This is a genomic window from Fenollaria sp., assembly GCF_057222035.1.
Map to the genome: position 1 here is coordinate 1 of NZ_JBXXYC010000006.1, position 57,671 is coordinate 57,671.

General features: G+C 36.5%; 50 protein-coding genes (1 of these 50 running past the window's edge). 41 read left to right on the top strand and 9 right to left on the bottom strand.

Going from position 1 to position 57,671, the window contains the following annotated elements:
• From AC2UOP_RS05265 to AC2UOP_RS05320, 12 genes are all read left to right on the top strand, one after another.
• The coding region (locus AC2UOP_RS05265) for an S-layer homology domain-containing protein (RefSeq protein ID WP_484832893.1) at positions 1–1,406 on the top strand (1,406 nt) is incomplete at its 5' end.
• A 404-nt stretch (positions 1,407–1,810) separates the two neighbouring features.
• On the top strand, positions 1,811–2,500 hold the full coding sequence (locus AC2UOP_RS05270) for a ZinT/AdcA family metal-binding protein (RefSeq protein WP_484832894.1): 690 nt from the start codon (positions 1,811–1,813) through the stop codon (positions 2,498–2,500).
• A gap of 94 nt (positions 2,501–2,594) precedes the next feature.
• Complete coding sequence (locus tag AC2UOP_RS05275) at positions 2,595–3,836, top strand: metal ABC transporter solute-binding protein, Zn/Mn family (protein ID WP_484832957.1); 1,242 nt, start codon at positions 2,595–2,597, stop codon at positions 3,834–3,836.
• Positions 3,823–4,521 carry a metal ABC transporter ATP-binding protein gene (locus AC2UOP_RS05280; protein WP_019214830.1) on the top strand — a complete coding sequence of 233 codons (699 nt, stop codon included), beginning with the start codon at positions 3,823–3,825 and terminating at the stop codon, positions 4,519–4,521. The genes AC2UOP_RS05275 and AC2UOP_RS05280 overlap by 14 nt, the downstream gene beginning before the upstream one ends.
• Positions 4,515–5,318, top strand: a complete 804-nt coding sequence (locus AC2UOP_RS05285) for a metal ABC transporter permease (protein ID WP_484832895.1) — start codon at positions 4,515–4,517, stop codon at positions 5,316–5,318. Before AC2UOP_RS05280 ends, AC2UOP_RS05285 begins: the two co-directional genes overlap by 7 nt.
• Positions 5,319–5,653: 335 nt before the next feature.
• Positions 5,654–5,965 carry a hypothetical protein gene (locus tag AC2UOP_RS05290; RefSeq protein ID WP_484832896.1) on the top strand — a complete coding sequence of 104 codons (312 nt, stop codon included), beginning with the start codon at positions 5,654–5,656 and terminating at the stop codon, positions 5,963–5,965.
• A 189-nt stretch (positions 5,966–6,154) separates the two neighbouring features.
• On the top strand, positions 6,155–8,863 hold the full coding sequence (locus tag AC2UOP_RS05295; RefSeq protein WP_484832897.1) for an ABC transporter ATP-binding protein/permease: 2,709 nt from the start codon (positions 6,155–6,157) through the stop codon (positions 8,861–8,863).
• A gap of 62 nt (positions 8,864–8,925) precedes the next feature.
• Complete coding sequence (locus AC2UOP_RS05300; protein ID WP_484832898.1) at positions 8,926–9,432, top strand: DNA-deoxyinosine glycosylase; 507 nt, start codon at positions 8,926–8,928, stop codon at positions 9,430–9,432.
• 228 nt (positions 9,433–9,660) lie between these two features.
• Entirely contained in the window at positions 9,661–10,182 is a 522-nt protein-coding gene (locus tag AC2UOP_RS05305) for a GNAT family N-acetyltransferase (protein WP_484832899.1), read from the top strand.
• A gap of 168 nt (positions 10,183–10,350) precedes the next feature.
• Complete coding sequence (locus tag AC2UOP_RS05310; protein WP_019214835.1) at positions 10,351–10,554, top strand: helix-turn-helix transcriptional regulator; 204 nt, start codon at positions 10,351–10,353, stop codon at positions 10,552–10,554.
• An 11-nt stretch (positions 10,555–10,565) separates the two neighbouring features.
• Positions 10,566–10,985 (top strand): histidine kinase, encoded by a 420-nt coding sequence (locus AC2UOP_RS05315; protein ID WP_484832900.1) that lies wholly within the window; start codon positions 10,566–10,568, stop codon positions 10,983–10,985.
• A 9-nt stretch (positions 10,986–10,994) separates the two neighbouring features.
• On the top strand, positions 10,995–11,660 hold the full coding sequence (locus AC2UOP_RS05320) for a hypothetical protein (protein ID WP_484832901.1): 666 nt from the start codon (positions 10,995–10,997) through the stop codon (positions 11,658–11,660).
• A gap of 80 nt (positions 11,661–11,740) precedes the next feature.
• On the opposite strand, the gene AC2UOP_RS05325 is transcribed toward AC2UOP_RS05320, so the two are convergent.
• The 3 genes from AC2UOP_RS05325 to murC form a co-directional block, all read right to left on the bottom strand.
• Positions 11,741–12,037 (bottom strand): cation:proton antiporter domain-containing protein, encoded by a 297-nt coding sequence (locus AC2UOP_RS05325; RefSeq protein ID WP_484832902.1) that lies wholly within the window; start codon positions 12,035–12,037, stop codon positions 11,741–11,743.
• Positions 12,038–12,188: 151 nt separating this feature from the next.
• On the bottom strand, positions 12,189–13,574 hold the full coding sequence (locus tag AC2UOP_RS05330; protein WP_484832903.1) for an alanine/glycine:cation symporter family protein: 1,386 nt from the start codon (positions 13,572–13,574) through the stop codon (positions 12,189–12,191).
• 209 nt (positions 13,575–13,783) lie between these two features.
• Positions 13,784–15,172: a UDP-N-acetylmuramate--L-alanine ligase gene (gene murC / locus AC2UOP_RS05335; protein ID WP_480021443.1), complete on the bottom strand. Its 1,389-nt coding sequence runs from the start codon at positions 15,170–15,172 to the stop codon at positions 13,784–13,786.
• Between the two features lie 155 nt (positions 15,173–15,327).
• Between murC and spoVG the strand changes: the two genes are divergently transcribed.
• The 3 genes from spoVG to AC2UOP_RS05350 all read left to right on the top strand — a co-directional run bounded on the left by spoVG (position 15,328) and on the right by AC2UOP_RS05350 (position 18,579).
• Positions 15,328–15,636, top strand: coding sequence for a septation regulator SpoVG (gene spoVG, locus AC2UOP_RS05340; RefSeq protein ID WP_019214841.1), 309 nt, complete (start codon positions 15,328–15,330; stop codon positions 15,634–15,636).
• Positions 15,637–15,807: 171 nt separating this feature from the next.
• Complete coding sequence (locus AC2UOP_RS05345) at positions 15,808–17,172, top strand: MATE family efflux transporter (protein ID WP_484832904.1); 1,365 nt, start codon at positions 15,808–15,810, stop codon at positions 17,170–17,172.
• Between the two features lie 135 nt (positions 17,173–17,307).
• Positions 17,308–18,579 carry an ATP-binding protein gene (locus AC2UOP_RS05350; protein ID WP_484832905.1) on the top strand — a complete coding sequence of 424 codons (1,272 nt, stop codon included), beginning with the start codon at positions 17,308–17,310 and terminating at the stop codon, positions 18,577–18,579.
• Positions 18,580–18,792: 213 nt separating this feature from the next.
• On the opposite strand, the gene pgeF is transcribed toward AC2UOP_RS05350, so the two are convergent.
• The gene (gene pgeF, locus AC2UOP_RS05355) at positions 18,793–19,518 is read right to left on the bottom strand and encodes a peptidoglycan editing factor PgeF (RefSeq protein ID WP_484832906.1); all 726 of its coding nucleotides are present in this window, start codon (positions 19,516–19,518) and stop codon (positions 18,793–18,795) included.
• Between the two features lie 58 nt (positions 19,519–19,576).
• Positions 19,577–20,959: an aminopeptidase gene (locus AC2UOP_RS05360; protein ID WP_484832907.1), complete on the bottom strand. Its 1,383-nt coding sequence runs from the start codon at positions 20,957–20,959 to the stop codon at positions 19,577–19,579.
• 91 nt (positions 20,960–21,050) lie between these two features.
• Between AC2UOP_RS05360 and AC2UOP_RS05365 the strand changes: the two genes are divergently transcribed.
• The 4 genes from AC2UOP_RS05365 to AC2UOP_RS05380 all read left to right on the top strand — a co-directional run bounded on the left by AC2UOP_RS05365 (position 21,051) and on the right by AC2UOP_RS05380 (position 28,261).
• A complete protein-coding gene (locus AC2UOP_RS05365) occupies positions 21,051–22,298 on the top strand; it encodes a dihydroorotase (protein WP_484832908.1) in 1,248 nt (415 codons plus the stop codon).
• Positions 22,273–23,391, top strand: coding sequence for an ATP-NAD kinase family protein (locus AC2UOP_RS05370; RefSeq protein ID WP_484832909.1), 1,119 nt, complete (start codon positions 22,273–22,275; stop codon positions 23,389–23,391). Before AC2UOP_RS05365 ends, AC2UOP_RS05370 begins: the two co-directional genes overlap by 26 nt.
• 874 nt (positions 23,392–24,265) lie before the next feature.
• Positions 24,266–25,465: an ATP-binding protein gene (locus AC2UOP_RS05375; protein WP_480020599.1), complete on the top strand. Its 1,200-nt coding sequence runs from the start codon at positions 24,266–24,268 to the stop codon at positions 25,463–25,465.
• Positions 25,466–26,131: 666 nt separating this feature from the next.
• Positions 26,132–28,261, top strand: coding sequence for an adenosylcobalamin-dependent ribonucleoside-diphosphate reductase (locus AC2UOP_RS05380; RefSeq protein WP_106018468.1), 2,130 nt, complete (start codon positions 26,132–26,134; stop codon positions 28,259–28,261).
• 228 nt (positions 28,262–28,489) lie between these two features.
• On the opposite strand, the gene AC2UOP_RS05385 is transcribed toward AC2UOP_RS05380, so the two are convergent.
• Genes AC2UOP_RS05385 through AC2UOP_RS05400 form a run of 4 tightly spaced genes read right to left on the bottom strand, consistent with a single transcriptional unit; the run spans position 28,490 to position 31,205 of the window.
• On the bottom strand, positions 28,490–28,951 hold the full coding sequence (locus tag AC2UOP_RS05385) for a MarR family winged helix-turn-helix transcriptional regulator (protein ID WP_480019937.1): 462 nt from the start codon (positions 28,949–28,951) through the stop codon (positions 28,490–28,492).
• A gap of 56 nt (positions 28,952–29,007) precedes the next feature.
• The gene (locus AC2UOP_RS05390; protein WP_019214854.1) at positions 29,008–29,925 is read right to left on the bottom strand and encodes a 4Fe-4S binding protein; all 918 of its coding nucleotides are present in this window, start codon (positions 29,923–29,925) and stop codon (positions 29,008–29,010) included.
• 4 nt (positions 29,926–29,929) lie between these two features.
• Positions 29,930–30,070: a CD1871A family CXXC motif-containing protein gene (locus AC2UOP_RS05395; RefSeq protein ID WP_019214855.1), complete on the bottom strand. Its 141-nt coding sequence runs from the start codon at positions 30,068–30,070 to the stop codon at positions 29,930–29,932.
• Position 30,071: 1 nt separating this feature from the next.
• The gene (locus AC2UOP_RS05400; protein WP_484832910.1) at positions 30,072–31,205 is read right to left on the bottom strand and encodes a TlpA family protein disulfide reductase; all 1,134 of its coding nucleotides are present in this window, start codon (positions 31,203–31,205) and stop codon (positions 30,072–30,074) included.
• Between the two features lie 296 nt (positions 31,206–31,501).
• Here AC2UOP_RS05400 and arcA point away from each other — a divergent pair, with 296 nt between their 5' ends.
• The 22 genes from arcA to AC2UOP_RS05510 all read left to right on the top strand — a co-directional run.
• Complete coding sequence (arcA, locus tag AC2UOP_RS05405; protein ID WP_070600065.1) at positions 31,502–32,725, top strand: arginine deiminase; 1,224 nt, start codon at positions 31,502–31,504, stop codon at positions 32,723–32,725.
• Between the two features lie 34 nt (positions 32,726–32,759).
• Entirely contained in the window at positions 32,760–33,761 is a 1,002-nt protein-coding gene (gene argF, locus AC2UOP_RS05410) for an ornithine carbamoyltransferase (RefSeq protein ID WP_070600063.1), read from the top strand.
• Between the two features lies 1 nt (position 33,762).
• On the top strand, positions 33,763–34,665 hold the full coding sequence (arcC, locus tag AC2UOP_RS05415; RefSeq protein WP_106018472.1) for a carbamate kinase: 903 nt from the start codon (positions 33,763–33,765) through the stop codon (positions 34,663–34,665).
• A 101-nt stretch (positions 34,666–34,766) separates the two neighbouring features.
• A complete protein-coding gene (locus tag AC2UOP_RS05420) occupies positions 34,767–34,997 on the top strand; it encodes a glutaredoxin family protein (protein WP_019214860.1) in 231 nt (76 codons plus the stop codon).
• Between the two features lie 143 nt (positions 34,998–35,140).
• Positions 35,141–35,758: a class I SAM-dependent DNA methyltransferase gene (locus tag AC2UOP_RS05425; protein WP_484832911.1), complete on the top strand. Its 618-nt coding sequence runs from the start codon at positions 35,141–35,143 to the stop codon at positions 35,756–35,758.
• 185 nt (positions 35,759–35,943) lie between these two features.
• Complete coding sequence (locus AC2UOP_RS05430) at positions 35,944–36,735, top strand: hypothetical protein (protein WP_484832912.1); 792 nt, start codon at positions 35,944–35,946, stop codon at positions 36,733–36,735.
• 65 nt (positions 36,736–36,800) lie between these two features.
• On the top strand, positions 36,801–37,028 hold the full coding sequence (locus AC2UOP_RS05435) for a type II toxin-antitoxin system RelB/DinJ family antitoxin (protein WP_070600054.1): 228 nt from the start codon (positions 36,801–36,803) through the stop codon (positions 37,026–37,028).
• On the top strand, positions 37,025–37,411 hold the full coding sequence (locus AC2UOP_RS05440; RefSeq protein ID WP_484832913.1) for a type II toxin-antitoxin system death-on-curing family toxin: 387 nt from the start codon (positions 37,025–37,027) through the stop codon (positions 37,409–37,411). Before AC2UOP_RS05435 ends, AC2UOP_RS05440 begins: the two co-directional genes overlap by 4 nt.
• Positions 37,411–38,022 (top strand): hypothetical protein, encoded by a 612-nt coding sequence (locus AC2UOP_RS05445; RefSeq protein WP_484832914.1) that lies wholly within the window; start codon positions 37,411–37,413, stop codon positions 38,020–38,022. Before AC2UOP_RS05440 ends, AC2UOP_RS05445 begins: the two co-directional genes overlap by 1 nt.
• Before the next feature lie 105 nt (positions 38,023–38,127).
• On the top strand, positions 38,128–39,099 hold the full coding sequence (locus AC2UOP_RS05450; protein ID WP_484832915.1) for a stalk domain-containing protein: 972 nt from the start codon (positions 38,128–38,130) through the stop codon (positions 39,097–39,099).
• A 137-nt stretch (positions 39,100–39,236) separates the two neighbouring features.
• On the top strand, positions 39,237–41,039 hold the full coding sequence (gene dnaX, locus AC2UOP_RS05455; protein ID WP_484832916.1) for a DNA polymerase III subunit gamma/tau: 1,803 nt from the start codon (positions 39,237–39,239) through the stop codon (positions 41,037–41,039).
• A 6-nt stretch (positions 41,040–41,045) separates the two neighbouring features.
• Entirely contained in the window at positions 41,046–41,375 is a 330-nt protein-coding gene (locus AC2UOP_RS05460) for a YbaB/EbfC family nucleoid-associated protein (protein ID WP_026880709.1), read from the top strand.
• Positions 41,375–41,956: a recombination mediator RecR gene (gene recR, locus AC2UOP_RS05465; RefSeq protein WP_019214867.1), complete on the top strand. Its 582-nt coding sequence runs from the start codon at positions 41,375–41,377 to the stop codon at positions 41,954–41,956. Before AC2UOP_RS05460 ends, recR begins: the two co-directional genes overlap by 1 nt.
• Before the next feature lies 1 nt (position 41,957).
• Entirely contained in the window at positions 41,958–42,713 is a 756-nt protein-coding gene (gene murI / locus AC2UOP_RS05470) for a glutamate racemase (protein WP_484832917.1), read from the top strand.
• An 8-nt stretch (positions 42,714–42,721) separates the two neighbouring features.
• The gene (fni, locus tag AC2UOP_RS05475) at positions 42,722–43,759 is read left to right on the top strand and encodes a type 2 isopentenyl-diphosphate Delta-isomerase (protein WP_484832918.1); all 1,038 of its coding nucleotides are present in this window, start codon (positions 42,722–42,724) and stop codon (positions 43,757–43,759) included.
• Complete coding sequence (locus AC2UOP_RS05480; RefSeq protein ID WP_484832919.1) at positions 43,760–45,205, top strand: nicotinate phosphoribosyltransferase; 1,446 nt, start codon at positions 43,760–43,762, stop codon at positions 45,203–45,205.
• A gap of 254 nt (positions 45,206–45,459) precedes the next feature.
• Positions 45,460–47,220: an S-layer homology domain-containing protein gene (locus AC2UOP_RS05485; RefSeq protein WP_484832920.1), complete on the top strand. Its 1,761-nt coding sequence runs from the start codon at positions 45,460–45,462 to the stop codon at positions 47,218–47,220.
• 83 nt (positions 47,221–47,303) lie between these two features.
• Positions 47,304–47,843 (top strand): hypothetical protein, encoded by a 540-nt coding sequence (locus AC2UOP_RS05490; protein ID WP_154648852.1) that lies wholly within the window; start codon positions 47,304–47,306, stop codon positions 47,841–47,843.
• Positions 47,844–47,896: 53 nt separating this feature from the next.
• Positions 47,897–48,679, top strand: a complete 783-nt coding sequence (thiD, locus tag AC2UOP_RS05495) for a bifunctional hydroxymethylpyrimidine kinase/phosphomethylpyrimidine kinase (RefSeq protein ID WP_484832921.1) — start codon at positions 47,897–47,899, stop codon at positions 48,677–48,679.
• A gap of 176 nt (positions 48,680–48,855) precedes the next feature.
• Complete coding sequence (locus tag AC2UOP_RS05500) at positions 48,856–49,119, top strand: hypothetical protein (RefSeq protein ID WP_484832922.1); 264 nt, start codon at positions 48,856–48,858, stop codon at positions 49,117–49,119.
• A gap of 500 nt (positions 49,120–49,619) precedes the next feature.
• Positions 49,620–54,881 (top strand): hypothetical protein, encoded by a 5,262-nt coding sequence (locus AC2UOP_RS05505; RefSeq protein ID WP_484832923.1) that lies wholly within the window; start codon positions 49,620–49,622, stop codon positions 54,879–54,881.
• 87 nt (positions 54,882–54,968) lie between these two features.
• A protein-coding gene (locus tag AC2UOP_RS05510) for an S-layer homology domain-containing protein (RefSeq protein WP_484832924.1) crosses the window boundary here: on the top strand, positions 54,969–57,671 show its 5' portion. 750 nt of this gene lie beyond the right edge of the window; only the first 2,703 of its 3,453 coding nucleotides appear in the window; its start codon is at positions 54,969–54,971; its stop codon lies off the right edge, out of view.

Genomic DNA, 57,671 nt, shown 5'->3' on the forward strand with positions numbered 1-57,671 from the left:
CAAAAGATGACAAAGACAAAGTTAAAAAAGCTGTTGAAGATGCAAATAAAGATGGTGAAGGCAAGAGCACATTACCAGAAGGTGCAACAATAGATGTAGCAGACGATGGTACAGTAACAGTAAAAGATAAAGACGGTAAAGTTCTAGGAACAATTCCAGCAGACAAGACTATTAAACAAGACGACAGCAAGCTTGGAGTTAAAGCACCAGAAGCTGTAGAAGTTGCCGATCCTGAAAATGTAACAGGACCTGAACAAGAAAAGATCAAGGAAGCAATTAAGAAAGCTAACCCAGATTTAGCAGATGCAACAATTGAAGTTGATAACAAAGGTAATGTAACAGTTACAAAAGATGGCAAGAGTGCAACATTTACACCAGCACAAACTGTTAAGAAAGCTGGTACACCAGCACCTAGCTACGCTGACATTTACTATCCTGACACTACTATAGGCGTTGGCGATGAAAGAAAGATCTATCCAATCGGCTATCCAGGATATGTAAGCGCAGTACCTGGCGATATCGACGCTCCAAGAGGAGTTTATGTAAGAGTTAACCATGACGGTTCTGTAGACGTAGAGATTTCACCAAGATATACTGGACCATCGATGTTCACAATTACTGGATATGTTGATGTTGATGGCAAGATCGCTCCTATATCTATAAGGATTAGAGTAATTGATGACGTTCGTTCAGACAGACGCCGTCAAAGAATGGATAAAAGAGATGAAATGGATAAGGAAGATGAATTAATCGATACTAGAGAAGTTCTAACTCACAAGGCATATATCTTCGGTTATCCTGATGGAACTGTTAGACCAAACGGCTTCATCACAAGAGCTGAAGCAGCTGCAATGCTTTCAAGATTACTTGAAGATGAAAATACTGCATCAGCACTTAAACCAGCATTCTCTGACACTCCAAGCAAATGGTACAACCAAGCTATCAACGCAGTTGTAGCTCGTGGTATCATGAGAGGCTACTCTGACGGAACATTCATACCAAACGCACCTATCACTAGAGCAGAATTTGCTCAAATGATTTCAGCGATAGACGCTAAGCCATTTGGCACAGCACCATTCGCAGATGTTAAGGGCCACTGGGCAGAATTAGCCATCGGCAAAGAGTACGCAGCAGGAAGAATCTCTGGTTACCCTAACGGAACATTCAGACCAGACGCACCTATCACTAGAGCAGAAGCAGCTCACATACTAAACAAGATTTTCGAAAGAAATTATGATTTAGTATCAGCTCTTCAAAGTGAAGATAAAGGCAATATCAAAATCTTCACAGACTTGTCAACAAGTTTCTGGGGATATAATGATATGATTGAAGCAACTAACACTCATACTTTCAGAAGAAGAGTGAAGGGAATGGTTCAAGAAGACTGGAGCGAGATTAATAGATAAATTCTCGAAAACAAAATAAATCAATTAAGAAGAAGGTATCATCGCCTTCTTCTTTTTTGTTCCAAATTTTATCTAAGCAGCTCCATTATTATAAATAATTTAATAATAAATAAAAAATTTTATAATTTTTTTAATATGTCTAATCGTGATAAATATTGAAAAATAGCGAACGTATGAAGATATGTAGATATGTTAGTGGGAGCTAACGGTTTTGAGCATTGCTTGATTAGAAAATATCAATTCTTATTAATATAAAGTATTGTTTATAAGAAAATGTGGTGAATGTATTCTATTTTGTGGGGTACAGGCTATTGACAAAGGACTTATCATGTGCTAATATCTCTATTGGTCGGCTCGGATATAAGGCGCTGATCACCATAAGAAATTTATTAGGAGGTTTTTAAATGAAAAACGCAAAAAGATTTTTAACGCTAGCTCTAGCTCTTACTTTAGTTTCATCTATGATGTTTGCTTGTAAGAAGAACGATGAGCCTGCTAAGGAAGAACCAAAGACTGAAGCAGCTGCTGACACTACTGAGGAAAAGACTGAAGAACAAGCTGAAGATAAGTCTGAGGAAAAGACTGAAGCTCCTGCTGAAGATGTTTCTTTAGAGATGTGGGCTGGTGACTGGAACTCTATCAACGCTTTCTATGATGATCCTGTTGTTAAGGAAGCTATAGAAAATAAGGCTAAAGAAGAGGGTATCTCAGCTGATGACTACATCAAGGGTATCGAAGAAAGAAGAGCAACTGACTACAAGGGTCTACACGTTGAAGGAGACACTATCACTTTCTATGATGGCAAGATCGGTGAAGGCAAGGAGATTGCTAAGGCTGAATACAAATTAGTTGACACTATCCAAGTACCTCACGGAAATAAAACTTTAAATTGGTATGTATTTGAAACTGATTCTAAAGATGTTAAGAAGTACATGGCTTTAATGCAAATCCACGGCGAAGAGCACTTAGCTCATTACCACACAAGATATACTGATAACTTAGATGATATTAAGGACCAAGACAGCAAGTGGTTCCCAACATACATCAGAACATCTGTAGACAGCCAAGACATTGCTGAAGAATTAACTGAGTAATTTCATTAATATGAGGAGAAAATTATTATTCCTATGTTTACTCCTTGTATCAATAACATTTTTTTCATGTGATAACGCTATAGAAGAAAGAGGTATGACCGGGGAGAAACCTTTGGTTTATACTTCTTTTTTTCCTATATATAAGCTTACGAAGATGGTGGCTCAGGACGATGTAGTCGTGAAGAGCTTTATGCCAACGTCGGCTACGGTTCATAGCTGGGAGCCATCTGCGAAGGACATCAAAAGGCTAGCTAAGGCTGATCTTTTGATTGTTAATGGGGCTAACATGGAGAGATGGGTTGACAAGATTAAGGAGAATCTCCCTAATTTAAAGATTTTGACTTTATCTGACAATGTTGACCTGATCTCATACACTGGTGCAGCATCCATCGGTGATTTTCAGCTCATGACGAGATTTGATTACAAGGAAAAAAGGAACAACATGATTTTTGGCCACACTCACGAGGATTACTTGCGTATAGCCTTTAAAAGGGATGACGGAAGCATGAGTGAGGATGAACTTATCAAGGAAGGCCGTAAGATTATGAATGTTGAGGGCGACATCGTTCACCAAGAGACGCAGCTTAATGTTGAGGACGGCAAGGTCTATAGGATAAAGATGCGTCACGAATCGGGTGAGCTTAATTATGTTTTGCCTGAGACTGGCAAATGGATTGTTTATACTGACAGGCTTCCTGAGGATATTCTTTCATTTGAATTTGTCGATATGAAGGACAATCCGATGAAGGGTGAGGAGATTTTAAGAGGCAGCTCACAAAAAGTTGACAAGATCACTTATGATCCGCACTCTTGGCTATCTATCAACAATGCAAAGACTTATCTTAACACTATTGCTAGAGAGATAAGTAATTTGGTACCTAAGAAGGCGGCAATGATTGATATGAGAAGGTTTAAGGCGGTTGACACGCTAACTCTTTTACAAACTGAGTTTCGTGACAAATTTCAAGAGCTTGATAAGAGGGAGTTTATCGTAATGCACTACGCTTTTGCTTATCTTGCGAGAGACTTTAAACTAAAGCAGTACCCACTTCAAGGCCTGACATCGATGAGTGAGCCAAGCATTAGAAGCATGGTCAGGGCCATCGACTATGCAAAGAAAGGTCATATCAAGACGATATTTTATGAGTACGGTGCGCCGACAGCCATTGCCAAGGTTATATCTGAGGAGATAGCTGGTGCTCACATAAGTCCACTAGCTAGTATGGAGTTTATAATCCCGGGTCAAACGATTGATGAGATGGACTACATCGACTTGATGAAGATGAATCTAACGAATCTATATGAGGAGATGAAATTACAAAATGAAAGCAATTAGCATAAAAAATTTAGACTTTTCATACCTTGATCACAAAGTTCTCTCGGATATAAATTTAGAGCTTGAGATGGGTGATTTCATCGCCATAGTTGGAGCGAACGGTAGCGGTAAATCAACCTTCATCAAGAATTTGCTAGGAGAGCTTAAACCACAAAGGGGATCGGTAGAAATTTTAGAAAAACCTATAGCCTCATACAAAAGCTATAAGGATATAGGATATGTACCACAAATGAGTGTTGTCAGCAAGGTTAGCTTCCCCATCACCGTTAGGGAGATGGTAGTTTTGAACCTTTACGAGGAATTTGGATTTTTTAAGTTCCCACGCAAAAAACACTATAAAAAAGTAGATGAGATTTTAGAGTATTTAGGTCTAATCGAGTACAAGAACAAGCCCGTAAACGAGCTATCAGGCGGCTTACAGCAAAGAACCATGATAGCAAGGGCCATGCTAAACAATCCAAAACTATTAATACTAGATGAGCCAACAGCCGGAGTCGACGAAGAAAGTAGAATTTCCTTCTTAAAAACAATACAAACTTTGAACGACGATAAAGGCACAAGCATAGTTTTAGTAACGCATGACCTAGACGAGCTAATGAAATACGCTAAATTAGACGCAACATACGAGATAAAAGACGCAGGTCTATATCAATTAGAGATGAAAAAGGAGGAAAAATCATGCTAGAGTACGCATTTATGAGAAAGGCGCTAGTAGTTGCCTTCTTTTTATCAATCATGGTGCCAGCAATCGGTGTGGTTATGGTAAATAGAAAAACTTCGATGATAGGCGATGCTCTATCACACTCAGCGCTAGCAGGCGTTGGTATGGGACTAATACTTGGTTTCGACCCGCTTATAGGTATGCTAGCGATATGTGTGGTAGCAGCTTTCTTAATCGAGATCATTCGCCATAAATTCCCTCAATACGGCGACATGGCAACAGCCATCATCATGAGTATAGGCCTTGGAGTAGCCTCGATACTATCGGACTTCGCTCCGGGAGGAACATCATTTGATTCATACCTATTTGGTAGTATCGCCTCTGTATCGATGCAGGACGTGATTAATTCACTAGTGGTCTTTGTTTTTGTTGTATTTGCAAGCATCAAAGAGTACGCAGGACTACTTGCCATCGCTATAGACCCAAACACAGCGAGACTCTCAGGAGTTAAGGTAAGACGCGTAAACGCAGCATTTACACTACTAAGCGCGATCACCATCGCCATGGCAGTAAAATTAGTTGGAGCACTTATGCTTACATCGCTAGTAGTGCTTCCAGTTGCTACAACACTGATACTTGCTCGCTCATACAAGAAGACGCTGATCATCACCATAGTTTTAGGACTTGTTTATATGCTAAGTGGCATCACAGCAAGCTTCTACTACGATGTAAAGCCGGGTGGAGCGATCATACTCGCAGCAGTCTTTGGAATGCTTATATTTTTTGTGGCATCAAAATTACAAAAAAATAAAAGTAAATAGAGACAGAAGTGACTTAGTTATACTAGGTCACTTTTTCTTTACTTTTAGTGGGCTTGTGAAGAAAAATTAAATAGTAAATAAATCCTATTTAGAATTATTGCCATAGTGGCACTTTTCTGAAATAGAAAATCGGACATTGAAGATAAAAAAGTGGACATTCAGAACCATAATCATGGTGACTTAGTATATGCTAGGTCACTTTTCTTATTGCCAAACTATTACCGTATTTAATAAATATTTCGTTTCAGAAACTTTTTTATGCATTTCTTATAAATTTGGGTATATAAATTAAGTAAAAAATACACTAGCTATAAGATATAAATTAGGAGGTAAATATGGATATTAAAGATTTTACTGAACAAGAACAAAAACAAATAGAAAAAGGCCTATCTACTGCTGAGATTAGCGACAAGGAAGCGGCAGATAAGATTGTTGCGCTATTGCCAGAGGGCTGGATTAAGAAGATACCATTTTTCGTTAGGAAGCACGCGACTAGTAAAACTATTGAGAAGATAGCTAAGGAGCATCCTGATTTATACGCTATTGCTAAGCTTGAAGGCGATTTGCCTGAAAAGGAAAGGGAAGAGCTTAGGAGCATCATCACTAATATTTTCAAGGAAAAGATGGCTAAGCACAATATTAAATAATAGCGCATAATTGCGCCTGAGACTTGCTATTTTATTTTTTAGGAAAAAAAGGAAAATTTATCAAAGAACCCTCTTTACTTTAGTGGTAAGGAGGGCTTTATTTGTCTCGTTTGCCGCTTATCTATGCTTATGAAAACATTTATTTATCAAAAGTGGCTATTGGGTAATAAGTATAAGAAAGGAGTAAATATGTTAGAACTTAAAAATATATCAAAAATATATCATACTGAAGGCTTTTCACAAAGGGCTTTGGACAATGTATCGATTTCGTTTAGAGAGAGTGAGTTTGTTTCTATACTTGGTGAATCTGGTGGAGGCAAGACAACTCTTTTAAATATAGTTGGAGGTCTTATGCGTTATGATGAGGGTGACCTTGTAATCGATGGCAGATCTACGAAGAAGTTTTCGGACAAGGACTGGGACTACTATAGAAACGTTAGGATAGGTTTCATCTTTCAATCATACAACTTAATCAATCATCAAAGTATACTTGACAATGTAAAACTGTCATTGACACTATCGAATAAAAACACCGGCGATGCTGAAGAAAGGGCTATAAAAGCTCTTGAAAGGGTCGGCCTAAAGGAGCACATACACAAAAGACCGAGTGCCTTATCTGGCGGTCAAATGCAAAGGGTAGCTATAGCTAGGGCCTTGGTTAATGATCCGCAGATCATACTTGCGGATGAGCCAACGGGCGCTCTTGACAGCGAAACATCTATATCTATAATGAATTTACTAAAGGAGCTTGCTAAGGATAAGCTTGTCATCATGGTTACGCACAACAAAAGATTGGCAGAAGAGTACTCAACAAGGATAATCGGTATAAAGGACGGCAGGATAATTTCTGACACGGATTCTTATGCAGCGGAAGAAAGGGGCGACAGCTTTAAAATTTCAAAGATAGCTCTTAAGCTAAGAACGGCTCTAGGACTATCTTTTAACAATCTTTTGAGTAAAAAAGCGAGAACGCTTCTAACAGCTTTTGCTGGCTCGATAGGCATCATTGGGATTGCCCTCATCATATCTATATCAAGTGGTGCAAGTGACTACATTGCTGACAATCAAAGGAATGTTTTGAAGTCTTTCCCAATAGATATTGAGAGCAAATCCATCGACCTATCTAGTCTTACAAAGCTTGATAACAACGTTTCAAAGACTACAGATAGATCAAAACTTAGCTCAAATGACATCGGTCTTACAAATAGGTCAAAGATATCAGGTAGCGGATATGAGAATGACCTTGCCTCGTTCAAAGACTACCTAGACAAGAACGAAGCGGAGCTAGACGAAAAGGTAGGCAAACACTTTATTTCCTACGCTTATGATGGCGGTTTTGACATTTATACAAAGGATGCTAAGGGCAAAGTGATTAATACTGATGGCTCTGATTTTGAAAAGAAGAGCGTCTTTGGCTTTAATCAATTTTTCAGCCTGTCAGCATCAAAGAGCAATGACAATTTTTCTCAGATTATTAGTGATAAAGAGGGCAATATCTCGCCAATGGTTTTAGACGAATACGAGCTAATCGAGGGCAAGTGGCCTGAAAAAGAGGACGAATTAGTATTATTTACTGATTATAATAATCAAATTTTAAGAAGTAATTTCTACGAGCTAGGCTTTTTAGACTCGGAAGAATACAAGAAAATTCTTTCTGATATGGACGATAATAAAAAGGTTGACATAAAAAAAGTTGAGATTGATCCAAAGGAAATCATCGGTCATGAGTACAAGGTAGTCACTCCATCAGACTATTATGAAAAGAAGGATGCTAGCTACATTAACATCAAGGATGATGAAGAGAAGAAAGAAAAGCTTATAGACTCTGCTATCAGCATGCATATAGCTGGTATTGCAAGGAAAAAGATTGACAACGACTCCAATATAAGCCAAACACCGCTTGCTTATAGCAGTAAATTTACTGATGCGATGATTAAATATGTTTCAGAGCAAGAAATTATTAAAAAACAATTAGAAAATAAAGACATAAATGTTTTAAATGGACTTAAATTTAAGGCTGATACTGAAAAAGAAAAGATAGATCAGGCAAAAGACTATCTAAAGAATTTGCCAGATGAGAGCCTTACTAGCTTTAACGCGTGGATGCTGCAAAATAAGAAAGAGATGCTAGTAGAGATGCAGGCGCTTAATGCGGCCATGAATGCTATAGCACCAGCTGCGCCTAAGACAAGAGAGTCAAATGATAGGGCCATGCTAAACTATATGCTTTATAAAGGCAAAGACAAAGACTACTTGGATGTTTATGATGAATTTTTGAAAGACTATTCTTATAAGAAAAATCTTGAAAATCTTGGTTATATCGATGAGAATAATCCATCGAAGATATCAATATATGTGGATGAGTTTGAAAATAGAGATAAGGTTAAAAAGCTTATTAATGAATACAATGAAGGCAAGAAGAGTGCACAAAAGCTTAACTTTAACGACCTTATTGGCTCCATCGCAAAATCCATCACAGACATACTTGCAGCCATATCATACGTTTTGATAGCCTTTGTAGGCGTCTCGCTTATTGTTTCATCTATAATGATAGGCATCATCACATATATATCCGTCTTCGAAAGAACAAAAGAGATCGGTATACTAAGGGCAATTGGTGCAAGTAAGGGCGATATCTACAAAGTTTTTATGTCAGAAACTTTAATTATAGGCTTGCTTTCAGGGCTTATAGGTGTTGGCATAAGCTTATTTTTAAATATATTTATAACAAGGATCATGGTTAAGGCAACGGGCATAGCTACTATTGGCTCTGCGCTTCCAAAAGAAGCAGCACTTATCTTGATCGCAATATCAGTTGTACTAAGCCTAATAGCAGGACTTATACCATCAAGCATAGCAGCTAAGAAAGACCCAGTTGAAGCCTTAAGTGCTGAGTAAAATAAATTATAAGAAGACTAAATAAATATATTTGCCTTCTTTAATATAGAGGTGATAATTTTATGCCACAAGAAATTTACGAGACTATAATTCATCCGCTTAAGCCTTTTTATACGCACGACTCAAAAATTCTAATTCTTGGATCATTTCCATCTGTCAAGACTCGTGAATATGGCTTCTTTTATGGCCATCCACAGAATAGATTTTGGCGCGTGATGGAAGTTTTGTTCAATGAAGTGCTAAGTGATGACGTTGATGAGCGCAAAGATTTTTTATCGAGGCACAAGATTGCTCTCTACGACTCCATTTACCAATGCGATATAATTGGCTCTAGTGATGCAAGCATAAAAAATGCCCAGCCATCTGACTTAAGCCGCATTATTAAAGGCGCGGATATTAAAGAAGTTTTTATTAATGGAGCAACTTCGTATAAATATTACAAAAAGTATCACGAGAAAGAGCTAAAACTTGAGGGAGTGAAGCTGCCATCGACAAGTCCAGCTAATGCAAGGTATAGGCTGGATGACTTGGTGAGTGAGTGGAGAGTAATTCTCAGGTATTTAGCTTAGCTTTAAACAAATCGTATTTAGAAGTAGTTCCATAATGGCATTTTTCTGAAATAAAAATCGGACATTGACAATGAAAATCGTACATTCAAAACAAAAATCGGACATTCAGAACCATAATCACAGGTGACTTAGTATATACTAGGTCACTTTTTCTTTACTTTTAGCCGCTTTCGTGGTATGATTTATATATTACAAGAAGAATCTATAAATCAAGGAGTAAACTTACAAATGAAGATAATTTATAAAGACATTTTAATTAGAAATGTGATTGAGACTGATGCAGCTCAGCTTGCATCTTGGTGGAACGACGGCTCTGTCATGGCTCACGCGGGCTTCCCAAACGGCGTGAACACTAATGAGGAGAGAATTAAAGAGCAGATCAAAAATTACACTGATCTTCACAGAGTTTTGATGATTGAGTACAAAGGCAAGGCCATTGGCGAGATGAATTATGAGTTTTCTGATGATGATAGATGCGAGATAGGTATAAAGATATGTGATGCCTCTTATCAAGAGAAGGGTCTTGGACGAGTGATACTTACTTTGTTTATAGAAGAGCTTTTCAAAATGGGCGCGAAGACCATATTTCTAACGACAAATTTAAATAATAAAAGAGCTCAGCACGTCTATGAAAAGCTTGGCTTTAAGAAAATTCGTATTGAATATGACTCGTGGACGAATCAGCTTGGAGAGAAGCAATCGATAGTTTATTATGAACTGAAAGAGAATGAACTGATTGGTTTTAAATAAAAAAATAAAAATCAAACATTCAAAACCATAATCACAGGTGACTTAGTTTATACTAGGTCACTTTTTTATTTTTTGCAAAAAACTATTGACAAAGATCTATGACTATGGTACTATAAATGTAACATATTTAGTACTATAAATGTAACCATAATTATAAGGGGTGATAGTTTGGATGTTATAATCGAAAACAGAATCGCTGAATTTAGAAAGGAGCAAGGCCTTTCGCAGCACAGGCTTGCCAAGGCGGTGGACTTAAAGAGAAGGTCAATCATGGCATATGAAGCGGGAACTATCAGCCCGAGTCTTGAGACTGCCTACAAGATCTGCAAGGTCTTAGGCAAGGACATCAAGGAAGTATTTATTTTTAAATAGGAGGTATAGACGTGGGTCTTTTAATGAATACTGCGAGCGAAATCGCGGATAAGGTCAAGGAAGATTTTAATGACGATAAAAATTATTTATTTGCACTAAAACGCAATGACTTCAAAAGGGGTTTATTAAAATTATTTTTGAGTAGATTGTATTACACTATGGACGGTGCGAGGTCTTTTGTGTTGTACTTTAGTGAAAAGGGTATATATGAGAAGGAAATTTCAAATTCTGTGAAGGGAAATTTTGTTTTGATGCCTTGGGACGAGATTGAAAATTTTACCGTGGATTATAAGGGCAGCAAGGCGAACATCACTTTAGTTCATTTGGGTGCGGAGCTTCTTTATGAAGTGCCATTTACTGGATCCATGGCGAAGGGCAACAGGGAAAGGCTTGATGATCTTCAAAAGAAGGCTTATAATAAACTTGTTTAGGAGGTTTATATGAAGAAAATATTATTAATTTTACTCGCTTTATCTATGTTTATGGTATCGTGTGGAGGAAATGACAAGGAGGAGCCAACAAAGAAACCTATAGGCGAAGAAAAAAAAGAAGAAGAAACAGGTAAAGAAAGAGTAGATGTATTTGACTGTATTGACTACGCTGTAAGCGTTGACGGCGAAGACTACGGCTACGTAGAGAATATTAACGCAAGGCTGTTTAGCGTCTCTGGCATTAACAAGATCATGGCTCGCGCTTGGAAGAGTGGCGAATATGCTGATGACAAAGCTTTAGACGAAGTTACTGACTACTCAAAACTACTTAATGACGACGAAATCATCTACGGTGTCTACCCTGGAAGCATGGCGTTTGCTTTGACTTACAACGAAAAATACAATATCAGTTACAGCTTCGATGGAGACGACGAAGGGCTTAGAAGTTTTTCTTACAAGAAGCACGCGCCTGAAGAAACAAAGGTCTTTGGCGAGACTCTTTACTTTGACATAGACTACTTAAGCAGCATCTTTGCGTTTAAATACAAGCTTGATAAGGAAAACAAAGTCCTTGTCATTGACTCAAAAGGCGATTATACTGCTAGCATGACCGAGCTTGACTGCAAAGGCTACGACAGTGTAGATGCTTTACTAAAGGCAAATTTTGGCGAATAATAAATTATAAACTTAAAAATAAATATTTACGCAAAAAAGGCTCTCACTAATTTGTGAGAGCTTTGTCTTTCTTAAAATATTTACTTAGTCCAGCCAACGACTCTATCAACCGGCATCACAAACATAAGTCCAACGCCTGGTTTACTCATGTCGCCAAGTATATCTTCTATGGCAAAGGCGATGATGCCTAGAGCGAACTCATTAACAAAGGAAATGATGGGCGTTGCTTCAGGCGTTACAAGATTTAAAAATGATGGGCCAAGTAGTAGACCCATGACTATGTAGCCTGTAACGTTTGGCAAATTCAGCCTTCTCGCGATTTTTGCACCTATCACCCCAAATAAAATAACTATACTAATTTTTAAAAATATATTCAAAATACCCCTCCTACCTCCCTTATCTATTATTAGTATAACAGAATATGCATTATTTATCAACAGTAAATGTCTTATCGAGACAATGAGTGCCATATCGAAAACAATAAAAAAGGCTCTCATCAATTAAGTGAGAGCTTTTATATATATAATATTAATCTAATTCGCCAGCTTTTTTTCTATTTAAATAGTTTTTGTAAGCTTTCTTAACTTGTGGTGCAAGTAAGAATAGGGCGATAAGGTTCGGGATAACCATGAAACCGTTGAATGTATCAGCAAGGTCCCAAATGATTGATGCGCCAAACACTGAGCCAACTACTATGCATATAAGTACTAGTACTCTATATACATTGATGGCTGTTTTGCCTTTGAATAAGTAGCGGATGTTCATTTCGCCAAACATGTACCAACCAACTATAGTTGTGAAAGCGAAGAACATTAGTGAAACTGCTAGGAATATTGATCCTGGCTCGCCAAAGGCTGCGCTAAATGCATATTGTGTGATGGCAACTGATTTTGCTCCTGACATGTGAGCGTCTGTAGCTAGAACGATAAGAGCTGTTATTGAGCAGATAACGATAGTATCAACAACAACGCCTGCCATCGCTACAAAGCCTTGCATACAAGGGTCTTTAACCTTTGCAGTTGCGTGAGCATGTGGTGTTGAACCCATACCAGCTTCGTTTGAGAAAAGTCCTCTAGCAACACCGTTTTTGATAGCTTCTTTCATAACTGTACCAGCCATACCACCTACAACTGCTTGAGTTGAGAAGGCTTCTCTGAATACGCCAGAGAAAACTAGTCCTAAATGATGTCTATATACATAAAGTATAAAACATGCACCGATGATGTAGATAATAGCCATGAAAGGAACTACAAGCTCCGCCATAGTCGTGATTCTCTTAAGACCACCCATGATAACAAAGCCAACAAGTACTGCAAGAGCAATACCGATGTATAGTGAGTTAACGTTTATTGCATTTGACATTGCAAGAGAGATTGAGTTTGATTGAACCATGTTACCAACAAAGCCAAGAGCTAAAATTATAGTGATTGAGAATATTGCTGCTAGTGGTTTAGATTTAAGTCCTTTGGAAATGTAGTATGAAGGACCGCCCACAGGCTCGCCATCTCTTTCTTCTCTGTACAATTGTGCAAGAACTGCTTCGGCAAATATAGTTGACATACCAAGTATACCTGAAACCCACATCCAGAAAATTGCGCCCGGTCCACCAGATGCAACGGCTGTCGCTACACCACCTATGTTACCAGTACCAACTTGAGCAGCTATCGCTGTAGCAAGTGCTTGGAATGAGTTTACTTCTACCTCGCCGTCTTTGGATTTTTCTTTTTTCTTAAACATTCCGCCAAAAGCGTACTTAAATGCTAAGCCTATCTTAGTGATCTGTGGAAAACCTAGATAAACAGTATAAAAAATACCTAGAGCTAAAAGTGCATACATCAAAAATTTTGACCACAATACACTGTTAATCGCTTTGATTATAGGCTCTAACTCGAATGCTAAATATGTATTAAGCATATTTTTTCCTCCTTTTAATTTTGTATTTATATTGTAACATAAACCTGCTAAAGTGTAAATAAAATACATCGTTTCTGTGATGAAAATAATTTATAAGTATTATAAGAAAATTTTATAGTTTCATTAAATTTATTGTAATTTTATCAATATAAACATGAAAAAGCACACAAATTGATGTGTGCTTAAAAAATCTTCCATTATAATATATATTATTGTTTATCTTTAATTTTTAATAAATCTTCACCAAGCTTATAAATATTACCTGCGCCGACAGTTAAGATGATGTCGTTTTCCCTTAAATTATCAAGAAGATAGTTTTCTATGTCTTCAAATTTTGAGATATACATAGCATCGTAGCCGTGCTCCTTCATCGAATTGATCAAATCTTTCGAGTGAACAAGCTTAGTATCTTTTTCTCTGGCAGCGTATATGTCAGTGATGATGGTAACATCGCTTCTTTTAAACGCTTCAGCAAAGCCTTGTAAAAGTTTTTGTGTTCTAGTGAAGGTATGTGGCTGGAATATGGTGATGATTCTGCCTTTAGCCATCTTTTTAACGGCTTCAAGTGTCGCCATGATCTCAGTTGGGTGGTGAGCGTAGTCATCTATGATACGAACGCTTCCGATATAGCCCTTAGTCTCGATCCTTCTGTGAACGCCAGCGTAAAGAAGTATATATTTTTTAATATCTTCAAGTGATGCACCATAAGTATTCGCCATAGCGATGGCAGCAAGCGCATTATAAACGTTATGCTTACCTAAAACACTTAATTTAATCTCAGTTATTTTATTGTTATGAATAAGATCAAAATTAGCGCAGCCATTCTCATCATAAGTGATGTTTTCAGCCTTGTAGTCAGCATCAGAGTCAACACCGAAGCTGATAGTCTTAGCTGTAACATCTTTTATCGCTTCAAGAACGTGTTCGTCATCCTTATTATATACTACATAACCAGTTGATGGCACGTCGTCAGCATATTTTTTAAAAGTAGCGATTATGTCATCAATATTTTTATAAAAGTCCAAGTGGTCCTCGTCAATATTTAAAATCATGGCCATGGTAGGATTGTATTTTAGTATGTTTGCCTTGTATTCACATGCCTCACTGATGATGATATTACCCTTACCAATCCTTATATTGCCGCCAATCTCATCAAGTTCACCGCCTAAAAGTATGGTTGGATCCATCTGAGTATGTGTTGTGATCGAAGCAATCATCGATGTTGTAGTAGTTTTACCATGAGTGCCTGAAACGCAAACTGAGTTAGGGAAGAGCTTCATCACTTCACCTAAAAAGCTTGCTCTATCATAAATTTCTAAACCAAGTTCCTTAGCTCTTAAAAGCTCTGGATTGTCTGGACGTATTGCGTCTGTGTAAACAACTACCTTTGATGACTCAACATTTTTTGCATCGTGTTTATTGTATACAACGGCGCCCATTTTTTTAAGTCTTTCTATGATTTGTGACTCGCCAGTATCAGTTCCTTTAACTTTACATCCCTCAGAAATAAGTAATTCGGCAAGACCACTCATACCGATACCACCTATGCCTATGAAAAATATATTGTCAATATTGTGTTTTTTCAAAAAAAAGCCCATATTTCCTCCTAAATATGAAAAAAGTACTTGAAATTATTTCAACTCTTTAGTATAATATATATATAAGCTAATTTATAATTTTGCTTATATACTTATCATAATATATATTATGAGAAAAATCAAGCAATTTTTAGCTAAATTAGGAGGATGGGAAAATGACAATTACAGACGTAAGAGTAAGACTTGTTGAAAAGGACGGTTTAAACTTAAAGGCAACAGCTTCTGTTACTTTTGATAACGCTTTTGTTGTTCATGACATCAAAGTTATTGAAGGAAGAGAAGGTTTATTCATCGCAATGCCTTCAAGAAAAGTACCTAACGGTACTTACAGAGACATAGCTCACCCAATCAACACTGAAACAAGAGCTGACATCGAAGAAAAAGTTTACAAAGCTTACGAAGCAGCTGTTGAAGACGCAAAAAACGAAGCTGATGAAGAAATACTAGTGATGGAAGAAAAATAGTTATTTTGTAATTAGTGTGAAATAGGAGCCTTAGCCAGGCTCTTTTTTCTTTGCAAATATATTTTTTAAGAATATATAAATATTTAAAATAATATCTCCATTCGCAAGGCGAAACATCTTGACAAGTTTCTCTCTTAGTGATAAAATGAAAAAATTGAAAGGATGAGTTAAATGAAAAATTTACGAGCTATGTTTAATGACAAAAGATTTTTAAAATTAGTATATAGCCTTGCAGTACCAGTTGCACTTCAAAATTTGCTCGCAAGTGTACTTAATACACTAGATACAACCATGATATCATCACTTGGCGACTATGCGATATCAGCTGTTGGACTTGCAAACCAAATTTTCTTCTTCATGACACTAATTTGCTTTGGTATAGCGACAGGAACCTCAGCGATGATAGCTCAGTTCTACGGTAAAGAAGACTACCAAGGCGTTAGAAGATCACATGGTATGGCGCTAATACTAGCAGTTATAGTATCAAGCGTATTTACAGTACTTGCGCTACTGATACCAGAACAACTTATGAAAATCTTTACACAAGACCCAAAGGTTATACCTTATGGAGTTACTTATCTTAGAGTAGTTTCATTCTCATACATACTAACAGCAGTAAACTTCATTTACTCAGTATCGATGAGAAGCATTGGCAATGCAAAGACGCCTCTAGTTGCCTCAACCATCGCCTTTTTCGGAAATGCCTTCTTTAACTATGTATTTATATTTGGTAAACTTGGTTTTCCAGCCATGGGCGTAGCGGGTGGCGCTTTAGGTACAATATTTGCACGTATATTAGAATTTGCAGTTTTATATATAGCACTTAAAAAACATAGAGGACCACTAACAGGTAAAATAAAAGACTTCGTGACATTCGACAGCCATTTCAAAAAAATGTATATAATGACAGCCGGACCAGTTATTATAAACGAAACATTCTGGTCACTAGGCCAAATCGTTTACCAAATTGCATACGCAAAGCTTGGCACAAGAAGCGTTACAGCCTTGCAGATAGGTATGACAGTACAAAATATATTCTTCGTTCTAGCTAGAGGCTTAGCAGGCGCATGCACAGTTATAGTCGGTAACTACATTGGCGCAGGAGATGAAGAAAAAGCATACAAATACGGCACATGGCTTTTGCAGTTATCAGCACTAACAGGCGTTATACTTGGCGCCTTGATGATAATATTTAGAGATACTTTCTTTGTGATGTTTCCAAATATCACAGCAGAGTCAAAAGCAATCGCATCAAATTTATTTATAGCTATGGGACTAATACTTTTCGTTAAAACACATAACTCGACCCTTGTAGTCGGCATATTTAGAGGCGGTGGAGACACAAGATACTCAATGCTTTTAGAGATGAGCTGCGTTTGGCTAATTGGAGTGCCAATGTCATTTTTAGGCTCAGTAGTATTTAAATTACCGCTACATTTTGTGTATTTGATGGCATGCTGCGAAGAAGTGGCCAAGGCTTGCATAGGACTACCCAGAGTAATATCAAAGAAATGGATAAAAAATCTAACAGATTAATAGATAAATATTTTAGAGCAGTTTAGGCTGCTCTTTTTTATGCCAAACACTTGAATGAAAATACGCCATTTACTTGAATGAATATTGACAAATGTGTATATATATGGTATTATAAGCATAAGAGGTGAGAGGCTCATGAAGAATTATTTACCAAGAATTACTGATAAATTACTTGATGAAAGACTTAAAGCAAAGGGAGCTATACTTATAGAAGGACCAAAATGGTGCGGAAAAACTACAAGTGCAAAAGAGTTCGCCAAGAGCTTTATTGCTATGGATGAGCCAGATAAGACTAAACAATATAAACAGATGGCTGAACTTAATCCAAGCGCTTTGCTTGAAGGAGAAACGCCTAGACTTGTTGATGAGTGGCAGCTTGCGCCAAACTTGTGGAACGCTGTTAGATATGAAGTCGATAAAAGGGACGACTTCGGTCAGTTTATATTGACAGGATCTGCTGTACCAGCTGAATTTGACGCGTCTATGCACAGTGGTACTGGCAGAATATCAAGACTTTATATGAGAACTATGAGTTTATATGAGTCTAAGGATTCGGATGGAGCCATTTCTTTGAGTGATCTTTTCGATGATAAAGAAATTTCGTGTGCAAATCATAAAACTTTGGATGATATTGCATTTTTGATATGCAGAGGCGGTTGGCCTATATCGATTAAATTAGAAGGTAAAGCTTCTCTATTTCAAGCGATAGATTATTTTGATTCTGTTGTGAAAAATGATATAAGCAGGGTTGATTCTGTAAAGAGAGATGTAGAAAAGGCAAAAAGCTTATTAAGGTCTTATGCAAGGCATGTAGGTTCACAGGCTCCTTTAGAAACTATAAGGAAGGATATGTTAGCTAATCAGGCTGATACTTTTGACCAAGTGACGCTTTATTCTTACATCGATGCACTAAAAAAGATATTTGTAATCGAAGATGCTCCTGCATGGAACCCGAATATTCGTTCAAAGACAGCCATTCGTTCGACTGATACGAGATATTTTATAGATCCATCAATTGCTACAGCTGCTTTGGGTATTGGCCCAAAAGATTTAATTCAAGATTTAAACACTATGGGATTTTTATTTGAAAACTTAGCTGTTCGTGATTTAAGAATATATTCAGAGCTTTTAGATGGAAGTGTTTATCACTATAGAGATAAGAGCGGACTTGAGTGTGATGCTGTAATTCACCTAAGAAATGGTTCTTATGGTCTTGTAGAGATAAAATTAGGTGGAGATAAACTTATTGAGGAGGGAGCTCAGACACTTAAGACTCTTTCTGATTTAATCGATACCAATAGCATGAAGAAGCCTTCATTTATGATGGTTTTGTGTGCACAAGCACCTTTTGCTTATAAAAGAAATGACGGTGTATACGTCGTACCAATAACATCATTAAGGCCATAGATATTTGCCAAACACTTGAATAAAATTACGCCATTTACTTGAATGAAATTGCGCCATTTACTTGAATTGATTTGTAGAATGGCTTGATATAGACGTTTTTAATTTGTAGAAAAAATAAAATGCTAGCTAAATTTAATTAGCTAGCATTGATTTTTTATTTCTCCTTTGCCCGCGAATATTGTATCATAATCGCGGGCATTATATCAAATATTTTTATATACAAACCAATGTATACATAAGTCCATAATCTTTTTTGTCGCGTCTATATGAGTGGAAGCGCTGGTCTGTGACTGTATCTACGCTTGAAATGTATATATTTTCTTCTTTAACACCTAGGCTCATTGCATCAAATTTCACTACTTGACCTAAATCTATTAAATAATGCGTTTCATCTTTTTTAAAAATAATATCCTCATAAGAAAAATTTTTCTCGAAAACATCTTTTACATCGTCCATCACTTCGAATGAATTTTTTTGTATATGTGGTCCGACATAAATTTTCAAATCTTTTGCTCTTGAACCAAGTCCCATCATTTTTTGAATAGCTTCTTTTATTATTGAGTTCGCTGTGCCTTTCCAGCCGGAGTGAACGGCTGCGATGCGTTTATTTACACAATCGTAGACTATTACTGGCAGACAATCTGCGCTCTTAATCACAAGTACGTCGCCTTTTTCGCCTATAAGTCCATCGGTATCGTCATAAAAATTTATGCCATGATCATGAGCTATGGCGATGTTATTGGAGTGCACTTGGCGTGTTACGTTTATGCTTTTATAATCAAGGCCCATGTGATGCAAAATTTTTGGAAGCTCGCCAACAAAGTAGTTTTCATTTCCTTTTATGTTTATGGGCTTAAGGCTCATCACGTTTTTAATGCCAAAATCGCTTAAATAATTGCTTATTAAATATTTTTCGTGTATTATTTCATAATCTTTCATAATTTTCCTCGCGTTCAAAATATGTAAAAGAAGCACCAATCAAGGTGCTTCATGTATTTTATTCAAAAAATGCTTTGTATGCTTTGTATGACATGTATGTGTCGAACTTTGATGTGATTTCGTTTGGTGCGTGCATGTTTAAAACTGCTGTACCGCAGTCAACTACTTCTGCGCCGTACTTGCTTAAAAGGTAAGCTATAGTTCCGCCGCCGCCTGCATCAACTCTACCAAGTTCGCCTGTTTGCCAAGCAACGCCTGCTTTGTCAAATATATCTCTTACATCTCTTAAGAATTCTGCGTTTGCATCGTTACATCCGCCTTTTCCGCCTGAGCCTGTGTATTTAGCTATTGCTATACCGCCACCTAATACAGCTGAGTTATTCTTTTCATATACTGAATCAAAGTTTGGATCGTAGCCAGCTGTTACGTCAGCTGAAAGTACCCAAGAATTCTTTAAGCATCTTCTAACTGTTAGAGCTGAGTAATCACCTTCAAGTGCAGCTAGTTCATGTAAAGCGTTTTCAAGAACATAGCTTGCCATACCAGTGTTACCTTGTGAGCCAACTTCTTCCTTATCCATAAACATAGCTAGAGCTGTGTATTTATTGTCTTTCATATCAAGAATGCCCTTAAGTCCTGCGAATGCGCAAACTCTGTCGTCTTGACCGTAGCTGAATATCATGGATCTATCTATACCTAGGTCACGCGCCTTTCCTGCTGGAACTACTTCGATTTCGGCAACTTTAAAGTCTTCTTCTTCGATGCCGTATTTTTCTTTTATAATTCTCATAACATTAGCTTTAACACGATTAGACTTATCATCGTCTTCACTTTCTAGTGGTATAGTGCCCATAAGTACGTTTAATTGTTCACCAAGTATGCCTTCAGCAAGTTTCTTTTGCATTTGTTCACGTGATAGGTGAATAAGTAGGTCAGTTATAGTGAATACTGGATCGTCATCGTCTTCACCGATTGAAATTTCAACCTTCTTTAAATCTTTTGTATAAACAACGCCATGAAGTGCTAGAGGGATAGTAGTCCATTGGTACTTCTTAACTCCGCCGTAGTAGTGAGTCTTTAAAAAGGCAAGTTCACTTGCTTCGTATAATGGATTTTGTTTAAGGTCAAGTCTTGGGCTGTCAATGTGAGCGCCAACAACTCTCATACCATCTTCCAATTTCTTTTCGCCTATAACGAATAATAAAACTGATTTTTCTTTGTTGTTAAAATAAAGTTTATCGCCCTTTTTAATTTTAGTGCCTTTTTCAATAAGCTTTTCTGCATCTTTAAAGCCGTTAGCTTCAGCCATGCGAATGATTTCTTTAACAGCTAGTCTTTCAGTTTTTGCTTTACTTAAAAAGTCTTTGTACTCTTCGTTGTAGCTTGTGATGTTTTCAAGCACATCATTTGAAAGATTTAGCCATGAAATTTTTTCTGCCATTGTAATTCCTCCTTTTTTTATATTATATCACATAGAAGCAAAAAATTCATCAATTTTGGGTATAAATATAAAAATCGTTATGGAGGTTTATATGTTAATTAAAAATATTAATTTTATTGATACAATTAATGATAGTATTACTAAGGTCGATATGCTTGTTGCAAATGGCGTAGTTACTGCAATTGAAGAGCATATAGATAGTGATGATGCTTGCGTGATCGATGGCGATGGCTTATACATTTCGCATGGCCTTATTGATACGCACGTTCACTTCAGAGACCCAGGCCAAACTTATAAAGAAGATTTAGCTACTGGAGCGGCGGCTGCAAAGCGAGGCGGCTACACAGCTGTGCTTCTTATGGCAAACACAAAACCTGTTGTTGATAGTGCTGAGACACTTGAAGATATTTTAAATAGATCAAAAAATTTAGGTATATCCATTTATCAAAACGCTACAGTTACTAAGGGTATGCTTGGCGAGGAGCTCGTTGATATGGATGTACTTCACAAGGCAGGCGCAATCGGTTTTACTGATGATGGCAAGCCTATAATGAAGGCGAAACTTTTGTATGACGCTCTAATCGAAGCCAAAAAATACGATGCACCGATCAGTTTACATGAGGAAGACCCATTCTTTATTAAAAAAGCGGGCAAAAATGAAACAGCTCCAGCCATTGCCGAGGCGGTTATGGTGGCGCGCGATGCGTATCTAGCAGTAAAAGCGGATTCAAAATTAAACTTCCAACATATATCATCGGCCGATTCACTAGAAATTATTAGAAATTATAAAAAATATACGGATAAAATATTTGCCGAGGTCACTCCTCATCACTTTACATTAACAGAGGAGGCTGTTGAGAAACACGGCACTTTAGCAAAAATGAATCCGCCTTTAAGGACAGCTGCTGATAGAGAAGCTATCATAGAAGCTATCAAAGACGGCACCATAGACATAATTGCGACTGATCATGCGCCTCATGCAGCTGAAGAAAAGGCAAAGGATTTCTTTAGCGCTCCAAGCGGCATCATAGGTCTTGAAACAGCGCTGCCACTTGCAATAAGTGAGCTTCACCACAAGCATGGTATTGATCTAATAAAAATTATTAAGATGCTTACTATTAATCCAGCAAAGCTATATGGGCTTGAAGAGGGCAGTATAAAGGTCGGTTCGAAGGCTGATTTAGTAATTTTTGATATAAATAAAGAATTTATATATGAAAAATCTTCATCTAAGTCGCAAAATTCACCATTCTTAGGTGAAAAATTAAAAGGAAAAGTTATTTATACGATAAAAAATGGAGAGGTGGTTTACAGTGAAGACGATAGGTTTAATTGTTAATCCAAAGGCTGGCGTCGGCGGCTCCGTTGCGCTAAAGGGTTCGGACGGCGAGGATATATATGAAGAAGCGATAAAGCGTGGCGCGAGTGAAAAAGCGCATCTAAGATGCGAAGAAGCTTTTGGTCACCTACTTGATATAAAGTACGAGTTCAAGGTTTTTACAGGAAATCACAGGCTTGGCGAGGACGAGATGAAAAAACTTGGACTAAATTATGAAGTCGTTTACGAGACAGATGCTGATACAACGGCTGAAGATACGAAAAATGCTTTAAAAGAGATACTTAAGAAAGACGTTGACATGATTGTATTTGCAGGGGGAGACGGCACAGCTCGTGATGTTTATGACGCAGTGGGCTTAACAAAGCCCGTGATCGGGATACCCGCTGGAACTAAGATGCATAGCTCAGTCTTTGGCGTTTCGCCAAAGTCTGCTTCAGAAGTCATCAGAGCCTTTATACTAGATGAATCCTACGAAATAATCGAGTCAGAGGTCATGGATATAGATGAGGACGCCTTCAGAAAAGAGATTTTAAACGTAAAACTTTATGGCGCTCTAAATGTAGTTAACAAGGGAAAGATGGTGCAAGTGGGTAAGAGCCCTCAAAGTGCATCAGAAAACGCAGATCTTGAATCCATCGCTCAATACGTTGTTGATGAAATGAAGGACGATACGCTATATATAGTCGGAAGTGGCTCAACCATTCGTCCGGTTATGAAGCTTCTAGGCCTTGAAAATTCACTACTTGGCGTCGATCTTGTATATAATAAGAAACTTATCAAAAAAGATGCGAGCGAGAGTGAAATTTATGAGGCACTAAAAAAATATCCTAAGAGAAAAATTATCGTTACCATCATTGGCGGCCAAGGCTACATCTTCGGTCGTGGCAATCAACAGTTTTCTTCGAGAGTAATTAGAGAAGTAGGCAAGGAAAATATCATAGTCATAGCAACACAATCAAAATTAAACAGCATAGCAGGAGGCAATTTGCTTGCAGATACAGGCGACGACGCGACAAACGAGTACCTAGCAGGCTACTATAACGTTATCGTTGACTATAATTACATGAAACTCATAAAACTAGTTTATTTGTAAAAAATATTAGTTTTACGAAAATATTTTGTAAAAAGCCTTGACAAATTTTATAAACATAGTATAATATTCTCTGTGATAAATAGAAATAATACTTGATATAGAGGAAAGAGGAGAATATGAGTAAATTTAAACGCAAATGGAGAAAGAGTAAGTCACTTGCAAGAACATTCGCACTAGTACTTAGTATTGTGATGATCTTGTCGATAGTGTTACCAATATTAATAAATAATTAATTATATAAATTAGCTTCCTAAGAGGAAGCTAATTTTTTACTAAATTTTCATTCAAATGCGCCCTTGCACTCGTTCCCTCCTTGGCAATGCTCGAGTACATTTGTACACTCCGCTTGCCTCGTCAGTCCACATCGTGCAATCATCACATTTGCTCTGAAAATTTTAATGAATAGATCTAAATATACGATTTTTCGCTTGTGATTATATAGTTACTTACACGAAATATATTTTTTACCAATACTAGAAAAGTGATTTTCACGAGCAAAGCATTCGGAGAAAACTGTATTTAGCGAGAAAAGATATGTTCCAAAAGCAGCGCATTGAGACAAATTGCTTCAATTGCTTAGAGAAGTGAGCTGCCCGAAAATTCATCTAGTGGAGCGCAGCGTAACGAATATGAATTTTCAAGCGAACGAACTTAGCAATTGTCAATTTGTTGAACTAAGCTGCGTGGAACTATCTTTTCGATGTGCAAGCTTAGAAATTATCAGTTTTCGTAGATTAGCAAGCGAAGGAAAACACTTTTTGTTTACATAAACAATTAAGTATTTAAGCAGCTTTGTTCAATCCTATTTCCCAAACTCTAAAATTATTTGACTTTGGGAAGTAGATGTGCTATGATTAACTTAGCAGGTGAGATTATGAAAATTATTAAAAGAGAAAAGTACTTAGACAGACTCATAGGACTTAAAAATACGCCAGACATAAAAATTATTACAGGTATGAGACGTTCTGGCAAGTCTGAGCTTCTTAAAAACTATATAAAATATCTTGAAGAAAACGATAAAAATGCGAACATTATCTATATTGACCTTCAGTTATTAGAAAATGAAGATTTACTTGACTACAAAGAGCTTAATCGCTACATCGTAGGTCATTATCAAGAGGCTAAAAATAATTATCTTTTCATAGATGAAGTGCAATTATGTAAACATTTTGAGAAAACTATTAACAGTCTTCACTCGCAAAAACTTTTTGACATCTACCTAACGGGATCAAACGCATTTTTGCTAAGTAGCGACTTAGCTACACTTTTTACAGGTAGATACATTGGAGTAGAGGTATTTCCATTCTCATTTAAAGAGTTTATGGACTACTTTGAATACGAGGACATTGATAAGGCTTTTGGGGCATACATTGACATGGGCGGCATGGCTGGCTCATACGTCTACACTAATGAAGAAGACAGAAAAGCTTACCTTAAGAGTGTTTACGAGACAAGCATAATGCGCGATTTGGTTCAAAGGCACGATATCAGAGACAAGGTGCTACTAAAAAAGCTAGGAGATTTTATGCTTTCGAATATAGCTAACCTCACTTCATTAAGGAAGATTGCGGATACTTTAAAAAGCGACAAACAGTCTGTTAATCACAAGACTATAGCTGATTATGTCTCGTATTTGTGTGAGTCATTTTTGTTTTACAAGATGAATAGATACGACATACAAGGCAAATCATACCTTGCTACCATAGAAAAGTATTATTTGGTTGACCATGGCTTTAGATCGGCTATACTAGGCACCAAAAACATGGACTATGGCAGAATATATGAGAACATGGTTGCACTTGAGTTATATAGAAGGGGTTACGAAGTTTATGTGGGAAAACTTTATGAAAAAGAGGTAGACTTTGTTGCGATGAAGGCAAGTGAGAAGATATATATACAAGTATCAGATGATATAAGTACTGAAAAAACTATGAAGAGAGAGTTAGAGCCACTTCTTTCTATAAGGGATGCTTATCCGAAATTTATTATCTCAAATACAAAACATCCGATGACGCTTATGGAAGGGGTTAAAATATATGATTTAGCTAGATGGCTAGCTGGTGACGAAGTTTAATTTCGCACTAAAGCGAGCCCTTGAACTCATTCCCTTTTTCGTCAATGCTCAACTTATTTCGCATTAAGTTGAGCCCTTTTGCTAGTTTCAAATTTTTCGTCGCTGCGGAGTGCGAATTTGCACACCTCACTCCAAAAAATTCTGCACAACGCAAAATCATCTCAACTTCTCTGCGAACTAAGCGTTTGAGTCACTTTGTATAGTATTATAAAAATTTGCTTCGTCCAATCATCTCGCTTTATCTGCGAAATTTGTATTGTGCAAGTACAAAGCAAGGCTCAGAAGGGCTTCTGAGAACATTAGCGTTTCGAGTTTAAGCCCTTGAACTCGTTAGAGTGATTATAGTTGTAGAACTTAGTTAATACTAGGTTCTTTTTTATTCTACAATCAAGTATTTAAGCAGCTTTTCGCAATCATATTTCCCAAACTCTAAAATATTTTGACTTTGGGAAATAGGAATCTATTATCATGCTAAAATAATAAAAATAAGACTTTAGTATTAATTTTTCTAAACACAATTTTTAAAGGCGCGGCCATTACATAAACCTAAACTATTTATATATTTATGTCGATAATTTAACAATTATTATCTTGAAAAATCGTCTCGCTTATACTATAATGTGTATGTAGGAAATTTTTAAACACAATATATAGATAGGAGGACTTATGTTAAAGGTAGAAAAGCGTAATGGCAATGTGGTCGATTTTGAGCAAGACAAGATTAAAATTGCCATTGAAAAGGCGATGAAAGAAACTGATAAGGGGATTGATGAAGAGGTTTCTCAGAAAATCGCGAGTGAAGTTTTTGAAGAGTTAAAGAACAAGGAACTTGTTGATATAGAGGATATACAAGACTTAGTTGAATTCTCTCTGATGAAGTATAGACCAGAGGTTGCGAAGAAATACATTCTTTACAGACAAGAAAGAACTAAGCTTAGAGAAAAGGGCTGGGACATGACTGCTCTACAAAGGGACATCTATGACAAGAAATATCGCTACGATGGCGAATCTTTCAACGATTTTCTTACTAGAGTTAGTGGCGGCAATGAATACATTAAAAAAGCTATCAAGGATAAAAAGTTTATGCCAGCGGGCAGGATACTTGCAGGACGCGGTCTTGACAAGCTTGGTAGAAAGATTACTTTATCTAACTGCTATGTAATGCCAAAGGTCGAAGACAGTATCGAATCTATCTTTGATACAGCGAAATACCTTGCTAGAACTTATAGTTATGGTGGTGGCTGCGGTGTAAACATATCAAAGCTTCGTCCAAAGGGAGCAAGAGTCAATAACGCAGCGCTTACTACGACTGGATCCGTTTCATTTATGGACTTATTCAGCTTAGTAACTGGTCTTATAGGCATGCGCGGCAGACGTGGCGCACTTATGCTAAACATGGACTCATCTCACCCAGATATAGAAGAATTTATCAACGTGAAGAATGACCTTGACAAGGTGACTTACGCAAACATCTCTGTAAATGTTGATGACGAGTTTATGAAAGCTGTTAAAAATGATACAGAATATGACCTACACTTTACTGTTGAAGCCAATGGTCAAGAGATACACAAAAAGGTTAGAGCCAAAGAATTATTTGAAAAACTAGCCTACAATAACTGGAACGACGCAGAGCCAGGCATTTTATTTAAAGATAGAATTGATTCGTGGCATTTAATGAGCGAGTTCGACGATTTTGAGTTTGCAGGCGTAAATCCATGTGCAGAAGAGCCACTACCAGCCTTTGGTAGCTGTAACCTATCTTCAATAAACATCTCAAATTTTGTTAAATATCCATTCAAGGAAGATGCTTATTTTGATTTTGAAGATTTTAAAGTAGCCGTTAAACATGGCGTAAGATTCTTAAATGGAGTACTTGACGAAAACGCAGAGCTTCATCCACTTAAAGAGCAAAGAGAAGTTGCTAAAAATCTAAGACAAATCGGTTTGGGACTTATGGGTGTAGCTGACATGTTTATCAAATTAGGCATAAGATATGGCTCAGACGAGTCCATTGAATTAATCAAAAAAATAGGTAGAGTCATGATAAACGAAGCACTTAGAGAGTCAGCTATGCTTGCAAAAAAAGACGGACCATTCCCAATGTATAGAGAAAAAGAATTCTTAGCATCAAAATTCCTTCAAAAGAACGCCGATCCAGACGTAATTGAATTAATTAAGGAACATGGTATAAGAAACTCACAACTATTAACAATGGCGCCAACAGGCTCAATCTCAACATTACTTGGCTGTTCCAACGGTGTTGAGCCAATTTTCCAAATCTCATACACAAGAAAAACTGAAAGTTTAAACAACGAAGACACTTACTACAAAGTTTATACTGAAATAGTTCGTGAATACATGGATGCTCACGGCATTAGAGACGAAGAAGATTTGCCAGACTTTATCATAACAAGTAAAGACCTTGATTACAAGGACAGAATACTTGTTCAATCCGCTTGGCAAGAGTTTATCGACGCGTCAATATCTTCAACATGCAACGTTCCAAACGAGTTTACAGTTGAACAAGTCGAAGAGCTTTACATGTTTGCGTGGGAAAAAGGCCTTAAGGGCGTAACTATCTATAGAGATGGCTGCCAAAGAGCCGGCATATTGATCTCGAACAATAAAAAATCTACTAAAGAAAAGATAGACGAGCTTCAAGGCGAGATCGATGCGCTTGCAAAGAACGCACTTGCAGAAAACCCTGATGTTTGCCCAATGTGCGGTGGCAAGATGAATCACTCAGGAGGCTGCAGAGAGTGCCAAGACTGCGGTTATAGTCCTTGCTCAATCTAATTTAATATATGTTTATATGATCCCGGGGAGCCTCGGGATCTTTTTTTGTGTCATGATTATGGACTCGTTATGACAATATTTTTGCCATAATAATTATTTTTTCGAAATAAATATTTTTAACAAAACTATTTTTATAACTTTTTCATAATAAATAAATTTTTATAATTAATTTTCAAGCTTATCCCATTAAAAAAGAGCCATCCATATTGATGACTCTTGATATACATATTAATTTTTCTTTTCTAATATGCCTTTATTTTCTTTAAGTAATTCGGATAATTTTTTAAGCTCATCACGAACATGTTTTTTCTCTTCGTCTGTGTAATGACCCCCGATTACGCTCTCTACAAAGTTAACTCTGTGGTCAACCACTTCGTCTAAAACATGTATACCTTTTTCAAGAGGTGAGATACGTATAACTCTTTTGTCTTTTTCATCTTTTTTTCTTTCAACAAAACCAAGTTTTTCCATCCTATCGATAAGGTCTGTTACAGTTGAAAATGCAAGGCCCATGGATCTACTTAAATCACCTATGCTGATCGGATTGTCTTTATATTTCACTATAAATTGAAGTGCGGAAAACTGTGGCGGTGTAACGCCTAAGCTTGATAAAATCTTTCTTCCTTCTACCCTTACAGCAAAGTCTGCTCTTCTTAAGAAAAGCTCTATATCACGAATTGTATCGTTCATCTTCTCCTCCTTAAAGATATTTGCAATATCAATATATAAATTATATAATAATTTAATTATTTTGTCAAATTTTCTTTTTCAGAGCAAGATGCACAGCCAACTTGTTTAGAGCAAGATGCACAGCCAACTTGACCGAATAAGTGATGTACCTTGATTGCGTTTACTGGACAATGTCTTACGCAGTCATTACATCTTATGCATTCTGGCGAATTTGGGTTTTCGTATGTCTTTATACCAAATTTACAAACTTTCTCGCATTTTCTACAGTGTATACATGATGAATCGATGGAGAAGTTATAAAAACTGATTTTATTAAAAAGACCATAGATAGCGCCTAATGGGCAGATGAAGCGGCAGAAGACTCTGTATGAGAATATGCTTACTAAGACAACTACTATCAAAATTGTTAATTTTGAGAAGAAAAGTGTTCCAAGCATTTGTCTTAAATCTGCGTTTTTAGCGATTAGTGGAAGACCTCCCTCTAAAATGCCTTGTGGGCAGATAAGTTTACAAAAGTATGGATTACTTGAACCAAAATCATCTTTAAGTAGTAGTGGCATGCCTATTACAAAAACTGCTAGAATCACGTATTTTATGTAGCTTAAGTATTTAGCGATACTTGGTTTTATCACAAGCTTCTTTGTCTTGATCTTGTATAAAAGGTCTTGAATTAGTCCAAATGGGCAAAGGAAGCCGCAGATGAATCTACCTAAAAGTATGCCAAACAAGAATAAAAATCCTAGCACATAAAAAGCTATCGCGTGAGCAGGTGAGCCTATGCATGCTTGCAAGGAGCCTATAGGGCAGGCTCCAAGCGCAGCTGGGCAAGAGTAGCAGTTAAGTGTTGGTACACAAAATTGTTTTAAATTGCCTTGATATATTTTGCCTTTTAAATAATTTGGTAAGATGGGGTTTGACGCAAAGAAAAATAATACTTGCGAGATCCATCTTTTTGATTTTTTAACTATCTTCATAATTCTAACCCAGTCCTATGCATTCAAAACAGATATTGGCAGCTTTTTTAAGTACTGTCAAATAATCAAGTCTTTTGTATCCTACGAACAAGAAAGCTATGGCCATGGCTAAAAATACATATTGCGTTACTTTCTTTTTCTTCATTTTATTTCATCTCTTTCGGAATGTATTGTTCACAAAGTTCTTTAAATCCTTCGTAGCTTTGAGCACCGATGATAGGTGAGCCAACGATATTACCTTCTTTGTCAAGAACAAATGTAGTTGGATATCCTGTAACAGCTGCTAGGAATTTACTGCCCATCTCTTCTGTTGGAACAAGGTTTGGATAAGAACATCCCTTACTTTCAACGATTCTCTTTGCAAGAGCAATTATATCTTCACGGTTTTGTTTTAAAGCGTCGCTCATATTATCATTTGCTGGACTTATATCAGAAACGATTCCTAAGAAACCAATTTTGTCCTTGTATTCTTCATAAACCTTAGCAAGGTCTGGCATTTCTTTCTTGCATGGTCCGCAGAAAGTTCCCCAAACATTTACTATAGTATACTCATGTTCAGCTAAAAAGTCTTTTGCAACAAATTTTTTACCATAAATATCTTCTGAATCAAAATCAAATTTTGCAGCAGCGCCTTCTTGACTTCCGTCAATGCTAAGCGGCTTAGCTACTTTTACAGACTTTTTAACATTTTCAAGGTCTTCGTATAATTTATCATAAATATCTTGATCTTCGCCAGTAAGTCCTTCAGCCTTGTTCATGTATGACCATACAAAGTTGTATCCATCAACACTTGCTAATTTTTCATTGTTATCAAAACCAGTTAAAGCCTTTAAACCTTCATCATCCTTTGGCATTTTGTCGTCAGCTATAACATTTACAGCCCACATCTTAGAAAATTCATTGATAACTTTGTCAAGCTCTTCCTTTTTCTTGTCTTCACCTAAAGATTGGTCTGTAAGTAATTTTGCATAAGCGTTAGCTTGTTCAGTAGTAGCAAAGCTTGATTTAACTCCGCCGTATATGTCGCCAGCGTGATCTCTTTTTTCAAGAAGCTCGTTATAAACGTGAATGTTTTCGAATGGCTTGCCCCAAACTTCAGGGTTTAAAGTGTACTTAACGCCACTTGTTTGTATACCGACAGTACCTTTATCCATGTCTTCTTGAGTAGATTTGATCTCACCTTGATCAACAACGTGATCTCCTCCAGATGACTTGTTACAACTAAATAAGAATAAACTTGTCATCATTAGTAATAATAATAATTTTTTTAAATTCTTCATTTCTTTCCCTCCATAATTTAAATAATTTAAATGAAAATTTCGATTTACAAAAAGATTATACAACATAAAAAATTCATTTACAAGTTAAATGGACTAAATAATATATACAAAATAGTAACAAAAGATATATTAAAAACTTTCTTCATATTATATATGTATTGATATTATTTATCACAATGTAACTCTTATATCGGTTTAGTACAATTAAAAGATAAATTATGTAAATATCCCTTGAAAAATTAATACAGTTGTGTTAGAATAGATATGTAAGTTAATATTACAAAAGGAGTGATTTTATGGAAAAAGGAGTTAGAGTTTATTCAGAAATTGGTAAACTTAGAAAAGTAATCCTTCACAGACCTGGTGAAGAAATTAACAACGTATCACCAGATACAATGCAAGAATTACTTTTCGACGAAGTACCTTATTTGGATCAAGCACTAAGAGAACATGATTTCTTTGCAAACCTTTTAAAAGAAAGTGGATGCGAAGTTTATTATCTAGAAGACTTAGTTGCTGACGTAATTAAGGACAAAAACTTAAAGGAAAGCTTAATCGAAGAATTCTTAGACGAAGCTGACCTACACACACCTAATGAAAGATACATCATGAAGGATATCTTGTTACAACAAAAGACTGATAAAGATATGGTTATGAAGATGATAGCTGGTACAAGAATGACTGAGCTTACTAAGAGAAGCAAAGAAACACTTGCTGACTTCTCAGATGCTGACAGATATTTCTTAACAGTACCAATGCCAAACGCATACTTCACAAGAGACCCATTCGCAAACATCGGTCACGGTGTTGCTATCAACAAGATGTGGTCAAATGTTAGAAGAAGAGAAACATTATTTGGTAAATATATCTATGACCATCACGAAATGTTCAAGGGAGTAGACGTACCTAGATGGTATGACAGAACAGATACTTTCCACACAGAAGGCGGAGACCAACTTATTCTTACTAAAGATGTATTAGCAGTAGGTATCTCTCAAAGAACTGAAGCAGCAGCACTTCAAAAATTAGCTGAAAACGTTTTGAACGCTGGCGAATTTAAGACAGTTCTTGCAATTAACATCCCTCAATCACACGCATTCATGCACCTTGACACAGTATTCACAATGATCGATAAGGATAAATTCACTATCCATCCAGAAGTTGAAGGACCTCTAGTAGTTTACTCAATGGTTAAAGACGGTGACAAGATCGTTATCACTGAAGAAAAGGACTCACTAGATAAGATTTTAGCTCACTACCTAGGCTTAGATGCAGTTGATCTAATCAGATGCGGCGGCGGACTAGGAATTGACGCTCAAAGAGAACAATGGAACGACGGATCAAACACATTAGCTATCGCCCCAGGCGAAGTTGTAGTATATGACAGAAACGTAGTAACTAATGATTTACTTGAAAAAGAAGGAATCAAATTACACAGAATGCCATCATATGAACTTTCAAGAGGTAGAGGCGGCCCAAGATGTATGTCTATGCCACTTTACAGAGAAGATGTTAAATAATTAAAAAATTCTAAAATACGGAGGTTATTAAAGAATGGCAGTTAATTTACACGGCAGAAATTTCATCACACTAAAAGATTTTACACCAGATGAAATCCACTACCTATTAAACCTAGCTAGCGACTTAAAAGCTAAGAAGAGAGCAGGTATTAAAGGTGATTTACTAGATAGAAAGAACATCGTACTTTTATTTGAAAAAACAAGTACAAGAACAAGATGTTCATTCGAAGTTGCTTGTATGGACGAAGGTGGCCAAGTTACATTCTTAGGCTCACAAGACTCACAAATGGGCAAAAAAGAATCAATCGAAGATACTGCAAAAGTATTAGGTAGATTCTACGATGGTATCGAATTTAGAGGATTTAAACAAGAAACAGTTGATACACTTGCTAAACACGCAGGAGTACCAGTTTGGAACGGTTTAACAGACCTTTACCATCCAACACAAATCTTAGCTGACTTCATGACAGTTAAAGAATATGTTCCAAAGCCATTTAACGAAGTTAAATTCGTTTACGTAGGCGACGCTAGAAATAACATGGGTAACTCCCTAATGATAGGCGCTGCTAAGATGGGTATGCACTTTGTTGCTTTAGCTCCAAAGGAATTATGGCCATCAAAAGAACTTGTTAAGGAAATGGAAGAAGTTTCCAAAGTAACAGGTGCAACTATCGAATTCGAAGAAGACGTTAAGAAAGCAGTTAAAGGCGCAGACGTTATCTATACAGACGTTTGGGTATCAATGGGTGAAGAAGACAAATTCGAAGAAAGAATTAAACTTCTAAAACCATATCAAGTAAATATGGACATGATCAAAGCTACAGGCAACGAACATGTTGTATTCTTACACTGCTTACCAAGCTTCCACGACCTTAACACTAAGATCGGAGCTGAAATTGGTGAAAAATACGGCTTAAAAGAAATGGAAGTTACTGACGAAGTATTCAGAAGCAAATACTCAAGAGTATTTGACGAAGCTGAAAACAGAATGCATACTATAAAAGCAGTTATGGTTGCTACTATAGGAAAACTATAGAATGAAGGTAGTAGTTGCATTAGGAGGCAACGCTCTAGGAAAAACTTGTGCAGAACAAAAAGAATTAGTTAAGAAGACAGCAAAACCAATCGTCGACTTAATCGAACAAGGTAATAAAGTTACCATAGCTCATGGCAACGGCCCTCAAGTAGGACTTATCAATAACGCATTCAAAGGCGATATGCCATTTGCTGAATGCGGCGCAATGAGCCAAGGCTACATCGGATACCACTTACAAAATGCCATCAAGGCAGAACTAAAGAAAAGAGGCATCAAAAAGAACGTAGCAACAGTTATTACACAAGTTTTAGTAGATAAAGATGACAAAGCATTCCAAAATCCAACTAAGCCAATCGGTCTATTCTATACAAAAGAAGAAGCTGAAAAGCTTATGGACGCAACAGGCGACACATACGTTGAAGACGCAGGTAGAGGCTACAGAAAAGTTATAGCTTCACCAAAGCCTATAGACGTTATAGAAAAGGATGTTATCAGTCACTTAATTGAAGCTGGAGACGTTGTAATCACAGTTGGCGGCGGCGGAATCCCAGTTGTTGCAAACGGCGATGGCTACGAAGGAGTAGCAGCTGTTATCGACAAAGACTTCGCTTCAGAAAAACTTGCTGAGATAGTTGATGCAGATCAATTAATCATATTAACAGCAGTTGAAAAAGTTGCCATAAACTTCGGTAAAGAAAATCAAGAAGAGCTTGACAAAGTAACAGTAGATGAGATGAAAAAGTACTCAGAAGAAGGTCACTTCGCAAAAGGATCAATGCTTCCAAAAGTTGAAGCAGCGATCATGTTTGCCGAATCAAAACCAGGTAGAGTTAGCTTAATCACATCACTTGAAAAAGCAGGCGAAGGTATCGAAGGAAAAACTGGAACAATAATTTCTAAATAGTAGAAATATATTAGAAAGAGCAGATTAATTTCTGCTCTTTTTGTTTTAAAAGAATTAGCCATGGGTATATATCTAGTGACAAAAATTTAGGAGGGATAATAATGAAAGATATTACAGTTTATACAAGTACAACTTGTTCATTCTGCCACATGGTAAAGGATTACCTAGACAGCAAAGGATTAAAATACACAGAAAAGAACATTGCAGAGGACAAAGAAGCTAGGATGGAAATGATGAAGATGGGCTTCACAGGCGTTCCAGTTGTAATTATTGGTGATGAAAAGATACTTGGCTACGACAAAGCAAAGATTGACGCAGCATTAGAAGACTAAGATATTTACACGAAGTATGTACCCTTTGGTGCATACTTTAATATCTTTATGCAAAATATGAGTCAAAAGCCTTAAAGCCATCTAAATTATTCTAGCTTTTATTAAATTAATGAAAAGCATAAAAGATAATTTAAGGAGGAAATATGCTAGACAAATTTGGATTTGATTTATGGGCCGAGGATTACGACAAAACAGTTGAAATCTCTGAGAGTGAGGACGAATATCCGTTCGCTGGATATAAAAGCGTTCTTGCCTATATCTACGACGCCGTTAGAAAAATGAAGGCAAAAAAAGTTCTTGACATAGGTTTTGGTACGGCGATACTTTCAAAAAAACTTTATGATGATGGTCTTGAGATACACGGTCAAGATTTTTCAAAGAATATGCTCGATATAGCACTTCAAAAAATGCCAAAGGCAAAATTATATGAAGGCGATTTCGCAAAAGCCTTAGACAAGAATATATTGAATGAAAAATATGACGCGATACTCGCAACATATTCAATTCATCATATAATTGATGCCGAGAAAAAAGATTTTTTAATGAGACTAATCAGTTTATTAAACGATGACGGCAAAATTTTCATTGGCGACGTAAGCTTTTTAGACAAAAAATCATTGGAATCTTGCAGAGAAAAGTCAAAGGATTATTGGGATGATGACGAGCATTACATTGTTTACGAGAGCATCAAGAAAGATTTCCCAAATGCAATTTTCGAAAAAATAAGTTTTTGTTCAGGCGTTTTGATATTAGAAAAATAATTACTAAAGTATGTACCTTTTGGTGCATACTTTTTTATGGATATAGATAGACGAAGAAAAAAGGTGGAAACCCACCGAAATTCTTCGAGTTAATATATTTTATTTCTTACAAAATAGTAACAATTAATGAAAATCCATTCACGGCGCACTTTATTGTGATATACTATATACAAGGAAGTGATACTATGAAAAAGTTTTTACTTATACTAATGTCTTTGCTAATAGTGATGAGTGCATTTGCCTGTCAAAAGCCAAATGAAGTGGCAAATGAAAAAAGCGAAGCAAACGAAACAAAAGAAACAAACGAAACAAACGAAACAAATGAAGCAAATGAAGCAAATGAAGCAAACGAAGCAAATGAAACAAGTGAAATAGACGAGACTAATCAAGTGGACGGAGGAGCTCTAATACCTGCTGTCATGGTTAACGGCAAATTATACAAGGATACTGGTGTTTTAAATAACTTAGTCAAATGCGGCACCATGGACGGCAAGATTGACAAAGTGGTTCCTACAAATGAGTTTCCAAAGAACGACGGCGAGTCAAACTTTGACAAATGCGAGTACCAATACGCTGGCGATGGTTTCTTAACTATTTATTATGAAGGCAAGTACCTATTGTTCTCAACTGGTGACATTTGGGACGAGACTAAGAAATACGTCGCAAATTTCACAGGAACTGTAGAGGAAGTAGTATATGACGAAAGTGCAAAGGCTGCTACTATGCTTAGAATAAAAGATATAGAGGTGCCTAAAGAGTTTAAATATGTTTTCGGAAAAAATACCGAGTATCCAAATCCAATCTTAGTAAAGCTTGATAATGTAGTCGTTCAAAAGGACAGAGAGCCAATTGATCCAAAAGATATTGAAGGCAAAAAAGTCACAGTCTACTTTGACGGCACAGCACACAACACAGAGCTAACATCGAGTGCGCTAATTACAATCGACTCAGCTTATGAAGTAGAAGTTCTAGAGTAAAATACAGAGAATACACTTGATTTTCATGTGCAATAGATGTATAATATACACAAGGAAGTGATATTATGTCAAAAAGCAATTTAACGATAGCGATGGATAAGAACGATAAAGAAAAATTTATAAACTTAGTTGATGAACTTGGACTAAACGTATCGACAGCTATAAACATGTTTGTAAAGCAATCAATCAGAGAGAATGCTTTGCCACTGAATTTAAAGATTAATAACATAGAAAAGATATCTGAAGACATTATGAATGAATACGATGAAGCATTTAGGGAGCTTTCAAAGTGATATACGTAAGTATAGATGAAGTTATTTTACTTCAAAAAAAACTAATTGATAGATACGGAGGCCTAGAAGGTATAAGAGATTACGGACTTTTGGAGTCATCAATAAAAAGTATTTATCAAACTTTTGATGGGAAAGAACTTTATCCAACAATTTTAAGCAAAATAGTAACAGTATCTTATTTATTAATAAAAAATCATTGTTTTTATGATGGAAACAAGCGAATTGCAATGATGCTTTTATTATATTTATTAAAAGTAAATAATATTAATCATACTTTGACTAATAAAGAGATCATTAACTTAGGCCTAAGCCTTGCATCTGGATCTATGTCAAAAGATGAATACATGGGATATATTATAGACAAAGTGGAAGTTTTAGACTAATGATGGACGGTATACAAAATATTTTCAAGGAAAAATTTAAGACTAAGGATATAAAAAGAAAATTAATTCTGAGCCTGATATACTTAGTAGTTACTGGATTTATCTATCTCGTAACTAAGCTCACTGGACTAATTTTTTCAGTAAACTTAGTGTTTATACACATAACACTTCGAGGGCTTTGCTTCGGGCTATTCTTACTAGCTGCAATATGGATAATTTATGCTCTATCACTTATTTTAGATGCACGTAAAAAAATTATTCCCAGGGTAATCATCTCATTAATAATTGCGGCAATTGTGTTATTCACAGCATTTGCAGGACTTATGATTGGCCTTGGCGCTGACACTTACTACGAATTTACTTCAGACGATGGCAAAAACATAGCCGTAGTAAGCGAATATAACTTTTTATTTAGCACGACGCTTGATATGTATAAGAGAGAAAATATATTCTTCCTTCGCAAGATCGAGGATGATTTCTACACAGGCGACCAAGGCTATATCATGGACGCTGGCATATATGAAGTGAAGTGGGACGGACCTATATTTAAGCTTAGTTTTGAGCAAAAATATGGACCATATAATTATGAATACAATTTAAATGATTATTAATGGCTTTCGTATGAGAGCCATTTCTCTTGCCAAAATTTATCCTAAGTGATATAATATATTTATAAGCAATATACTTTGTTAGCAGGGTAAATTAAGGAGGAGAAAATGAAGAAGAAAATTTCGTTATTATTAGTAGTTCTTATGCTAGTGACATTTATGCCTATGTCAATGGCTGCGAGTGAAGAAAGGTCTATGGAAAGTTCTCAAAAGTTTACGGTTAACGGCGAGGCGGCCCCTATCAGAGCTTATATAATTAATGGCAAAAATTATTTAAGGCTTCGTGATGCAGCCGCTGCACTTAAAGGAACTAAGGCACAATTCCAAGTAGACTATGACAAAGAAAAAGATCTTGTTATGATTGAAACTAATAAACCGTACGAAGATTTATCAAATACCAAGATCTATTCATCACAAAAAAAGCTTTGGGCAACTATGAAAGATATGGATATACTTTTTAATGGTAAAGAGAGAAAACTTAAATCTGCTTTTATTATCGATACAAATTACATCGAACTAAGAGATTTATCAAAGCTAATGGGTTTTGCTGTCAGCTATGACGCGCCTACAAAAACTGTAGCAATTACATCAGATAAAGTTAAAATGCCTTGCTTACTTGATTTTGAGCTAGAAGACTTTGACGGCAAAAAATATAATATAGCTGACATATTAGCCGAGCACGAATACACTTTAGTCAACGTTTGGTCGACTGAGTACGCACAATGCAAAAAAGAACTGCCTGACTTAACAAAGCTTGCAAACGATTATAATGGCAAAGCTGGCTTCCTTGGCGTTATTCATAACATTGAGCCTCTTACTAGCACATCAAGTGATTATGACAAGAAGACTAGAGAAGAAAATATAACTACGGCAAAGGACTTATTAAACCAAGCTTATGCCAAATATGCCAATCTATGTCCTAGTCAAGCGGCTGAGAAGTATTTTAATTTTAAGATCAAAGCCTTTCCAACAGTTTTTATCTTTGATAGCGAGGGCAATATTCTCGAAACATTTATTGGCGTTGGCGCTCATGGTTTCTACGAAAAATATGAAAGAGCATTGAAAAAATATATTGAATAAACTATTAAGGGCTTTCAGATGAGAGCCCTTTTATAATTATCTTTATGCTTTAATAGCTTATAAAGACCATTCACGTCTTTATTTTTTTTTATTTTTGTGGTATAATATTTATAATTATAGTTTAAAGGAGGCAAGGGATGAGCGAAGCTTTATACAGAAGATTTAGGCCCAAGACTTTTAACGAAATCATCGGTCAAGATCACATCACAACCATACTTAAAAATCAAATACTTCTAAGTAGACTATCTCACGCCTACCTATTTACCGGCACGCGCGGAACAGGCAAGACCTCTCTTGCAAAAGTTTTTGCAAGGGCAATCAACTGCCTTAATCCACATGATGCTGAGCCTTGTAATGAGTGCGAGAACTGTCTTGAGGCGATAAGCGGCAAGGCAGTCGACATCATAGAGCTAGACGCTGCATCAAATAACTCCGTCGACAATATACGCGAGCTTCGTGACAAGGCGATATATCTACCAACTAAGCTAAAATACAAGGTTTACATCATAGACGAGGTTCACATGCTATCGAAGGGTGCCTTCAATACACTTCTAAAGATACTTGAGGAGCCGCCAAAGCATCTGATATTCATACTTGCAACGACAGAGCCAGAGAGGATACCAAAAACAATCATCTCACGTGTTCAGCGCTTTGATTTTAAAAGGATAGACGAGGATCTCATCGCGAAAAATTTATCTCGCGTTCTTGACATCATTGGCAAAAAATATGAGGACGATGCAGTCGAAATCGTAGCTAGAGCAGGCGCTGGCTCGATGAGAGACGCTTTATCCATGCTTGAGAGCACAATCAGCTACTCAGACACACTTACTAAAGATAGCGTCTTGAAAGCCTTGGGACTGCTTGATGAATCCTACTCTACTAGCATAGTAGAGGCGATATTCACACGCAATCTGGAAAAATATTACTTGAGTTTAGATAAGCTCTTCCTTGATGGCAAGGATGAAGCGATGATTATAGATGGCATAATTAAGGCGCTTAGAGAGATTTTATACGACAAAGTTAATAAAACCCACAAATATAATTTCAGCTTTGACATAAAGCTTATGGACATCATAAACGCGATCGACATCTACATGGATTATCTTGAGAGGATGAAATTTGTCAAGGAAAAGAGAATTTTTGTTGAGATGGCGGGTCTTAAGGTCATGAGCCTTGACAGCGACGTTATGAAGATGAACTTCGATAGGAGTGTCACAGTTAGTGATTTAGCACATCCTGTTAATAATAATCAAGTTAATGGTGATGGAGAAGCCACTTCGTCAAAAACAGTTCAAAACAGTCAAGACGACTCTTTTGATGACTTAGCAAGTCTTGAGATGGGCATGGTAGATTACGAAGATGAAGGTTTTTATTTCACAGAAACAGAAGAAGAACCCAAAAAAGAAATAAAAACAAAGCACAAGACAGAATCAGAAAATCATACAGAGCACAGAGAAAAAACACAATTCACCGAGACTGAGAAATCAGAAATTGAAACATATTTTGACGAAGAGACACAAGACGAAGAAGAAACTCATGAGACTGAAGCTGATAAAAACATAATCCAAGATGAAAATGAAGAAAAAACTATTGATCTAGATGAAGATGAAGCACCAGAAGAAGATTTTGAAAAAAACAAAGCACTTTATGAAAAATTTTTGAATGATGATGAGATGAAAGTACTTAAGAGCATTTTCACAGATTTTGAATATTCAAAAACAGTTTCCAGTGTACTAGTACTTAAAAAGTCTCGTGACATAGCTCTTGACACAAGTGTAGCTCTTGTCAACATGAACAAGGAAGCTATATTAAAAACTATAAACAAATATTTTAACGATATAATCGATATTAAAATTGAAAGCTCCGACCAAGAGAAAAAAACTCTCAAACTTAGAGAGGACCTTAAAGAATTTTTGGGCGGCAAGCTTATAATTAAGTAGGAGGTAATTATGAAAAGAGGATTCCCACAAATGGGCGGCAACATGAATAACATGATGAAGCAGCTTAAAAAAGCACAAGAAAATATGCAAAAAAAGCAAGAAGAGATTGAGGCTACTACGTTATCAGTAGATAAGGGCATGGTAAAGGTTGATATCACTGGCAAAAAAGAGATCACAGCCATCACTATAGATCCAGAAGTAGTTGACAAAGACGACGTTGAAATGCTTGAAGACCTAATCATGGTCGCAGTGAATGAGGCTATCGCAAAGGCTGAAGACCTTATGAACACTGAGATGGGCAAATTAACTGGCGGCTTAGGTATTCCAGGACTATAATGGATAGACTAGATAAGCTAGTTAAAAATTTAGAATCTTTTCCGCAATTTGGCTCGAAGTCATCGATAAAGTTCGCTTATTATCTTTTGAATAATAAGGACAAGGCTATGAGCCTAGCGAAGGATATCGAGGAGACTCTTGAAAATATTCACAGATGCAAAATCTGCTGTAACTATAGCGAAGCAGACGTTTGCGGCATTTGCTCTGACGATGAAAGAGATCACTCTACCATCTTAGTAGTAGAAAAAGAGGAAAATGTTATGCGCCTTGACAAAGAAGGCGGCTACAACGGTCTTTATCACGTTTTAGGCGGCACCATCAACATGCTTGAGGGCATAGGACCAGACGAGATTAACATGGCTGAGCTATTCCAAAGGATTGATGGCAGCGTGAAAGAAGTAATTATAGCGACTGATCCAGACGTTGCGGGCGCTGTGACAGCAAATTACATCAAAGAGAACATCCCAGACAAGAGCGTTAAAGTGACTAGGATAGGTACTGGTGTGCCTATGGGCGCTGACCTAAGCTACTACGATGCAGAAACTATCAGAAAGGCGATCGACAATCGTGTCGACATGTAATATGAAGAAATTAGCAGTTATTGACTCAGGTATAGGAGGCTTATCGGTTGTTCGTGAGCTTCTTAAACTTGATAATGAAATTGAAATAAATTATTTCGGGGACAATATCAGAGTGCCTTATGGCAATATGAGCCGTGAAGAAATTCTTTCCTGTATGGGAAATATTTTGGACTTCTTATATAAAAAAGGCGTAACTGACTGTCTTGTCGCTTGTAATACCATGAGTAGTGCCATCTTAAATACTGGCTACACTCATAAAATTAAGTTATATAATATAGTTACGCCAGCCATAGACGAAGTAAAAAGGCTCCGTCTAAGGAAAGTGGCTATACTTGCGACAAAATTCACCATTGCCTCAAAAGAGTACGACAAAAGGCTCAAAGCGATAGGGACCGATGAGCTTTTAGAGATGGCGAGCGCATCGCTTGCAGCTCTTATCGAGAACTTTGATGATAACAGGGACGTCATCGAAGAAGAACTTCTTGATTACAAGAGGCTTATTGATGAAGGCGGCTACAAAAACTTAATTTTGGGCTGCACTCACTACGAGTTCATAGACAGCATTTTTAAAGATTTAATGCCCGAAGTAGAATTTATAAGGCCTGCGAAGCTCTTAGCTGAGAGCTTTGATACGAGTGGACTTGAAAAAGGGGATTTTAATATCTACACGACAAAGGGCCAAGAAACTTATATCAAGAGTCTAAGGACGCTTGATATAAAGAAAAAATTAAATATTCAAGACTATATAGAGATCTAGGAGGAACCATGAAAAAGATTGATTACAAGGAGAAAGTCAAAGAACTCCATCTGACAAACTTTTTAAGAGCGGAAGATGGCAGTACTGACACGCTTCTTTCAGATGTTTTCATAGACAACAACTCTCTTCCTGAGCTTTCCATAGACGAGGTTAGACTTGAAAAGAAATTCTTCAACAGAAACTTTTCTCGTCCTTTTTACATAAATGCGATGACTGGCGGCACAGAAAAGGCGCTTAGAATCAATGAGATTCTTGCTAGGCTCGCAAAAAACTACGATATACCTATGATGCTTGGAAGCGAGAAAGTGGCTGTTGTGAACAATAAGTTTCCTGAAACATTCACCATTGCACGCGAAGTGAACAAAGACGGCTACCTTATAGCCAATGTCGGCGCTACAGCGGATTTAGACGTGATGAAGAAGGCAGTTGAGCTAATTAATGCCAACGCCATCGCCATACATCTAAATGCCTTTCAAGAGCTTATCAATGGTGACGGTGACAGGGATTTTACTAGCTATATGAAAAATATCGAGGCGGCACTTAATTATTTTAAACTGCCAATCATAGTTAAAGAATGCGGTTTTGGTATGAGCCAAAGGAATATCGAGGATCTTGCCAAGCTCGGTGTCAAGTACATCGACATATCAGGCGCAGGCGGCACAAATTTTGCTAGGATCGAGTCTATGGCGAACGCTGCCGAAGATTTCTCAGATATATTTGACTTTGGTACGCCAACGGCACTTTCTATACTATATGCGAGGGAGCTCAAGAAAAAGTACAAGTTTACCTTAATCGCCTCAGGCGGCATAAGGACTGCGATGGACGCATTCAAAGCCTACGTTATAGGCGCTGACGTCGTTGCACTTGGCGGAGAGCTATTAAAATACGTTTATCACGGCTCTTATGAAGCTAGTAAAGATTACTTGGATAGCTTTTCGGAAAAGCTTAGAAAGCTGATGCTCATCACATCTTCACGCAACACAGGCGAGTTAAAGCATGTGAGATACAAATTAAAAGGCAGACTAAAGGAGCTTTGGGAGGATTAAATGAAAAATGACAATAAAAGCATAAATCTATCAATGCTGGCGGACTACTACGAGTTCACTATGGCAAACGGTTATATTGCTAATGGCGTAGAAAATACAGAGGCAGTCTTTGATATGTTCTTTAGAAAAGTACCTGATAACGGTGGCTTCGCCATCTGTGCGGGACTTGAACAAGTAATTGAATATATAGAAAATCTTAAATTTACAGATGATGATATAGAATATTTTAAAAGCAAAAAAATATTTTCAGAAGAATTTTTGGATTTTTTAAGAAATTTTAAATTTACATGCGATGTATGGGCGGTTGAAGAGGGTACACCAGTTTTTCCACAAGAACCCATAATCATAGTCAAGGGACCTGTAAAAGAAGCGCAAATCATGGAGACGATGATACTTCTTACCATAAACTACCAATCCTTGATAGCGACAAAGGCAAGCAGAATAGTTAGAGTTGCTAAGGGTAGAGCCGTTTCAGAATTTGGCTCAAGACGCGCTCAAGCGAGCGAAGCGGCGATACTTGGCGCGAGAGCAGCCTACATCGGCGGCGCTAAAGCTACTGCAAACACTATCACAGACAAGTTCTTCGGCGTTCCAGCCACAGGCACCATGGCTCACTCGTGGGTACAAATGTTTGATACAGAGCTAGAAGCCTTTAGAGCCTACGCAAAAGTTTATCCAGACTCCTGTGTTTTACTCGTTGACACCTACAATACACTCGAAGAAGGCATTCCAAACGCGATAAAAATTTTTGATGAACTTAGGGAGGGTGGTCATGAAGGCGTTGGCATCAGGATAGACTCAGGCGACCTTGCTTATCTATCGAAAAAAGCAAGAAAGATGCTTGACGAAGCAGGCTACCCAAATGTTAAGATCATGGTTTCAAACTCACTAGACGAGTACGTGATTAAAGACCTTCTTGGTCAAGGCGCACAAATCGATGGTTTTGGAGTTGGCGAAAGACTGATCACATCAAGAAGCGAGCCAGTTTTTGGCGGCGTATATAAACTTGTATCCACATTCAAGGACGGAAAAGAAATATACAAGATTAAAATCAGTGGCGACGTTGAAAAGATAACTACACCTGGCTTTAAAAAGCTATATAGATTATACGATAACGAAACAGGAAAGGCACTTGCAGACTTAGTTACAACACACGATGAAGAGATCGATTTCACAAAAGATATCGAGATCTTCCATCCATTATACACATGGAAGAAGAAAACACTTTCAAATTACACAGCAAAGCCGCTTCTAAAGAAAATTTTCGATAAAGGTAAATTAGTGTATAATAAGAAGACAATTGATGAAGTACAAAAATATTCACTAGACGAGGTTGATAAGCTTTGGGACGAAGTCAAAAGACTTGAAAATCCACACGAGTACTACGTCGACCTTAGCAAAAAACTTTGGAAAATCAAAAACGATATGCTTAATAAAGAAAATTAATATCATAAGCTCTTTGAGGGAAAGCCTTGAGGAGCTTTTTTATGCCATTTTATAGCTGTATGTTTATGAAGCCAGCAATGTAAAATTTTAATTCATTAAATTTGTAAATGTTTTGTAAATATTTTCGCTTTTCGTAAATGTTATAATTATTTCGCAATCGAAAGTAATATATGGCATAGAAAGCCTGAATTTACTAAGCTTATGCATAATTTATACACAAGCCAAATATTTAGGCTTAAGAGAGGAGTTTTAAAATGAACAAATTAAAAAGAATTATTTCCCTAGCATTCATCATTGCCTTTGCACTATCACAATTCGAGTACGTTAAAGCAGAGAGCGTTGAGGCAGATATGACAAATGCGCAAAACGCAGAGACAGTAGTAGCTTCAGAAGAAGTAGAAAAAGAAGAAGCAAAAGAAGAAGAAGCAAAAGAAGAAACAGTTGCTACTTGTAAAACACATGACGAGGCAGTTAAAGAGCTTACAAAAGCTATGGATGAAAAGATGTCTAAATTAAACGAAAAAAATGATGACTATATACTTAGAATTAATAAAGTTGAAGAGCCAAAAGATTATCAAGACCAAAGCTTAGATCCAGCTAAACATAAAAGTCATTATCAATTGTCTTTTACAATAATAAACAAAGAAAAATCATTTTCTGAGATTGACATGACAAACCTAGCAGAACTTATAAATGATCTATATAAAGAAGATAAAATAGATAGAATAAAGTTTACACTACACAAAGATGAAGGAAGCAATCTAAAGGATAAACTTGCTAATTTAGATGACGAGCAAAGAAAAGTAGAAATTAACGCCTTAATCAAGCATGGCTTAATAAACTCTATGATACTTGGAGAGGGTAGAAAGCTTGGAACTATAGATAACAGAGAAGGCGGCATAAGACTTAGTAAAAAAGCTTGTGACAACAAAGAAGCCTTCCTTTGGTTAAGAATACCATTTAGAAATGCAATAGTAAACGAAATAAAAGATAAAATCGAAGCAAAAGACATCACAGTTAATAAGAACGACAAGGTTAATTGGAAAGATGGAGTAAAAATAAAAGACACATACAAAGACATTCAAGGCTATCAAGGCAATATAAATGAGGCTAAAGTTACTGACGAATCAAAGAGGGATACAAAGACAGCTGGCGAAAGATTAGGCAGAATCAAATTAAAATTCTCAGACGATACAGAATTAACACTAGAAAATCAAAAACTCATAGTGAAAGAAGATAAAAAAGCAGAAGAAAAAGAATTGCTTCCACAAAGAAAAGACAATGAAAACAATAAATATGACAGATACGATAAAAATGATAGATATGATAGAAATGATAAAAAAGACAAAAAACAAAAAACAGATAAAAATTCTAAAAAAGATAAAAATATAGAATCTGAAGAAAAACAAGAGAAAAAACAAGAAACAATGGACTACGGCATATTAGCGCCAGCACAAGCACTTAGACTAGTTCAGCACAAAGACCTGCCACAAGGCGAAAAAGGCGAAGCTACTAGAGAACTTATCGCAAGAGGCGTACTAAGCGGCGTTTCAGATACAGAGTTTAAAGGCAAATTAGCCATCAATCGCGCCATGCTAGCCCAAGTCCTTATGACAATTTCCAAAGATAAATCAGTAGGCTTCGTAGATTATCTAGACATAAAAGGAGACGAGTGGTACGCAGACGCTATGACATGGGCGCTAACACACGGCATCTACAAAGGCTACACAGACAAAACAGTTAAGGCAGCACAAAACATCACACGCCAAGAATTTGCCTCAGTTATCTATAATTTCATAAAAGAACACAATATCAATATGCCAAAAGTAAAAGACTTTAATTACAAAGACCAAGACCAAATCGCTACATGGGCACTTAATCAAGTTAAATACCTTGACGAGATAGGCCTTGTTAATGGCGCTAGCACAGATAATTACAACGCAAAAGGCACATACACAAGAGAAGAACTTGCACTAACAATATATAAAATTATTAAATTCATAGAAAATAAATAATTATATCAGCTCTTTGAGAAATATCTCGGAGAGCTTTTTACGTTTTCTTAACAATCAGGTGATATTATATCTTGGGTGATATTATGGAAGAACTTAGTATAAATTTTTCTGCTCTGCATTACTTTAAAAGGCTGCTGCTCTTTGTATTTGCAATATTTCCAGCCTTTACCATCGGCTTTGCAATCCTAGGAAGCCTAGTCGAAAAAGGCGGCATATTTCAATGGGTTATAGTCCTTTTCTTCTTTTTCTTTGTGTTTATGGTTTTAAACGCACTCAAAAACGTCATCCTCCTTATATTTAGAGAGGAGGCTTTGGTTTTAAAAGAGAACGTCTTTGTAGATAAATTCTCCAAATATAAACCCATCAGCATAAGCTGGGACGATGTAGATGAGTTTAAAATAAAAAAGACACAAAATCAAGAGCTGATGGACGTTTACACACTTCACATAAAGTATAAAAATCTTGATAAGTACAAAGACATTAAGGCCATAAACAAGGTGAATAAATATTATAATGCGAGAGATACAGTAGAAATAGAGCTAGATTTGGCAAACCTTTCATACAGGGCAAATGACTACGAGATACTTGAAAAGTACTACTACATCGTGAAACATAAAGGATAGCTTGACAAAAACGGCCTAATGTAATAAAATCATCTTAATAAAGGAGACTAGTCATGCTAAAAGAAAAGCCTGTAATACTGTCAATCTCAGCCTTAGACTCAAGCGCCCTAAGAGGCGTCGAGGCAGACGTCAAGACAGCACTAAAACTAAATACCTACTGCACAGTCGCGACAACATGCGTGACCAGCCAAAACACACAAAGGTCAATCTCAAGACTTGCCCTTTCCTCGTCCATGGTCTACGACCAGATAAAGGCAGCGAGCGAAGACTTTCATATCGGATGCGTCAAAATCGGACTCATATCAAACATCAATCAGGCAAAAGCAGTCAAAGACGCATTAGATAAATACTTTAATGACGTTCCAGTCGTACTAGATCCAGTCATCGCCTCAAAATTCGGTCATATCTATACAGATTCAGAAACACTTGACTACATTAAGGAACATATCTTCACTAAAGTCACACTCATCACACCAAACATGAAAGAAGCAGAAGTTTTATCAGGAATGAAAGTTACTACAGTTATGGAAATGATGGCAGCAGCACAAAAACTTCATGACAGCTACGGCATAAGCGTTCTGATTACAGGAGGCGCACTAGAGGGCGAGCTAAAAGACGTACTAGTTATAGATGGCATGGAAAAAATTATAGATAGAAAAAGAGTCGATAGACAAGCCTTCGGACTTGGAGCGACAGTTTCCACCGCCATCGCCACATATTTAGCAAAAGGATTTGAAATGGAAGAGGCAGTTAGATTTGGACTGGAGTATTTAACGCTATGCCTTCAAGAGCGCATAAATTTGGGACAAAATGAAGGAGCGATCTGGCACGTATAAATTATTTCTTATAAAACCACCTAATAAATTCACCCATATATAATATAATAAGGAAGAAACTTTATAAATATAAATTATGCTATGTTTTTTACATAGCATTTTTTGTATATATTTTGTAAATAATTTCGTCTTTCGAAACGGTTATACTTGTATTGTAGAAAAGAAAGGAGAAAATTATGAATAAATTAAAAAGAATACTATTTACATTTTTTATATTTGCTTATTTACTTGCACAGTTCGAGTCAGTCAAAGCAGAGAGCGTTAAGGCAGAGTACACAGATGCAGCCAATACAGAAGTCATCACAGAAGTATTGAGTGCAGATAAAAAACCAATTGACATGAATAATGCTTTAATGACAGAACCAATTGCATGCGATGAGGGTTATGGCGCAGCACGTGAAGACTTTGTTCCAGAGAGCATAATCAAAGAAAAGCCTTAGATGAAATAGCCCCCATATAATAAGAAGAGAATATAAAATAATTCATTTAGATGCTAGGAACTTACCTAGCATTTTTCGTTGTAACAATTGGGTACAAGTTATACATTTGAAAAATAGAAAAATAGAAAAATAGAAAAATAAATTTCTGGCACATCTATGTAAAGGATTGTTACATTTATGTTAAATTATAAAAAAATATTGCCTTTTGAAAAATTATGTGCTATAATTAAACCAAATCAGATAAGATTTTCTGTGCCACCAGAAAAACTTTGTTAAAGACATACTTAGCAAAAGTATTTCACTAAATTGCATGCTCACTTAGAGAAAGAATTTGCTAGGCTTTCAATCATTTACTTAAAACACAAGCAATTATTTCGATTATAGACGAGTCGGTGGCACGACCCGTCTTTTTTAATGACTTTAGCAAAGTAAAGCGAGCGGCACAGAGATCAAAAGCGAAAAAACTTGCGCAAAGCAAGAAATACGAAAGGAGAAATGATATGCAAACAAAAAATTATTTGCGAAAAACACTCGCATTAGTCATGGCATTTTTAATGATTGTGACTATGATGCCAGTGAATGTTTTTGCTGAAACATTTACGACTAAAGACAAGGGTGGAAATCCAGTCGTTGGCACAACAGACTGGCAAGTAACAGAAGAAAACCTAAAGGGTAAAAACTTTTGGCCACTAGCTGCTAAGCAATACTTAAGTGAAGTATCAACACTAGCAGAACCGATGAAAAATCCAATGATAGGCTATGGAGGCTACTTTATAAGGCCGGACGGAAGAACCGTAATCAGACTTACCATGAGAAAGTTTGACAAGGTTGGTACAGGCGTTTGGGACATCATGCAAATGAAGCTGGAAGATAGCTTCAACGACATGGTTAACTGGAACGACCCAGAAACAGGTATTTATAAAGGTGTGTCGGTTGGATCAAAAGCTGGATGGTACCACGACGACCTTGCTTACGAAAAAATAACACCTTTTGGTAATACAACAATTACTGATGCCGGTTCAGTTAATGTAAAAGAAGTAAACATCGCGAAAAATGGAAATACAGGCACTACAGCTGCACTAAACGAAGTGCCCATAAACCTTGTATTAAAAGATGGAAAAAGTGTAGACTCCTTTACCAATGAACCACTGGTTCAAATAAGGATGTTGGCTAGAGATAAGCAACAAGTTGCTTGCTACACTGATGCAGGTTCTGGTAAAGGTAACTATTCAACATATACTTTCTCATCTATAGTTCCTCTAAAGCATAATTACGAACAAAATCTTTTAAGAGAAATTCGTCGGTCAGTTACAACAGACAGAGCTTTTAGAGGTGCAGGATCCTCTGTTTTATATAACAAGGAAAAAGGTTATATCGAAGTAAGACATCGTTACAACAAGGTGGCGATTACGGGGAATGCGCTCGATGGTTCAAAACTTGGTTATAGACAAACTGTAAATAAGAAATTCTTTGATGTTCTAAAGCAAAAGGATGCCTCAGGAACTATAGCACATATATACTCAACAAATAACTATGGACTTCCATCAGCTGGCAGACTAGATGCCAACGGCGACCCAACAGCTGACGGTTCTGTTCCAGTATTCCAGAAAAACATCAACTTCCTTCCAGGTTCAGATCTTGGTTTCATACAAGTTGCCGCAAGTGATTTCAACAGAGAGGCCGAAGCTCAACAAGGTATAAAAACGAACCTTACTACAAACCAACCACTTGCTTCTTGGCTAGATGGGGAAGAATCACTTTTGAATAACGGTCAAGGCACTACAGTTAGATACTATGTAGATACTGACAAGGTGGACAAGCTATTAGGTGGTGATGACGGGCTTCAATACTTCCCGTTCTACTCAACGATCATTTTGGATAATGCTTCAGGTCAGTACAAGTACACCTTTAAAAAACTAACAAAAGATGTTACACTAAATGCAGGCGATAAGATCAAGATTGACTTTAAGGCTGCTTATGGCGCTGGATTATTGCCGGATACAGCAAAGTCCCGTAATAGAGAGATGCGTCTTGGAATTAGAGGTATGGGTACTGAAATGTTCCTAGGTTCAAACTTCCGTAATGTAGACAAAGGTTTAACTTATGAATACACAGTACAAAATGGCATGGCTATGACACTAAAAGCTGGCACAGAACTATACCTATTTGCTAACTACCCAGACGGTGGTGAAGCAACTTTATATTTTAATAATAATAAAGCAGACTTTTACAAAGCAAACTATGAAGTAAACAAAAACCCAATTGTACTTGATTGGCAAGGAACTTACTCAGCAGGAACTGTTACAACAACATTCCAAAAGCCAGACGTTGACGAAATCTTCTTAGGAGATAAAAACATAACTGGACGTACAGCTTATGAAGAAGCTGAAGTAAATATTAGAAAATCAAAGGCAGATCAAAACGTACAAACAATTATCGCAAAACCTGGTAACACTTCAAATAAAGATGACTCAAGAATAGACGTTGTAGTAAACAATGTTAAGTTAAAAGGTTATGAATTTGACACAGCAAAACCTGGCAAACAAAAAGACGGCAAAACACTAAGAACATTTACAATGCCAGAACTTAAGAGAGACATGCCACTACTTTTCACTAATACAAACGTAGAGGTACTTGCAGAAGAATCAAGACCTGCAGTTGTTGAACAAGTACAAGCAAAAGTAAACTTTGACCTTAGTGGAGAAAAATCAAAGGACAACAAAGATGTTATAGAAAAGATTGCTCCACTAAGTAAAGAATACACAACTATTATTGAAGATCAAATGGATCCATCTGACCCAGAAGGCAAAAGAGTATTAGTAGCTGCAGGCTCAAATAACAAAGCTTACATGCCAAGTGGTTTTAATGATGATAATGTTAAAAGAGATGATAAAGCTCCAACAGTAAATGTTGAAGAAGAGATTGACGGCAAGAAAGTAGAAAGAGAATTCCAAAACGTTCTTAGCCACGACGGAAAAGCCTATGACATCAACAACAAAGATGCAGCTATAGCAGATAAAGAAAAACAAGCATTAAAACTTAGACAAATGCCTGATAAGTACGACATCAATGTACCACAAGGCAAGAGACTTCTAGGCTGGACAACTACTAAATTAGAAGACAAGGTAGAAAAAGGTGTTAAAGTAACAGTTGCTGAACAATTTAACGAACTTAAAGATAAAGATAAAATAATAAAAAATGTAAATGATTGGGAAAAGGTAGACGACAATACTAATCCTGAAACATTTATATTTGATGAAAAGTCACCAATAGATCAAAACAGAACAGTTTATGCAGTTTTCGGCGAAGGTATTAACATTGTACTTCACTCAAACAACACAGCTGATTTAGCAAATGAAACAAAAATTACAATTCCAGTAAAAATTTCTGATGTTGATAGTACAAATGAAATTATTCATGCGGTTGCAAGTGCTACAATAAATAAAATGGTAAACAAAGTTGTTATTAAAGATCTTCCAAGAGTTCCAGTAACTTCTGAACAAGAAGAACTTGATAAGATAAACGATCCAGATCTTAGAACATTCAATATAGTAGGATCGTCTTTCATAGGTTGGACTACAAAAAGATATAAAAACGATAATAACTCAGACTTCGCAGCTGGAAACAATAACGAAAGAATTGGCGGACTTGAACAAGGTATAGTAAAATATTTAAAAGAAGGTGTTTTAAAAACAAGTAAAGTTCCACAAAAGACTGAGTGGGTTAGAGAGCTAAATAAGCTTCAAAACACTTATTACGTTCCTAATGGCTACAGATTAGCTATTGAACCAGGCGATTTAAATAAAGACAATACACCTGAAGAAGAACAATACAAAACAATACAAGAAGCTATTGATAGCGGAGAAGATTTACACTTATACGCAAACTATAGAAAGTTCTTTAAAGTAACTGTTCATGCTTCATATAAAAAAATTGACCCTAATCAAGGTAAACATGGTAAATATGTTGAAATAGTTGATAAAAATAAGAAAAAACCAGCAAATATTGGTCTATTGACTAGAACAGCCGTAACACCTTATGGAAAACCAACAGTTCATAAAGATGCAAACTACTATCCAATAAAAGACGGCATACAGAAATGGGATGGAACAGATCAAGATTTAACTTGGATAGTTCCAGGCTTTGACGAACTAGGACAAAGAAAATCATATGTTTCAGTAGTTGTTACTGATGATATGAAAGATGCGTATAAAAACTTTAAAGTTCCAAACTGGGGTGCTTTAGGCCTAAAGCCTTATATAAGACTAAACAAAGCAGATGACACATATACAGTTGATCCAAACGCACCTAAGAACTTACATGAAGATGCAGGTAACCCTTATGGAGATCCACTTGCTAAACATCAAGCTTATGAAAATGGAGCAGATGCATATACATCAGCGACTTCAAGAAAAGCAAATATAGTAAAACATCAAGGTACAAAAGAAGTTATTTCTTATGAAATTTGGAATACATCAACACCTATCGATATTCCACAACCAGTATTTGATGCAGTGCAAGAAAATGATAAGGAAGTTAAAATCCGCTGGGGCAAGGTAGAAAAAGATAAAAATATTACAGATATTAGATTAACAGTACCTGGGGATACAGAAATTACTTTAACAAAGACGTCTGATACAACATTCTCTAATGGCAATATAACTGCAACTATTACTGGAGATAAACTTGTCTTAAGCCAATTTAACTTACAAGGAAAGGCTGGAAAAGACATAGTAGCAAAATATGTTGTAGAAAACGCGGACAAAAAAACTGATGGACCTGAAGGAAGAGTAACAATTGGTGAACAACCAACATCTGCACCTGTTAATAATATGAGTCAAATCAAGAACAAAGACAACGGTAACTCAGCTATTAAGTTTACAGTTCCAAACCCAACATTAAATAAACCGACAAAAGATACAGTTTATACAGCACAAAAATGGGATGAAAAGCAAAAAATATGGGCCGATGTTGGCAGTACAACTCTTACAGGAGACCAAGAAATGGGCTCCGAAAAAGAAATCGAACTTAATAATGTTGTCGACGGAGACATCATTAGAATCAAATCCGAACAACCAGGAGCAAAACCTAACGATTCGACAGGAACGGGCGATGCAAATTACACACCACAAAAAGGCGATGAAAATCAAAAGTATGTAAAAGTTGATAAGGCTGGTCCTGTAGCAACTGTAACAGCAAAAGACGAAGCGTTTAGAAGATTTATCGACCTTGAAGGAACCATAAACGAAATTCCTTATGAAAGAAAAGTAACTATTTCTATTGATTATAAAGACGGCAACGCTGCTACAGAGTATCAAACAGAAATAATTACACAAAAAGATAAGGATAGATTAATCAAAGATCTTAACACAGTTTTAAGAAAAGGAATAGAAGAAGGAACTATTCCTGAAATTAAGATTGTAGCAGTTGATAAATTTGGTAATAGCGAAGAATCAAATGTTAATTACACAGCATCTTATCAATTAAAAGTTTCAATTACTGGCGATAGAGCTGGCAAGAAATTTGTAAAAGTTTCAGCAGATAAAGATGGCGCAGATATAACTATTATAGTTATGAATAATGGAACTGAAGTAGCAAGGGGAAAAGCAAAAGTTCTACAAGCTAACCAATTTGTAAAATTAACATTCAAAAATGGTGAAGCAGACTATAGACTACAAACAGGTGACGAACTTGTTATAGAAGGAACAGTAACTGTAGACGGAAAGACTTACACTTCAAATCCATACAAGATGTATATTTAATAAATATTTGTCGTTATAAATCAAATAGTAAGAGATTAAATTTTAGCAGTATTATGTGGGGAGCTTAGCTCCCCAAAAGGAGGTAAAATGAAATTTAATAAAAGATTACTTTCATTTTTCTTAGCAGTTTTAATGCTAGTTTCAACTTTCAGTGGTTCAGTATTTGCAGAATCCAATGATTTAAACATACAAGATGCAAACAAAACAACTGGAATAAAAGGAAAAGTAGAAGGCGATAAGGAAGTATTTACTTTTGACATAAGTAAATTAAAGAAAAAAGAAACAGCAGCTCCTATGACTACAAAGGCAATGCCTGCAAGGGCACCTCGTAGAGCACCTGTTCAATATGACACAACAGTAAATATAACAACTACAGGTTTAAATGGCAAACCATTCGAGTGGGAAGCACTTCCTAACAAAGAATTTAAACTTATAGCTAAGTGGGAAACTACTAATGGTCAAAAGCATGAAAAAACTTTGGCAACAATCACAGAAGCAGGCACAACTACTTACAATGTAGGTTGGCCAGTTGATGGAACTATGAAAGGCAATGCTTCAGTTATAACTAGTTATCACCATAAAATAGAAGTTCGTGTAGTTGATGTTTATGTAACATCCATAGGAGGAGCGGGTGAGTTAGTTTTTGATATTACACTAAAGGAACTTGCAGAGCCAAGAGCCAATGTTCAATATGTTGACCCTTATGGAACACCAATAACAGGTCAAGATTTACCATCAGGCACAATGCCAAAGGTAACAGCAGAAGGTTTAACAGATGTAGAAATTGACTTGCCAAATGAATCAAAACAAATCAACATGAGATCCTCACTAGATATTGATGAAGATGAACTAAATGCAGCGAAAGATGGTTTAAAATTTAAAGTTCAAAATAAAGCAACTGGCGAAACAGTAACTATAGATGGAAAAGATTATAAACTTGATATATCAGCACCAAACGCAAAAGAAATCGGCACAATTAAAATGATATATCAAAAAGATGTAATTGTACCACCAACAAAGCCAAATTCAAATGATCCAGTAGATGTTGCAAATGGATATTTTCGTTTAACATTCGATGCAAACGAAAATAAACAAGACGGCATCACAGGTAAACACACAGCTGGAGCATACGCAGGACAACAATTATCATATATAGACGTTAGAAATGATGTTAACAATCCAGTAAAATATAATAATGCTAATTTGCAAAGAGAAATTAAAGCATTATTAACAACAGGAACAAAAGAAGTAAATGGCAAAAAGAAAGAGTATACACAAGATACAAAAAATCCATGGACACCAACAGTTCCAACAGATACAACACAAGTAACAAAAACAACATATAATGCACAATACACTAAATCTATCGCTGACAAAATCAAAGAAGCAGGTGGAATAGATCCACAAGACATCGTAGTATGGAAAGATACACCAGTAAAAGACATTACTTGGAAAGACGGAACAAAACTAGCAGCTGGCGTAACAGATGAAACATTAAAAGCAGCATATGAAAGTGCAACATTTACAGAAGGAACAGAACCAGCAAGAAAAACAGATGAAGTAAAAACAATACCTGGAAAAGTAAAAGTAACATTTGCAGATAATTCATTTATACTTGTAGGAAAACTAGAATCAGAAGTTGGTCAAGGAGAAACAGCAAATCCACAAAACTTAATAGTAGTTGAGCATAAAAACGAAGTAACTGATCCACAAAATCCACCGGTAGTTCCAAAAGATGCAATAGAAGTAGAATTCAAATTAGGCAAAGGAACAAAACTAGATCAAACGACAGGAAATGAAACAACACCAGTCTTAGTAAAGACAATGTTAGTAAAACCTGATACAACACTAGTAGATGGAGACTTCCCAGCAGCTGAAAAAACAAATACAAATGCAAAAGATGTTGTATGGACACCAGCAAAAAATACAAAGATAGCAAAACCAGCAGAAACTAAACCATACTATGTAGAAAAAACTGGAAATGAAAAATATGATAAATTCATATTTACAGCAACATCAAGCGAAAATGTACCTACTACTAAAAACTCTGAAGATTACGATCCACATTATAAAGATAAATCTGGAAAACCTGGTGAAACTGTTCAAGTACCTGTACCAACATTTACTAAAACAGGTGTTACAGGAAATGTACCAGCACCAACTAAAGGAAACAAAACTACTACATTTGCTAAGAATGATGCTAGTCAAACTAATGTAACTGTTGATCCTAATACAGGAGCTATCTCAGTAGTTATTCCAACAACAGCAAAAGTTGGAGACATAATTAAGGTTCCAGTTGATGTAACTTATCCAGACGGATCTAATGAAACTGTTGAAGTTATTATTACAGTAATTGATCAAGAAAACCCTACTATTGATCAACCTTATGAAGGCGATAAAACTATAAAAGGTAAGGGTGAACCGGGAGCTAAAATTGTAGTTAAAGATAAAGATGGTAAGACAATTGGTGAAACTACTGTAGGCAACGACGGAAAATGGGAAGTACCAGTACCAGCAGATAAACCATTAAAACCTGGTGATAAAATAGTTGCAAAACAAACAAAGAATGGTAAAGAAAAAGAAGCAACAGCAACTGTTATGTCTAGACAATATTATCTAACTCTTACTCTAGACGAAAACTACAGAGACGGTAGAATTACAGACTATGATGTTCTAGAAGATGAATTAATTAGTCCTTATCTATACAAACCTCACAGAAGAGGCTATGTATTTGAAGGATGGAGTTACAGAAGAGACTATCTTGACGAAGTAAAACCTGGCGACAGAATT

What these genes read in the sequence shown, in the direction of transcription:
- AC2UOP_RS05430 (WP_484832912.1), top strand. Translation starts at nt 35,944, where the DNA reads ATGAAAAAGTTTTTACTTATACTAATGTCTTTGCTAATAGTGATGAGT.
- AC2UOP_RS05500 (WP_484832922.1), top strand. Translation starts at nt 48,856, where the DNA reads ATGAATAAATTAAAAAGAATACTATTTACATTTTTTATATTTGCTTAT.
- AC2UOP_RS05380 (WP_106018468.1), top strand. Translation starts at nt 26,132, where the DNA reads ATGTTAAAGGTAGAAAAGCGTAATGGCAATGTGGTCGATTTTGAGCAA.
- AC2UOP_RS05390 (WP_019214854.1), bottom strand. Translation starts at nt 29,925, where the DNA reads ATGAAGATAGTTAAAAAATCAAAAAGATGGATCTCGCAAGTATTATTT.
- AC2UOP_RS05290 (WP_484832896.1), top strand. Translation starts at nt 5,654, where the DNA reads ATGGATATTAAAGATTTTACTGAACAAGAACAAAAACAAATAGAAAAA.
- spoVG (WP_019214841.1), top strand. Translation starts at nt 15,328, where the DNA reads ATGACAATTACAGACGTAAGAGTAAGACTTGTTGAAAAGGACGGTTTA.
- murI (WP_484832917.1), top strand. Translation starts at nt 41,958, where the DNA reads ATGAAGAAATTAGCAGTTATTGACTCAGGTATAGGAGGCTTATCGGTT.
- arcC (WP_106018472.1), top strand. Translation starts at nt 33,763, where the DNA reads ATGAAGGTAGTAGTTGCATTAGGAGGCAACGCTCTAGGAAAAACTTGT.
- fni (WP_484832918.1), top strand. Translation starts at nt 42,722, where the DNA reads ATGAAAAAGATTGATTACAAGGAGAAAGTCAAAGAACTCCATCTGACA.
- AC2UOP_RS05320 (WP_484832901.1), top strand. Translation starts at nt 10,995, where the DNA reads ATGAAGAAAATATTATTAATTTTACTCGCTTTATCTATGTTTATGGTA.
- AC2UOP_RS05485 (WP_484832920.1), top strand. Translation starts at nt 45,460, where the DNA reads ATGAACAAATTAAAAAGAATTATTTCCCTAGCATTCATCATTGCCTTT.
- AC2UOP_RS05480 (WP_484832919.1), top strand. Translation starts at nt 43,760, where the DNA reads ATGAAAAATGACAATAAAAGCATAAATCTATCAATGCTGGCGGACTAC.
- thiD (WP_484832921.1), top strand. Translation starts at nt 47,897, where the DNA reads ATGCTAAAAGAAAAGCCTGTAATACTGTCAATCTCAGCCTTAGACTCA.
- recR (WP_019214867.1), top strand. Translation starts at nt 41,375, where the DNA reads ATGGATAGACTAGATAAGCTAGTTAAAAATTTAGAATCTTTTCCGCAA.
- AC2UOP_RS05400 (WP_484832910.1), bottom strand. Translation starts at nt 31,205, where the DNA reads ATGAAGAATTTAAAAAAATTATTATTATTACTAATGATGACAAGTTTA.
- AC2UOP_RS05450 (WP_484832915.1), top strand. Translation starts at nt 38,128, where the DNA reads ATGAAGAAGAAAATTTCGTTATTATTAGTAGTTCTTATGCTAGTGACA.
- AC2UOP_RS05280 (WP_019214830.1), top strand. Translation starts at nt 3,823, where the DNA reads ATGAAAGCAATTAGCATAAAAAATTTAGACTTTTCATACCTTGATCAC.
- argF (WP_070600063.1), top strand. Translation starts at nt 32,760, where the DNA reads ATGGCAGTTAATTTACACGGCAGAAATTTCATCACACTAAAAGATTTT.
- AC2UOP_RS05435 (WP_070600054.1), top strand. Translation starts at nt 36,801, where the DNA reads ATGTCAAAAAGCAATTTAACGATAGCGATGGATAAGAACGATAAAGAA.
- AC2UOP_RS05395 (WP_019214855.1), bottom strand. Translation starts at nt 30,070, where the DNA reads ATGAAGAAAAAGAAAGTAACGCAATATGTATTTTTAGCCATGGCCATA.
- arcA (WP_070600065.1), top strand. Translation starts at nt 31,502, where the DNA reads ATGGAAAAAGGAGTTAGAGTTTATTCAGAAATTGGTAAACTTAGAAAA.
- AC2UOP_RS05350 (WP_484832905.1), top strand. Translation starts at nt 17,308, where the DNA reads ATGAAGAATTATTTACCAAGAATTACTGATAAATTACTTGATGAAAGA.
- AC2UOP_RS05305 (WP_484832899.1), top strand. Translation starts at nt 9,661, where the DNA reads ATGAAGATAATTTATAAAGACATTTTAATTAGAAATGTGATTGAGACT.
- AC2UOP_RS05295 (WP_484832897.1), top strand. Translation starts at nt 6,155, where the DNA reads ATGTTAGAACTTAAAAATATATCAAAAATATATCATACTGAAGGCTTT.
- AC2UOP_RS05275 (WP_484832957.1), top strand. Translation starts at nt 2,595, where the DNA reads ATGACCGGGGAGAAACCTTTGGTTTATACTTCTTTTTTTCCTATATAT.
- AC2UOP_RS05505 (WP_484832923.1), top strand. Translation starts at nt 49,620, where the DNA reads ATGCAAACAAAAAATTATTTGCGAAAAACACTCGCATTAGTCATGGCA.
- AC2UOP_RS05270 (WP_484832894.1), top strand. Translation starts at nt 1,811, where the DNA reads ATGAAAAACGCAAAAAGATTTTTAACGCTAGCTCTAGCTCTTACTTTA.
- AC2UOP_RS05385 (WP_480019937.1), bottom strand. Translation starts at nt 28,951, where the DNA reads ATGAACGATACAATTCGTGATATAGAGCTTTTCTTAAGAAGAGCAGAC.
- AC2UOP_RS05365 (WP_484832908.1), top strand. Translation starts at nt 21,051, where the DNA reads ATGTTAATTAAAAATATTAATTTTATTGATACAATTAATGATAGTATT.
- AC2UOP_RS05360 (WP_484832907.1), bottom strand. Translation starts at nt 20,959, where the DNA reads ATGGCAGAAAAAATTTCATGGCTAAATCTTTCAAATGATGTGCTTGAA.
- murC (WP_480021443.1), bottom strand. Translation starts at nt 15,172, where the DNA reads ATGGGCTTTTTTTTGAAAAAACACAATATTGACAATATATTTTTCATA.
- AC2UOP_RS05425 (WP_484832911.1), top strand. Translation starts at nt 35,141, where the DNA reads ATGCTAGACAAATTTGGATTTGATTTATGGGCCGAGGATTACGACAAA.
- AC2UOP_RS05420 (WP_019214860.1), top strand. Translation starts at nt 34,767, where the DNA reads ATGAAAGATATTACAGTTTATACAAGTACAACTTGTTCATTCTGCCAC.
- pgeF (WP_484832906.1), bottom strand. Translation starts at nt 19,518, where the DNA reads ATGAAAGATTATGAAATAATACACGAAAAATATTTAATAAGCAATTAT.
- AC2UOP_RS05345 (WP_484832904.1), top strand. Translation starts at nt 15,808, where the DNA reads ATGAAAAATTTACGAGCTATGTTTAATGACAAAAGATTTTTAAAATTA.
- AC2UOP_RS05285 (WP_484832895.1), top strand. Translation starts at nt 4,515, where the DNA reads ATGCTAGAGTACGCATTTATGAGAAAGGCGCTAGTAGTTGCCTTCTTT.
- AC2UOP_RS05375 (WP_480020599.1), top strand. Translation starts at nt 24,266, where the DNA reads ATGAAAATTATTAAAAGAGAAAAGTACTTAGACAGACTCATAGGACTT.
- AC2UOP_RS05300 (WP_484832898.1), top strand. Translation starts at nt 8,926, where the DNA reads ATGCCACAAGAAATTTACGAGACTATAATTCATCCGCTTAAGCCTTTT.
- AC2UOP_RS05490 (WP_154648852.1), top strand. Translation starts at nt 47,304, where the DNA reads ATGGAAGAACTTAGTATAAATTTTTCTGCTCTGCATTACTTTAAAAGG.
- AC2UOP_RS05330 (WP_484832903.1), bottom strand. Translation starts at nt 13,574, where the DNA reads ATGCTTAATACATATTTAGCATTCGAGTTAGAGCCTATAATCAAAGCG.
- dnaX (WP_484832916.1), top strand. Translation starts at nt 39,237, where the DNA reads ATGAGCGAAGCTTTATACAGAAGATTTAGGCCCAAGACTTTTAACGAA.
- AC2UOP_RS05445 (WP_484832914.1), top strand. Translation starts at nt 37,411, where the DNA reads ATGATGGACGGTATACAAAATATTTTCAAGGAAAAATTTAAGACTAAG.